The organism is Rhizobium sp. SVR5-2C (assembly GCF_056755115.1).
This window is the reverse complement of the sequence record NZ_JBNDHT010000021.1, coordinates 1-56,753: the sequence shown is the minus strand read 5'-3', so window position 1 is coordinate 56,753 and position 56,753 is coordinate 1. Positions and strand designations below refer to the sequence as shown.

Sequence of the window (56,753 nt, the reverse complement as noted above, 5' to 3'; positions counted from 1 at the left end):
GCCCGTCTCCTACGTGCCGCGCCTTCGACCCGCCTGGCCCGTGGTCGCGTTCGTTTGGTCTCGAGTCCTCTCCAGGAATGAAGGCGAGGATCAGAAGCGCCCCGTTAAGAGTTCCACGCTGTTCGCATTGATGAAAGGAACGAACTGCGAAGTCGCGCCTTTCCTTCGAGCCGAACAAAGGAGTTTGGATCATGGGAAGCACCTCAGACAAGATCAAAGGCAAGACTAACGAAGTCGCTGGCAAGGCACGTCAGGCGGTCGGCAAGGCCGCGGATCATCACGAAGAGCAGGCAAAGGGCAGCGTTCAGGAAGCCAAGGGCAAGGCCCAGGTTGCCAAGGGCGAGGCCAAGGATGCTGTCAAGAAGGTCGTCGACAAGGCGTAGCCGCAAGATCCAGCACAGTCCAAATTCAGCCCGCGCTCGTCGTGGGCTCTTTCCACGAAAAAGAGGGCCACATGAAAGTCATCACTTTGGCCGCTACGGTCGTCACGCTCGGCCTTCTCACAGGAAACGCATTCGCTCAGGCTGCCGAGGATCCGGCCGTGAATGCATGCAAGTCCACCGGCCTTCTCGCTCTTCAGGAAAGCTCGCCGGACATCACCGATCTGGTCATGGACATGGAGAGCCTGGCGATCAGCAAGGCCGACACGAAGGTCGAGGACGTGGCCGTCAAGACCGTCATTCTGGGCGAAGCATACATCGCCCGCAAGGAAAAGACCGGCAAGCCAGACAGGTTCGTCTGTCTGCTTGGCGACAAGGGCAAGGTCCTGCTGACCTTCTTCACCGCCCAGTAGACCATGAGAGAGCCGGACAAATTAGCAGGGCCGGGTCGCCAGCTTATCTGAGCGGGAAACGCCGGCGTTGGGCGGACATACCGCCAATCCGCTTATGCTGCCCGGTATCGGCTCGACCACGCTGGAGGAATTACCGCCGGAAAGGGTCAATAGGGCAGGCGCAGTCCTGATGTTCCGAACTTTGCAGGAACATTCGCGGGCGGTCCCAGTTCGCTTCTAACAACTTCGGAGGAGAAGTCATGGAAGATGACCGCGAAGAAGCAATTAAAAGACTCGCACGCGAAAAATGGGAGAGCGAGGGCCGCCCCCAAGGATAGCACGAGCGTCACTGGCGAGAAGCCGCGGCTGAACTGGAAGGCAAGGATCCGGAGCTTCCGCAGACCTCGATCCCCGGCGAAGACGGCCACGCCGCCGCGACGTCCGGTGGGGACGGCTTCACCGAAGACGGCGAGGCCTCGTCACCAACTGAAGAGCCAACCGCCGTCTCACCAGGGGTCGTTCGAAAGTCCAAACGGTAGCCCGGCCTCGGTCCGCTCTCGTACCGGTCCTCGTAAATGAAACCGAGCAGACCTGGACGTTGGAAGCCTCGACACAGGAGAACGTCGATGGACGGAACGCACTGGGCAATACTCTTTGGAACGCTGACGCTCATCTGCTGGATGGGGGCGGGGCTAATCGCTGTGCTTGGCATCGGCGAGGAGATTCGTCATGGCGAGTCCAGCATCAAGACTGAAGTCGCGACTGTGGGTCTCGCCGTCGCGGGAGTGCCGTCCGAGCTTGCAATGGCGGCGGCGATGGTGTTGGCATGACAGGCGCGGACACCGTCCACAGTTCCCCGTGCCGCCGGCTGCTTTTCACCAGCGCCCATCCCTACGAAGCCGCCCGACGCGGAGTGTGATGCCGAACCGTCAACGTCGATTTTTACCCCGTGTCGCAACAGCCTCCGCTGCATGATCCGGCCACCGCTTCGAGGAAGGCCGCTAGCCGAACAACCCTCCGCCAGCGAGGTTTTTTGCAATACAGGAGCATGAGATAACGGGACACGTGGGTCCTCCTTCGACCGCACGGCGCGACCGATCCAGCGCCCGGAGGCTCTGCAGGCAACGGCTTCGCTACGCAGCGCGGCCTAGCGTCAGATGGTAAATAGCCCCCAGGAACCACGGCCGGCGGCTGATGTTCGGAGAGAGGAGATCCACATCATGTCACAACGAAATCTCACCGGGAGGAGAGTACTTGTCGTCGCTTCATGCAGCGAAAACTATCGCCGAAGCTCTGGTGGAGCAGGGGGGCGAAGACGTCGGACAGTTTTCCAAGCCCGAGGAATGCCTGCCTTATTGCGGCGGCAACCTGATCGACGCCACGATTGTCGACGTCAAATCAGCTACGTGGACTCGTTCCCTATTGCTGACCGGCTGGTGCATGAAGGTATTCCTTTCATAGCGCCGAGGGAGGAACAAGGTTGCATTTCAATCCGATAGCACCATTTGCTCGTCCACTCGGCGGACAGCGGCTGGTGGACCTATGCTGCGGGTCACGTTTGTCAGAGCGGAAACTCTCGCCGGCGAGCCGACCGCGGAGCAGATGCCTCAGAGCCGCGGGTCGACGCGAGCTATGGCAGGGAGGTCTGCTCTCGCGCACCCCACGCCCGCACGTCATCATGAAGCTCGTTGTGCTGCCGTCTCTCCTCGAGGGCCACGTCAATGTCCTGACTTTAACCGTCCCCGAGCGAGGCTTGTCTCTTGACGTCGACTTGTGGGTCGCCGGCTTCTAGGACGTCACGCGGCACGCGCAGCAGTTGCCATCCAGTCATACGCCGGGGAGGTCCATGCCTTGCGTGCCGCGCCGTTCGAGTAATCAACGGGACTAGCGCCCTTAGGTTCCTCGTCTGCCGAAACTATTCGAACTGTCCACGCGGCTCACGGCAGTGGGCTACGAAAGACGCATTGTGCGCTCGGCCATTCTCCTGAATTGAGAAGCAGTCGCTCAAGGTCCGGCTCTTCTACACGTCGGGCCGCATCCGCCCCGTCAACCAGGCGGCCTCATCATAGACGAAATCGCCAAGGGGTTTCTTCTTCGCCCTGCCGAACACCAGCTTCCTCCCAAGCTTCACGCTCCGCCACCTTCCTGGCCTTGAGGCCCGAGAGCGGCCGCCGTTTCGGTATCATCCAGCGTCGTGCTGAGAAGTACCTCGGGGCCATCAAGTGTGGTGCGGAAGCAGAGCGCCATACTGCTGGATCGGTCGGATGGAGGCAGTTTCGTTCATGTCATTGCTCGAATTTCAACTTCCCTCGAACCGTGTTGCCGGCGCGAGGTTCCCCTGCCGTCAGCGCCAGAAGCGCTTCGTGTCCAACCACCTCGTCCACCTACGCCTGCGCCTTTGATGAGGGCGTCCTTGTCACGATGCGACACGTCCCGTATCTCGGGTGCCCCCAAAATTGGAGAGAAGGAAATGCGAACACTAAACCTCATCACGTTGCTGCTTGTTATCGTCGGCGGCATCAACTGGTTGTTTGTCGGCATTGCGAATGTCGATCTGGTCGCCGCGCTGTTCGGCGGCGATAGCGCGCTGTCGACAATTGTCTAGATCCTCGTCGGCCTTTCCGCCCTGTGGCAGCTCGTGCCGCTTATCATGGTCTTCTCGATCGGGGAAACGGCAGCCGAGGCAAATAAGGGCCGCTTTGATTAGCGCCCGAGAACGATAGCGCCTTCCTGCCTGACAACATCGGCAAAGGTAATACCCAAGACCAGGGCTTCGATACCCGTGAGGCGAGCGCGGCCACGTCCATCCGGTACCTTCTTCATTTCTGGTAAGTCTTCTTGAATGGCCAACACACTGCTCGACCTTTCCTAGCCGGGTTCCATGACGCACAGCATTTGTGCGCTATCCGGTAGCTGGTTCGTCGTAAGCGAAGTGGCCCGCGTGCCTCGCCATGTGTTCGCAAGCCGGTACACGACTAGCTCAGGAACAGGGCCAGCCAATCGTCGCCCAAATGGAGACGCCGCGGCTCGTCCTTCACATTTGCCGCTCACAATCGCTGTCGAAACGGTTCGGCTCTCTCATGGTGGGCCGTGAAGGCCTGGCCACCGTCGAGGCCAGCTCGTTGCGCCGTACTTCGTCGGCCGGAGCCTGCGCCTGAACACGGTGGGCGTCTTCATCGCGGTATCATTCTGGGCATGGCTCTGGTCGGCGGTCGGCATGCTGGTGGCCGTACCTCTTCTCGTCGCCATCAACACGTTCTGCGAACATATCGACGGTCTCAGCGGTCTTAAAAAGTTCCTCTTAGGAGCCGAAGGCGATGCCGCCTCGTAGCCGTCGCTTCCTCCTCAAAACTAAACGAAGGCTGTCAGGCCATAAGACCAGCCGAACGAAGAGCATCTTCGATGACTTTTTGCACGCCACTCACAGGCCGATGCTCGTCCGGAATTGGCGGCATCTGTCGAAAGTCGTCCGCGCGGGCTTCGCCGATCTCGTCCAGCCTTTCAAAGGAGGTGATCAGGTCCCAGGAGCGCGCGATCATCTGAGTGGAGGAGACTCCATGGTCCAGCATGAACAGCGCCGCCCGCCCGTAGCCGCTGGCCAGGTCGATCGGGGTTCCGTGCGCCATGCCGATTCAATCGCCGGTCTTCCCAGGCCATCCGTCCAGGTCTGCAGCGAATACCCTTTGCCATCTCCGAGCATTGAATCCCCGCTGTCCAGTTCGTGGACCCCCATCCACTGTTGCGCGATCGCTCGCGCATTCGCATCGACGACCGTCGCGTCGCTGGATCCATGCCAGAGGGAGATGGACGGCCATCTTCCTTGATGAGACGACGCTGCGCGCAGGAGCGACTGCAAATGCGCGGCATCGGGAATTCCATGCCCTCGCATGCGGTCGAATGCCTGCCGCATGGAGGCCGCCGTGCCGTACGGAGTCCTGCGATCATTGCGCCGGCGGCGAAGACTTCGGGATAGGTGGCCAGCATGACGTTCGCCATCGCGCCGCCCGCCGAAAGACCAGTGATGAATATCCTCTCCTCGTCGACCCTGTATCGCTCGACGACGGTATGGATCATCGAACGGATCGAAAGGGCCTCGCCATGGCCGCGGGTGATATCGCCCGTTTGGAACCAGTTGAAACAGAGATTGGCGTTGTTCTCATGACGCTGTTGCGGGAAAAGGACCACAAAGCCGTGATCATCAGCAAGGCGCGACCAGCCGGAGCCGGCATCAGCAGGTGGGAATAACCTTCGTCCCATTCCTTGCCCTCCCGCCCGGCGCGACTATAGCGGAAACGCGGCTAAGGAAAATGTCGCTTTTGAACAGCGGATTGGCGCACGGGTTCGGATGCGCGGGGGCGCCGCTTGGCGGAACCCCGCGAGAAAGCCCAAAGCTAAGCGCAACGCCGCAATGCGCGGACTGGCCATCGATTTGAATGCCCGAATTCCGAGGTCCAACGCCGCGAGCCGTCAGTCCGCAATCGGCCCCAAGTTGGACGTCCCTCGTGGGAGAACCCACGACGTCTGTTGCGCAACGCAGGCATCCGAGCCTGCCAATCGGGCATCCGGAACCCCTCGCAAATACTAACGTATCAGAGTCATCCTGCCTTTAGTCAGAGCGACTTTTGGAAAAGTAAGTATTCCACATTTTGGTTAGGGGCTGGCTGCCGAAGCAGGGCAGTTTTCATCAGCATTCAGGGATCGCGCAACCGGTCCCGACGCAGGAAACGAATAAGGAGGCCTCAGGTTCCAGCCCGACTATTCGATCGAAAAGAAGCCCCGCCGAAACGGGGCAGTTTGACGAAGAAGGACCGCGCGGCCTTCCAAGGGCAAGGAAGGGGCAAACAGTAACCCGTGCCACACGATCCCAATTAAATAAACGATCTATAAGCCGGTGAGTTCCGGGTTTTAGGCGCATCAAGCCCTGAACCGTTCACGTCCTTCATTTCGTGGAAGCTGCTGTTCGATCAGGTAGCGCGCAAGTGCAGTGATGCCGCCGTCGTCGGCTGGATCGGTCTCCAGCAACTCCAGAGCGCGCTCGAAGATTGGTCCTTGCTCCTCGGCGGTAATGAGGCCCTTTTTCTCAAGATGCTCCATCAGTGCCGCATGAAGTGCTGAGGTCGAAAGGGAAACGGCGGATGAGGAGATAAGGGCGTGGTCTGCCAGGACGGACGCCTGAATGCTCCGCGATGAGCGGCGGTTCCTAGCAGCTCGCAACACACGGCGGCATCTTTCAATCACTGGCATTATTCTCCCGGCAGCTAAAACGCACGGTGGCGTAACGTAACTCAGGAAGCGCGGGAAGACGGCCTTAAGTCCGAGTGATGATTGGGCTGGTGATCAGATCACCAGCCGCTTCAAGGAAGGCTCATCCTTAACGCCGTGCTGGTAGAAATGGATGATAATCGTCGCGAGCTCCTCGCGGGCTTCGTCACTTGTGACATGCTTGGCTTCACAAACCTGATCAAAGACGCGCTGACACATGGCCACCTCCTCGTCCTGCATCGGAATCTGGTCTGAAAGTATTCGCGCTTGGATCATCGAAGGCGCACCGACCTCGCTATTTTGAATTGTAGGGCGCAGAGGGGCAAATGGAAGGGGTTACGACCAGGGCTCGTCCAAACGTGTCAGAAATGGCGAGCCCTGTCGCATACCACGGCGCTGGTTGGAGAGCGGATGCCGCGGCTAGGTGCTGTGCTTGGCGGCTACAGCGCTTAAAAATAAAGCTCCAGCGGGCCTGCCCGTCAATCATCAATTCGGATTAGGACAGGCCGGCTAAAGCAAGGGCCCGCCCCTAGGAAGGCGAGCCCGAGCCGCGTTAGATGGTTCCGCCGAACCTCCGCTGAAATTGTCCAAGGGTCCAGCTCTGACAATTTCCCGTTCAGAGTGTCAGATAGAACCTATCGGTCATAGTAGCTAAATGGGATTAGGATGATAGCGGACGCAACCCCAGCCGATTGCGTTGGACAGCGCGGCCAAGCGACCAAACAAAGCTGGTTCCGTAATGTTCCAAAAAACACTGGAAAAGGTGGCCGCGCGGCACCCGGATGAGAGCTGCAATCCGACATCACTAACGACTGAGGTAAGGAAGACTACCGCGCGGCCGTCATCCAAACGCTCGAGATACGCAACCCTTCCCGTCCGGTAGCGTACGGACCAGCCCCGCCAGACCGGGGAAGGGAGGCTGGATGAACTCAATCCAGCACCACGGACCTGAACGGGAGAACCGCGACGAGATCTCCGTTTTCATCAACGATCTCGAATTGCATCGAGGGTATCCGCTCTCCCCTATGGACCAAACCCGCGACGAGCTCGCGGGCGGAGTTGACTGCCTCTTCATGAACTGCCGCAAGATTTAGCAGATCGAGACCTTCGTCGTCTTCGACGAATTCATCGCCTGCACGGATATGGAAGTAATATTTCGCCATCTACCAACAACCGAAAGGGGCGGTCTCCTAGTTCGCAGACAATCAAAACTTCACATTGTTCCTGTCCGGTTAGCGCGCCCGCCCAGGATGACCGCGCGGTGCCAGGACGAAGGGTCGGGTCATCGCTGGCCTTTAACAGGACGGCTGCCGCGCGGCCATATCGATAACTAACCGGCACCAGCGACGTTCCAGTCCGCTACCGTACGGTCAAAAAGAAGATCGGATGATTGGGGCTCCGGCTGCCTCCCTGCGTGAGAGTAGCGGGAGATCGATCTTCCGGGCAGGCTCCAATGGTTCAACGGGTCAGGAGATCTGCCATGGAACTGTTCGTCGGTCTTGATGTTTCCGTTCGCACCACCAGCGTCTGCGTGATGGACACGAGTGGTAAACTCATCAAAGAGGGCAAGGTTGAGACCGAGCCGGATGCGATCGGCGCCTTGCTTCATGCAATTGGCGGCCCCTATAAGCGTGTTGGCCTTGAGGCCGGTCCGCTGTCGCAATGGCTCTACAGCGGCCTGGCAGCCGCAGGCTATCCGGTGATCTGCGTCGAAACACGGCACATGAAGGCTGCGCTCTCGGCTCAGATCAACAAGACCGATCGCAACGACGCCCGCGGCATTGCGCAGATGATGCGTGTGGGGCTTTACAAGCCAGTCCATGTCAAGACCGTCGGAAGCCAAGAGATCCGGATGCTGCTGACCGCGCGCAAGTTCGTGCAGACGAAGATTCTCGATGTGGAGAATAACTTGCGCGGCCTACTACGCAACTTCGGACTCAAGGTGGGAGCCGTGACCAAACTGCAGTTCGAGCGGCGTATTATCGAGTTGCTCAAACAATCCCCGCATCTACGCTTGGTAATCGACCCTCTCCTGAAAGTCCGCCGCGTGCTGAGAGAGCAGTTTCGGCACCTGCAAAAGGCCATGGAACGGCTGGCCGAGAGCGACGACACCTGCAAGCTGCTGATGACGGCACCCGGCGTCGGGCCGATGGTCGCCCTGAGTTTCCGGGCAGGCGTCGACGAACCGATGCGGTTCCGCCGGTCGCGCTCCGTTCCAGCCCACTTCGGATTGACGCCCTCGCGCTATCAATCCGGTGAGATCGATCGGGATCGGGGCATTTCGAAATGCGGTGATGCCGCGATACGATGGGCGCTGGTCGAAGCCGCCGGGATCCTTCTGCGAAAATCGAAGCGGAGCTCGCCGTTGAAGGCGTGGGGCCTCACCATCGCTCGTCGGCGAGGCATGGCGAAGGCTACCGTGGCGGTGGCTCGACGCCTGGCAATCATCCTGCATCGGATGTGGGTCGACAACACACCCTATCGCTGGGAGGCCAGGGCCGCCTGAGAGCTCGAGTTAGGGGTTCCGCGTCGCGCGGATAGAGGTCCCGTTCAGGGACGAGTGGGTGGGCAATCTCGAGGCGGGGCTGGACGTCAGCTCAGAGCTAACAGTTTCGGAAAGAAGATTGAGATGCCTCTCCATCCGACCCGATCATGAAGCGGTCGCGCGCCGACTTCGAAGAGAAGCCAGACCCCTGGCGGGCACCCATCATCCGGCACGCCAAAGCCGTTACTCATCAACCATCACAACGGCCAACGCCCCGCCTCGTAGGCGGAGAGGATATCCTTTGCTTGACAGACCCAGCCCCAAAAGAGAAGCCCCGCCGAAGCGGGGCAGTTTGACGAAGAAAGGATCGCGCGACTTTCCAGTAAGGCAAAGGAAGGGTCTATCAGCGAACCACGCCACGCGATCCCAACAGCTAGAATATCGAAAGCATTCACAAGGTTCCTGTGCGGTAGCGTACCGATCGCAATTTTGTCAGATCAGGCCGAACAGCCTCGCCAAGCTGCCGATCACGCCGGCGATCGCTCCAAGCAAAGCGAGCCCCATCACCGGCCATAGCCACCAGTCAGGCCCGCTCGGCTCTCCTTGATCTTCAGGGTTCATTGACTGCACCGATCGTTTCGGCTTCCCGGGCCGTCACTCTCGCCGGCAGGACCCTAGTCCACATCTTGCGGTTCAAGGTACTTTTCCGCAAGCTCATCGCGAATAGTTTCCAGTTCACTCAGACGCGTGGACAGGAGCCCGAGATGGTCTCGCACCATCTGTGGGTCGAAAAGCCTTCCTTGTCCGGTCCGTCGCATTTGTTGCAGCTTCGGCGTAATTTTTTGCCCTTGAACGGACCATGTGACAAGCAAGGGAGAATGCACGATGTCATTACGTGTCCCTAATATTTCAGCAAACCTCCGCGTTGCGGCTACCAGCTTCTTCCGTTCAGTTTCATCGAACCGAGACGCGCCGATCGCTCTATCGAACTTATCGAGGCGCTGCTTCCCTGCGTTTGCGGAATCTAGGATTAATTCGACTGCCACTGCAGCATTTGCGAGAGCGATATTGAGAATGTCTACCAAGAGCAGATCCAGAGCGGCCCAGCGCACCGTGACCTTTCCCAACTCTTCGAGAAGTTTTGTCTGATTTTCAACGTGCCAAATATTTGCCGTCACCATTTCCACAACCCAATATCGTCATACTAAACATTCCCCTTATTCAGCCGAGCGCGAGCAAACCCCGGGTGCCTTACTTCTCAGAGGTTATAGGGTGATTTCCGCCCCGTTCGTCACCGCCTAGACCACTCGCAAATTTCCAGTCGTTGACTCTATTCCTTAGCCACTTGAAAATAACAGGCTAAATCAATTTCGGCTTACGAAAAGCTCATGCCGACTCAGGTGCGGCGATCACCATTCGCGCTTGGCTCCGGCAGCACCGCCAATTGCTCCGGATCTCGCACACCTTCCCGGTAGAGCTCGATTATCATAGCAGCCAGGCGCATCACCGCGTCCTTATCCTTCTCGATGCCGTGTTCCCGGCTGAGCGCCTTCAGCACGTCGTTGCAGATGCGGAGGTCTTCTGACGTGAGCGGCTCGTCGCGGCGATTTTTCTGAGGTGTGGGATAGATACGCACACCGCTGAGCGTTGCCAAGGAACTTGTGGTCGATGGGCCAGAAGCTAACGGCGGCGAACTTTCCGGACAAAATGGGTGAGGGGAGCGCATCGGGTTGTGCAATGGAATCAATGGTCGCTGCGAGGGGGTAGGGTAGGTAAGGGATTTTCTCAAGGGCCAAAAGTGTCAAAAGCCCCCGTTTGCAGGGCTTTGAGCAAGATTCTCTTGTGAAAACATGGTGGGCGATGAGAGCACGCAATCTCTGGGCACGCGCGCTTCAGACGCGGTTCATGGATTCGCAGGACGAAGGAGCACTACATCGACCTGATTGCCATGACGATGGCCGGCATGGCTGCGGAGGATTTATTCCTGGGCGGCCACGATGACGGGGTCGCAGGCGGCGAGGGATCTGATCTCTTCGAGGCTACGAAGACGGCAATTGCGCTGGAGAGATCCTACGGCATGGGCGAGAAGCTCGCATCTTATGGCGACCTCAGTCATCGAGAGCCCGAGAGCTTCGGTCACGTTGATCCGGCGCTGCTGGCGCGGGTCGACAGCATTCTGCAAGAGCAGTTCGACCGTGCGAAGAACATCCTCGTGCGATATCGGGAAGCTTGCACGGTGCTCGCCGACGAACTCGCTTCTCGACTAGAGCTGCCCGGACAGGAGGTGCGGGATGCGCTGGATTCCCAGGATAAAGGTAAGCTGTCGCGATGGTCCGTGTAGCCGGGGTCGGAGATCGAGGCTCCGACATTGCAAGTCGGTTGACCGAACAGATCGACATCTGGAAAACCCGCGACGCATCTCCCATCTCCCTTTGTGATCACGAACTTAGGGAGGTTGCGATGCCCGGACCTGCCGCGCACGCTGTAGAAAACTTACTGCTCGAAATATTGGCACCCACTCGTTCGTCCCACGGCACCATCATTTGCGACTGCTGTCGACGAGCGAGAAGCACGGACGACTTCGGTGAGGATTGCTTCGGTATCTGCTGCGACTGTCTGAATTCCGATGCGCTGCTCATCGAGTTGGAGGCGAGCATGAAGGAGAATCGGTCAGCGCACTTCTGGTGAGCCGTCCAGAACGGGCATCCGAAGGAGCCTCGAACTGGCTCCATCATGGACTCGCTGATCGGATGGCTGCCAAGGCCCTAGACCCGCTGAAACGGCGATTATCTGGTGGGTGAACCGTGATGCAGGTCATAGCTGGCGCGGGCAATCTCCATAGCTGGGCGATGTTCCAATGCCCAGTCGGCCAGCGCCATCAACGGCGTGATCAGCGAGCGACCGAGATCGGTCAGCTCGTATTCGACCTTTGGCGGGATGGTGGCATACGCCGTCCGCGTCACCAACCCTCGCGCTCCAGGCCACGCAGCGTCAGCGTTAGCATTCGATGCGAGACGTGCATCATCTCGTTGAAGCGCAGCGGCCGTTCCAAAGCTCATGGCCGATGGATTTTGATGAATGTCGGATGTAAGGTCGCCCGCAGTTTCCCAAGGGAGCTGTGATGTACCAGAAGAGAATGCGAAGTCCGGACAGGTTTCAGGGCGTCGAGCGGCCATCGTCGCTCGAGATGAGCCAACTTGCACTGGAGGGTGCCACGTTCGGTAGGCTCAGATGGCGGCATGACGACAACGGCATCCCTGTCCAATTGGAGCAGGCGGACGGCTACCTAATCTGCTATCAGAGGAACCACTTGCCTGCTCGTCCTCGGTGGATTGACGGCAAGCCAGCTACGTCTGTTCCACTCGATCCCGGAGAATTCCTGCTTCTCGACCTTAGGAGACGCTATAGCGCTGTAGAGGCCGGTGACGTGGACTGCATCTCTATGTTCGCCTCCCATAATGCAATCACTGAATTTCACCGTGAAAATGACCTCGCTCCGTTCTCAACGCTCCGCGACAGAGATGTCCTCGGCCATTCTGACAACATCGTCCGAAACCTGATGGAATGCTTCGTACCAGCGTTCGAGCAGCCAGATGTTACCTCGCGCCTCTTTCTCGATCAGCTAACCCTGACCTTGATGAGCCACCTGACTACCTCGTACGGGGAACAGGCAATCGAGTTTCGTCCAGTGAAGGGTGGATTGGCTCCGTGGCAGGAGCGGCGGGTAAAGGATCTGCTGCTGGCCAACATCAAGGGCGACATTGGCCTTGAAGCCCTTGCGAAGGAAGCAGGCCTCTCCCGTGCACATCTTGCGAGGTCGTTCAAGATCAGTACAGGGAGGTCGCCGATGACGTGGCTCCAGCATCAGCGGCTGGAGAAATCGATAAGATTGCTCGTCGCTACCGAACTCACGATCCAGTCGATCGCCGAAGATTGCGGATTCACCGACCACAGCCACTTCACCAGAGTGTTCCTCAAGCAATTCAAGGTCTCTCCCGGCGAATGGCGTCGCAAGCACAAGATGTGACAACTGCGTGCCTGTCTATTGGAGGTTAAAGGCTCCTCGAATTGAGGAATTTCTCACCGACTCCAAAGCAGCACTCACGTACACAAAACAGCACCCACATACATCGCCAGCGCGGGAATGCTGGATATCCTCCATTTCGTGAACGCGGGATGGCGTTCGAACCGTTGGGGGTGACATGCCGATTTCGTCTCACCAAGCTCGCTCGATCATCGCAGCCGGAGAGGCCCGTGCGAAGGCGATCGGCGTTGCGGTCAACATCGCGGTGCTCGATGCAGGAGTACAACTCAAGGCGTTCAGCCGGATGGATGGGGCGCTGCTCGGTTCGATTGACATCGCCCTCGGCAAAGCGAAAACGGCCGTCCTTTTCCAGATGGCGACGGAGGCGGTCGGAGAGTTTTGCAAGCCCGGCGGTGGGTCGCCAGGCCTAGAGCAGACGAACGGCGGTCTCGTGGTCTTCGGTGGTGGGCTTCCGATTTCCGCACCTGACGGGACCTTTCTCGGAGCCGTTGGCGTTTCCGGGGGCGCGGTATCGCAGGATATGGAAGTTGCCCGCGCCGCGCTCTCTGGCTTCGAGCCGACCTGATGCTGTTCATATCAACTAAACCAACAAGAGGAGATTAGCATGTCCAAGACCATTCTCATCACTGGCGCGGGCTCAGGTTTTGGCAAGGCCGCGGCCATTGGCATGGCCAAGAACGGCCACAACATCATCGCGACCTGCCAGGTCTCGCCCATGGTCACGGCCATGCGCGAGGAAGTGGCTGCGCTCGATCTGGGTAATCGCATCCGAGTCGAGCGGCTTGATCTGACGGATCCGTACGATATCAAGCAGGCCCAGTCCTGGGACTTCGATGTTCTCTGGAACAATGCCGGGCAGGGCGAGCCGGGTCCGGTCTGGGAAATTCCGGTCGATATCGTTCGCCGGAACTTCGAAACGAATGTGTTCCTTCCGCTGACGCTCACGCAGGGGGTGGTCCAGCGGTGGATCCGCGAGGGCAAGCATCACGGCAAGAAGGTGGTCTTTACGTCCTCCATGGGTGGTCTGTTCACTCCCGCAAACTGGGGCACATACGTCTCGACGAAACATGCGCTGGAATCCATTGCAGAGGCCTTGCAGCAGGAACTCGCCGCCTACGGCATCAAGATCCAGACCATCAATCCCGGCGCCTACTACACCGGCTACAACGAGACGATGGCCGACAACCCGTTCCGCTGGATGGATGACAGCAAGAACTTCACGAAGCGAGCCGAGCTCCGGAAGGGCTTTGACGACTTCTTCGCCACGCCGGAAGGCAAGATGGATCCTACCGAGATGATAAATCGCATGATCGAGATCGTCCCGGCCGACACAGGCAAGTTCCGCAATGTCTGCCCTAAGGTGATCGAAGACATGTTGAAGGATCATCAGCTCAAGGCCTGGGAAGCCCAAATCTGAAAATATGGCGGCGTTGCCCCCGCCGCTCAGCTCCGCCGTTGGGATGGCCCGGCGGCAGGCAACTCGTTTTCAAGGGAGTTCAGAGATGAGCAGAAGCAGATTATCGGTGGCAACATTGCGAGGGCTCGCTTTTGCGGCCACTGTTTCGATCCTCAGTGCCATTGGCAGTGTGGCGTGCGCAGACGAAGTGTCCAACAAGGCCACGGTGCAGAAGGCGTTTGAAGTCCGTATGATCTTCTGGCCGACAACGTGACATGGGCGATCACGGGCAACTCGGCCGCCTCCAGGCCCCATCTCAGCCGCGATGCTTTCATCACCGAGGTGATCAAACCGTTCAATGCGCGCATGAGCGTCGGTCTCAAGCCGACGATCCGGAATATGTATGCCGACGGCGATACGGTGATTGTCTTCTTCGATGCCGCCGGAACAGCGAAGGACGGCCAGCTATACAAGAACACGTACGCGTGGTTCCTTAATCTCGATGGCGGCAAAATCGTCAAAGCGTCGGCTTTCTTCGACAGCATCGCCTTCGACAAGCTCTGGGCGCTGCCCGCCGCCTCTGAATAGGAAAGAAGACCGAGATGAAGACATGGTTCATAACCGGAGCATCGCGCGGGTTCGGCGCCCGCATCGCGCAGCTTGCTCTCGAGCGCGGTGACAACGTGGTTGCGACTGCCCGCAGTGCAGGATCGGTAAGGGAGAAGCTCGGAGAGCGACGCAATCTGCTCGCGGCTGCGCTCGATGTAACGAACGAGGAGCAGGCGCGTGACGCTGCGCGACAGGCAGTCGAGCGCTTCGGCACAATCGACGTGCTCCTCAACAACGCGGGGTTCGGCCTTGTCGGCGCGGTCGAGGAAGCCTCTGCGGAAGAAGTCGAACGGCTCTATCGGACGAACGTCTTCGGCCTGCTGACGGTGACGCGTGCCGTCCTCCCGCAGATGCGGGCGCAGAGGTCGGGTCGCATCCTCAATATTTCCTCGATCGGCGGCTACCGTGCTGCCGCAGGATTCGGTGTCTACTGCTCCACGAAGTTCGCAGTCGAAGGACTATCCGAGGCGCTTCATGCGGAACTGGAACCGCTTGGAATCCATGTGACTGTGATCGAACCCGGCTACTTCCGGACGGACTTCCTCGATCCCAGCTCGTTGTCGTCGAGCGGCAACAGGATCCGCGACTATGATGCAACCGCCGGCGCGGTTCGCGAGCGCGCGTCCTCGCTGAACCGCAACCAGCCCGGAGACCCGGAAAAGTTTGCCCGGCAGGTCGTAGCCTTCGCCGATGTCGCCCAGCCTCCCGTCCGCATGCCATTCGGCAGCGACACTGTCGCCGCAATAGAGGCGAAGCATCTTGGTGATGCCGACATAATCAAGCAGTGGCGAGAGGTATCGGTCTCCACCGACTTCTGAAGAGGATGCATCTCGTCCCCTCTGTTGCGTTTTAGGCGGAGCCGTCCTTTGATGGACAACGTTGGCCGCGGAGAGACATATGGACGGCACCCACCTCTTTGAACTCGTGATCGCGATGTTTCTTACGATCATCGCGCTCCACTATCTCGCCCATCGGCTGGGACTGCCGCCGTCGGTCGCACTGCTTGCGGGCGGTGCCGCGTTGGCCTTCGTCCCCGGGCTGCCAGCGATAACGGTGGATCCGGAGCTTGTGCTCGTGATCTTCCTGCCGCCGCTTCTGTTCGACGGGGCTTGGTCCATCGCCGTCGACAGGCTGAAGCGCCACATGTTCGGCATTGCCTCGCTGGCAGTTGGCGCCGTGCTCTTCACCACCATCGTCGTTGCTGTTGTCGCTCATCTGGTGATGCCTCCGTTGCCTTGGGCTGCCTGTGCGGCTCTGGGAGCCATCGTATCGCCGCCGGATGCGGTGTCCGCCCGAGCGGTCCTCGAGCGGGTTCGCCTGCCGCGACGTCTTCAGATCCTTTTGGAAGGCGAGAGCCTGCTGAATGACGCGAGCGGGTTGGTCCTTTTCCGCTTCGCCGTCGCAGCGGTAGCGACTGGCGCGTTCAGTACTGTCAGTGCAGTTGGGACGTTCCTTGTGCTTGCCGCCGGCGGGGCTGCGCTTGGCTCGTGCTTGGTTTCGCATGGGTCAAGCTCGTCCGGAGATTGCGCGACGACTACCTCATGATTGCTGCGACCACGTTGCTCTGCTGGATCGCCTACCTTTTGGGAGAGCAACTTCATGTGTCCGGTGTGATTGCTACCGTCACGGCGGGTCTGATCGCCTCGTGGCACCAGCATACCGTCATGTCGGCGGGGACGCGAATGCGTGGCACCTCATTCTGGACAGTGCTCGTCTTCCTGATGGAGGCGATGGTGTTCATCCTGATTGACCTATCGCTGCGCGATGTCGTTGAGCGCGGCGGCGGCTTCGGGGTGCTGGTCGAAACCATGGCGTTTCCGGCGCTTGTGATCCTTGTCGCCCTTGTTGCGGCTCGCTTCGTCTGGGTGTTCGGCTCCGATCTGGCGATCAGGTTCGCAAACAGGGTAGGACTCGCTCGATCCGTTCCGATGGGAAGTGGAGCGGCGACGGTGTTGAGCTGGGCGGGCGTCCGCGGTGTGGTCACCCTCGCGCTTGCCTTGAGCCTGCCCGAAGGGTTTCCCGGACGGGATTTCATCCTCGTCATGTCCTTTGCCGTGATCATGGGGACGGTGCTCGTACAGGGCACGACGCTTGGTGCGGTGATTTCCTGGGCTGGCTTGGGCGAGGCGGAAGCCGAGCGCGCACCAATGACGATGAGCCAGGCCGAGGCGGCAATGGCACAAGTCCAATTCACGAAGGTGAGAGATCTCGCTTACGACATCAAGGGGAACCTGATCCATCCCCAACTCCTGAAGAGATACGAGCATCGGGCGACGGCCATTGTGGATTACGCGGAGCGGACGGAGGATTTCATACCGATGCTTCACGCCATTTCGACGTCGTCTTAGAGGCGGTTGCCGTCGGCCGGACGGAACTCATCCGGCTGCATCGTTCGGGACTAATCGATGACGAAACCCTCCGCGAACTGGAGCGTGATCTGGATCTTGAAGAATTGAGTGCGATCTCCGCGAAGGCATAATCCGAAGTTACGATGTCTGCAGGCACGGAAACGTTGTGCCGCACCGATCCCCATCTACATCCACAAGAAGGTCACATACGACTGCTGGCATGCGCCCAAGCCGGGCGAATGTAACGCTTGCCCCGTGCTTCTTCACAAGTTCGGCGCGCGCATAGCTTCGAGCCCTTCCGCAGGCCCGACACTCAACTTCGATGATCGAGCGCGAACCTGATGAAGGGTCGAGGAGAGATCGAGAGGCTTTCTTGGCTTCCCGGGCGACGGTGGCTCCATGACGAAACGGCCGCGTCAATATTCGGGCAACACGGCAAAGGCAATCGTTCAAGGCCAAAAAATTTTTTCAATAAAGCCGGTCGCTTACGAGATTTGGCTACCTCGCTGATCCACCAAAACAATCTTCAGCAAACTAAAATTGTGGGACCATATTCCTATTTTAGGCCGCCTTGACTCTGCTGCCGGGAAGGAACAGGAACATCCGCATTCAAGCGACATGATGTCGTCAGTCTCAACCCGATCTGAACAGGATTCGTGATCGATGTCCGCTGTCCGCGCACACGTCATAGCCGATCTCCGGGAACGCATCAGCTCCATAGAGGGCCAGGCGGCGAGGAAGGTCGGGTGTCTGGAGTTCGGCGTTCCGGAGATCGACGGGGTGCTTCCAGGAGGCGGGCTTCGTCTGGGCGCTCTACATGAGTTCGCCGGAGGTGGCTCCGGTACGGTCGACGGGGCGGCTGCAGCCTTGTTCGCAGCATGGATCGCCGCGAGGACCAAGGGGCCGATCGTCTGGTGTCTGACGCGGCCGGATCTCTTCTTCCCGGCGCTGGCGCAGGTTGGTCTTCATCCCGACAGGGTGATCTTCGTGGAATCGGACAAGGAAGAGGACGCGCTGGCAAACATGGAAGAAGGACTTTCCTTTGGCAGCCTCGGTGCCGTCGTCGGGGAGATCGTCCGGCTGCCGATGACCGCTTCCCGCCGTCTGCAGCTTGCGGCCGAGCGGACAGGCACGATGGCCCTCACGGTCAGGCGGTGGCGGCGGCAGACCGAGGCGAACGACTTCGGGCAGCCGACGGCCTCGACCACGAGATGGCGAGTGAGCGTCCTGCCGTCCGAGGAGCTTCCGGTGCCGGGAATTGGTCGCCCGAGGTGGCTTTTGGAGTTGATGAGATCGCGTGCGGGCGAGTGTGCTGAGTTTGAAATTGGAGCCTGCGATGACAAGGGTCGTATCCATCTATCTGCCGGATCTGGCGACGGATCGAATACGTCGCGCCGATCCGTCTATTCCGGCTGATCAAGCAATAGCCGTGATCGCGAAGTCTGGTTCGAAGCGCTGGGTGTCCGCGGCGGATCCTGCCGCACGAAAGGCCGGCGTGCGCGTCGGGATGCAGGCGGCCAAGGCCCAGGCGCTATTCCGCGGCCTGATGATGGTGGAAGCGGATCCTGCGGCTGATGCTGCCGCACTCGAGAGGATTACACTCTGGGCGCTGACGCAGTATTCGCCCATCGTTGCCATGGACGCGCCCGACGGCATCGTGCTCGACACCGAAGGCGCCGACCATCTTCAGGGTGGCGAACTGCCCATGCTCACGAAGATCTCGAACCAGTTCTTCGCGAAGAAGCTCACGGCGAGAGTGGCCGTGGCAGATACGTGGGGCGCAGCTCATGCCTGCGCGCGAGCGATCAGCCGCGAGACCGTCATCGTGCCCTCAGGCGAAATCGTCCGGGCGGTCGAGAAGCTTCCGATCTCGCTTCTAAGGGTGCCTGAAAAGATCATCGGCGACCTGCGGACGCTGGGCTTCAAATCCATCGGCGAACTGGCCAACACACCACGCGCGCCGCTGACCCTCCGCTTCGGGCCCGAAGTGGGCCGCCGCCTCGATCAGATGTTCGGCCGCACGCCGGAACCAATCGATCCAATCAGAACGCCCGAGTTGATCGAGGTCTCGCGGGCGTTCGCAGAGCCGATCGGCGCCGCCGAGACCATCAACAAGTACGTCGGCCGGCTGATCGTTCAGCTCATCGACAGGCTCCAGAAGGAGGGCCTCGGTGTCCGCAGAGCAGATCTCATTGTCGAGAAGGTCGATGGCACCCGCCAGGCTGTTCGCGCAGGCACCGCAAAACCTGCCCGCGATGTCGCATGGCTCACCAAGCTCTTCCGTGACCAGACCGAGAAAATCGAGCCTGGCTTTGGCATCGAAAAGCTGACGCTCGTTGCGGTCATGTCCGAGCCGCTTGAGGATGTCCAGAAGTCGTCGTCGCTGGTCGAGGACGAAGTAACTGATGTGACGCCGCTGATCGACATCTACCGAAACCGCGGCCACCGCGTCTATCGCGCCGCCCCGGACGCCTCCGATGTTCCCGAGCGTTCCGTAGGTCGTATTGATGCCGCCTCGGAACCTGTGGAGACATCCTGGATCCACCAGTGGCGGCGGCCCGTCCGTCTGCTGGCGCGGCCGGAGCAGATTGATGTGATGGCTCTGATGCCGGACCATCCGCCCGTCTGGATCATGTGGCGTGGCAAGCGCCGAAAGGTGAAGTGTGCTGACGGTCCGGAGCGGATATTCGGGGAGTGGTGGCAGCGCAGCTCGGAATACGAAGCCGTCCGGGACTATTTCGTCATCGAGGACGATGCGGGCGAGCGGCTTTGGATATTCCGCTCCGGCAACGGTGTGGATCCGGAAACGGGATCGCATAGGTGGTTCATGCACGGGATCTTCGCATGAGATACGCGGAACTCCAGGTCACCACCCACTTCAGCTTTCTCCGGGGCGCATCGTCTGCCGGCGATCTGTTCCAGACTGCCAAGGAGCTTGGCGTAGATGCCGTCGGTGTCGTTGACAGGAATTCGCTAGCCGGGATCGTTCGTGCTCTCGAAGCGTCTCGGGCGACAGGTATCAAGCTCGTCGTCGGCTGTCGACTGGACCTTCAGGATGGCATGTCGGTTCTCGTCTATCCAACCGACCGCGCAGCATATTCCCGGCTGACCCGCCTGATCACCTTGGGAAAGTCGAGGGGCGGCAAGAACAACTGCATCCTGCACTGGGACGATGTCGTCTCCTATTCCGAGGGAATGATTGGCATCCTCGTGCCTGACCTCCCTGATGATGTCTGCGCGACGCAGCTTCGGAAGATGGCAGGCCTCTTTGGCGACCGTGCCTATGTCTCGCTGTGCCTGCGACGGCGGCCGAATGATCAGCTCCGGCTGCACGAGCTCTCCAACATGGCCATCCGCTTCAAGGTCAGAACCGTCGTCACCAATGACGTGCTCTTCCACGAACCTGGCAGGCGGCAGCTCCAGGACATCGTCACGTGTATCCGCAACAATACGACGATCGATGAAGTCGGCTTTGAGCGCGAACGGCACGCTGATCGCTACCTCAAGCCGCCGCATGAGATGGAGCGCCTGTTCCCGCGATACCCGGAAGCGTTGGCTCGGACGATGGAAATCGTCCATCGCTGCAGGTTCTCCTTGGAAGAGTTGACCTACCAGTATCCGGAAGAGGCGATCATCCCCGGCAAATCGGCACAGGAGTCGTTGAAACACTACGTCTGGGAATGCGTGCCGCAACGGTATCCGGAAGGTCTGCCGCCCGATGTCCTGAAGACCATCCGTCACGAGCTCGACCTCATCCAGAAGATGAAATATGCGCCTTACTTCCTGACCGTGTTCAGCATCGTCAAGTTCGCCCGCAGCCAGGGCATCCTGTGCCAGGGCAGGGGATCCGCGGCCAACAGTGCCGTCTGCTATGTCCTTGGCATAACGAGCATCGACCCGTCCACCAATGACCTCCTGTTCGAACGCTTCGTCTCGCAGGAGCGGGACGAGCCGCCCGATATCGACGTGGACTTCGAGCACGAGCGCCGGGAGGAGGTGATCCAGTGGATCTACAAAACCTACACCCGGGAGAAGGCAGCCCTGTGTGCGACGGTCACGCGGTACCGTGCACGCGGCGCGATCCGTGATGTCGGCAAGGCGCTCGGCCTTCCCGAGGACGTGATCAAGGCGCTGTCGTCGGGCATGTGGTCGTGGTCGGAGGAGGTCACGGATCGGAACGTCCGCGAACTGAACCTCAACCCTGAAGATCGCCGCCTTGTGCTGACGTTGAAGCTGGCGCAGCAGCTCATGGGCGCGCCGCGTCACCTCGGCCAGCATCCTGGCGGCTTCGTCCTGACCCACGACAGATTGGACGATCTCGTACCCATCGAACCTGCCAGCATGAAGGATCGGCAGATCATCGAATGGGACAAGGACGACGTCGAAGCGCTGAAGTTTATGAAGGTCGATGTGCTGGCCTTGGGGATGCTCACCTGCATGTCGAAGGCTTTCGATCTGATCCGACAGCACAAGGATGACGATCTCGACCTCGCCAAGATAAGGCAGGAGGACAGCGCTACGTATGCAATGATCAGGAAAGCCGACACCCTCGGCACTTTTCAGATCGAGAGCCGCGCCCAGATGGCCATGCTGCCACGCCTGAAGCCGCGGACGTTCTATGACCTGGTCGTTCAGGTGGCCATCGTTCGTCCAGGCCCGATTCAGGGCGACATGGTCCACCCATACCTCAGGAGACGGGAAGGAAAGGAGCCTGTCGAATACCCGACACCGGAGTTGGAGGCCGTACTCGGCAAGACCCTCGGCGTGCCGCTTTTCCAGGAGTCCGCGATGAAGGTCGCAATGGTCTGCGCCGGCTTCACGGGTGGCGAGGCCGACCAGCTCCGCAAGTCGATGGCCACGTTCAAGTTCACAGGCGGGGTCAGCCGCTTCAAGGACAAACTCGTTTCCGGGATGATCAAGAACGGCTACTCGGCCGAGTTCGCGGAGAAGACATTCAGCCAGCTTGAAGGATTCGGATCGTACGGCTTCCCGGAAAGCCATGCAGCGTCGTTCGCCCTGATCGCCTACGCCTCGAACTACGTGAAGTGCCACTTCCCCGATGTCTTCTGCGCCGCGTTGCTGAACTCGCAGCCGATGGGCTTCTATGCGCCCGCGCAGATCGTCGGCGACGCTCGCAACCACGACGTCGAAATCCGTCCGATCTGCATCAACCGCTCTCGCTGGGACTGTACGCTGGAAAGGATCGGCACCACCGATCGTCATGCGGTAAGGCTCGGCATGCGAATGGTGAAGGGTCTGGCAGTCGCTGATGCTGCTCGAATAGTCGCCGCCCGGATGGACCGCGAGTTCGAAAGCGTGGACGACGTATGGCGGCGTTCAAGCGTACCGACGGAAGCCCTCGTGCAGCTCGCCGAGGCCGATGCCTTCCGGCCGTCATTGAAGCTCCACCGCCGAGACGCGCTATGGGCAATCAAGGCTCTCCGTGATGAGCCACTTCCACTGTTCGCGGCCGCCGCCGAACGGGAGTCAAAGGTCAACGCCGAACAACAGGAGCCCGAGGTCGAACTGCGACAGATGACCGAAGGGCATAACGTTGTCGAAGACTACAGCCATGTCGGCCTTACCCTGCGCGAACACCCCATCGCTTTTCTGAGGCGCGATCTGCAGAAGCGGAATATCGTGACCTGCTCCGATGCGATGAGTGCCAGAGATGGCCGATGGCTGATGACCGCAGGTCTGGTTCTTGTCCGTCAAAAGCCAGGATCGGCAAAGGGTGTCATGTTCCTGACGATCGAGGACGAGACCGGACCCGCAAACGTGGTCGTCTGGCCGAGCCTGTTCGAGAAGCGGCGACGTGTCGTGCTGGGGTCGTCCATGATGGCGATCAATGGAAAGATCCAACGTGAAGGCGATGTCGTGCATCTAGTGGCCCAGCAGCTATTCGATCTGAGCGGAGATCTTTCTGGGCTGGCCGACCGCGATATCGACTTCAAGTTACCGACGGGGAGGGGCGACGAGTTCGCGCATGGCTCTCCTTCAAACCCGGATTCGCGGGATCGACCGAAGCCCGTGCCAGAGCCGAGGGATATCTTCGTCAGGGATCTGCACATCGATACTCTGAAGGTGAAAGCACGAAACTTCCACTGAAGCGAAAGCGCCTCGGCAATCCTACCGAAGGAGGCCGTCGCTCCCGAACTCGTCCCATCCGCTCAACCCGGTTGCGGCTTCATCGGCTCGTTCGGTTTGTTTGGCTTTTTTCTTTTTCTGCAGCGAACGCGTCAACTTCGCCTGATACGCGGCCCGCCTACGATTTTCCGCTTTCGCCGCAGCGTCTTCCTCACGCCATTCGTCCACGGCGCCACGGTCGAGCAGATCCTCGACAACTCGGGGGGCGAATACGTGAAAGGTGATCTTCCTTGCGCGACCTTGCAGCCTGACCGTTCGCGTTCCAGCGCTGGGCAGGCGACCGTCTTCGAGCCAGCGCTTCCGCTCAGATGCCGTAATCGTAAGGATATCCTCGATCTCACGAGGAATGACCGGAAGGTTTGCGATGCCGTCCAGCGCGCTGGAAATGGCCGATGCCGTCGCTCTGAATGCTGTCTTCGAACTCTCTGGCATGACGAGGATGAGCCCGCGTGCCTGCATATCCAGCGACTTGCGGACCGGGGATGGTAGCCGGGAGCGGATTTCCTGCAGGATTCCTTTCACTCTGACACCCGATCCGAGGGTCGCAGCCAGGGGAAGCGGCCACTCCCTGATCAACTCGGGATCGTCGCTTTCCTTCTTTTTCGTCCTTGTCTTGGGCATGTCGCAGCAGATGGTGTCGAAGGGGCAGAGCGTCAACGGAACTCCGGGTGATTTTCCACGTTCTCGGAGCGAGGAGGACCCCCATGTCTGTGCCAAACGAGCCAATCGTGCCGCCGCCATCGCCGCCACCTGTCGAAACGCCGCCGCGTGATCCCGACCGGATACCCGATGAGGAGCCGCTTCCCGACCCCGAACCGGACGAGGGCGCCGCTCCGAGCTTGCGCGCTTCCGTCCATTGCCCGACGTGGGGCCTTTTGTGCCTGGGTGTTCGCGTTCAGCCGGAGGAGAGGCATTGACTAAGAATTGGCGCGGCGACCTGCGGCTTAAACTCGAAGATTTCATCGACACGTTCGTAGTCAATGGCGCGAAACAGGTCGACCTACAACGCTATTCAGAAGGAACTCGACTCCCTAAGAGCCGCGTACGACCGCGACCCGGATCCCACTGACGATCCCAGCGACGTGGTCGACGAACCTTCGAACGCCTGACCCGCTTCCCAAGATTGACCACGCATTGGAGTCACGCTGATTCCCTGTTCAGGATCCTCCGGTAATGATTTCTAGTTGAGAATTGTTGCGGACACATTTCTCAGGTAGAATCTCTCATAGGCATTGCTGATGAGCGCTGATATTCGCTGCTCGCAACGCCGCATCGCTGAAATGCTTTTGACCACGGATGTACTGGCACTGGTAAGAAGGCGATGGTGAGGAAGGTCGATGCGGTTTTGCCCCGACCTTTTTTGTTGCCTGAAAGGCTGGGGTTCCAGACAGCGGATCAGCAACGGCTCGTCGTCGTCGAAGTTTCCATTGCTGGCGGCATCGTAAGGATTGATGCTCCGGCCGCCGCCACGCGTGCCATATGCCGTCAACTGGACCATGACTTCCTTCGCACGCTCAATGGCCTCTTCCTCGTTCGCAGCGTGACTGTCCGCAACATTGATCGACACGGCTTCCCCTTCGTCACCGACAAAATCAATGCGCCAGACAGTTCTCTCGTGAGCAACCTTGGTTTCCAACAAGTGCATGTGACTACCCGGCCTTCCTGCCTTTGAGATCGGCTTCGACGCTCTTCCGGAGTGCATCCATAATGTTGACCACATTGGATTTCGGAGCCGCTTCCGCAGCTTTCCCCTTCGCCGCCTTTTTCGGTTTCAACGCCTTTTTCTTCTCGGCGATGAGCTTCAACAGGCTGGTTTGAATAGGATCGCTGACCATGTCCGGCGACCAGTGTGCGGACTTCTGATTGATGAGTTTCTGAACTAGGGGGACGAGATCGGGATCGGCCTCATCCTCGATATCCTCGAAATAGCTCTCTTCCGGCCGAATCTCATCGCCAAACCGGAGCGACCAGAGGATGATGCCTTCGTCACGCGGCTCGAGGATGACCGCGCGCTCGCGGCGCCCCATGACGAGTTTGGAAACACCGACAACCTTATCGGACTTCATCGCGTCCCTGATGACGGCGAAGGCCTCATTGCCAACGGCGTCGTCAGGCATCAGGTAATGCGGCTTCTCGAGGTAGACCCACTCGATGCTATCGGCGGGGACGAACTTCTCGATGTCGATAGTCTTCACCGTATCGAGTGCCACCCGATCAAGGTCGTCATCGGTGAGAATGACGTAGTCGTTCTCACCGCGGGCGTAGCCCTTGGCCTCTGCTCCTTCCTTGAGAGGCTTCCCGGTAACGGAGTCGACATACTGCGAGACTACGCGGTTGCCGGTGTCCTTGTTCAGCGTGTGGAAGCGGACCTTTTCGGATTCCGATGTCGCCGGGGTCATTGCGACGGGGCAGGTGACCAGGGACAGCTTCAGATAGCCTTTCCAGTAATATCGAGGTGCCATTGGTCAATCTCCCTAGCTTGCCTTGCGACGCGGAGCAGCCCCGGAGGAGGCGCCCTTCGAAGCCACTCCGCGCGCGGCGCGGTGTCGACCACCGCCCTTATTCGCGTTTGCGGCGGTGCGTTTCGTGTTGGTATTCTCGGCGGCGTCAGCCTTCAGCAAACCAGCACTCTCACGAAGGGCGGCAAGCAGATCGTTTGGCTTGGAGACCTCGACCTTCTTTGGCTTCGGCAACGACTTGCCTTCGATCTTGGCTTTCACCAGCTCGGCAAGGGCGGCCTCGTAGCGGTCGTCGAACGTGGCGGGATCGAACTCGCCTTTCTTCGTGGAGATGATGTGCTTCGCGAGATCGAGCATTTCACCTTCGATCTTCAGCTTCGGCATCTCCTCGAATGCCTTCTTCGACGAGCGAACCTCGTAGTCGTAGTTCATGGTCGTGGCGATCAAGCCCTTCCCGTGGGGCCGTATCAGGACAGAGCGAACCCGACGGAAGAGGACGGCCCGTGCGATTGCCGCGACATTCGACTTCTTCATACCGTCGCGAAGAGCGACGAACGCATCCCCTCCCATCTTGTCCGGGGTCAAGTAGTAGGGCTTGTCGAAATAGACGTCGTCGACTTCGGAGCAAGGGATGAAGGCCTCGATATCGAGCGTTTTGTTGTTCTCCGGGATCGTCGCCGCCACTTCCTCGGGATCAATGATGATGTACTGGCCACTGTCGATCTCGAAGCCCTTGGTCTGCTTCTCCTTCGGAACAGGATCCTCGGTCTCACTGTCGATGAAGATGCGGCTGACCCGGTTGCCGGATGCCTTGTTGATCGTGTTGAAGGTTATGCGCTCGCTGGTGGACGCTGCCGTATAAAGAGCGACGCCGCAGCTTACCTCGCCAAACTTCAGAAAGCCCTTCCATTGGGCGCGATGTCCCGATGCCATACGCTTGACTCCGAATCACTAGGTGCGATTCAAAGACGTGCGAAGGTGATTCGTTCCGACTCCAAACGAATCATTTTTCAATGGCTTACAGAATCGCCCTCAGAGATTGATTCAGGCTGCATCGAAGGTTCATCCTCCTTGCTCATGCGATTCGTTTCACCCGGATGCGCCAGCCGAGTGGCGACGAATGGATGGCGACACCCTCATCGTCCTCGTCCATTTGAAGCGTCGCGACGATCCAATCCGGCGACATCACTCCGGGCAGCTCATCGGCGTGGATGAGCTCGATTAGGTTCGCGTCCGTCGCTTTCCAGTGTCCATAGATATCGCATTAACTCATTCCTCGGCGAACTGAATATCGCTTTCGGTTGGCGCTTCAAGCAACGCCTCATCGACTTTCACAACCTCCCACGGGAACCACCGGAATCCCCGGGAGTTTTTCCCGCGAGCGTTCATTCTACGGAGATGCACGATGGCAAAGACACAGACATCCCGAGGCCGCGCACAGGATCGGGCCTGCGTTGCCGGAGGCCAGGGATCATGATGTCAAGTAGGAAGCAAAGAAGAAAGGTGTCTCCAGGGATACCGATAAGAAGGCGGTCAAGAGCGCCGGAAACTCGCGGAAGAAGGTGGAAGCGGATCGGCCGCCACTGACCAGCGCGAAGAGGGTGCGTATCAAGGCAGTGCCACCATCTCGGCAATGTCGGACAACGTCCCGAGGTCAATGTTGAATGCTGCCAGTCATCCGGCAGGTAGATGTCTCGGCAGGCGCACCAAAGGACATAATCCGGGCAACGTGTACCAGATCATCTGGCGGCCGGACGCTGAAGAGAAGCATCCTCCGGATCAATCGATCTTCGCAGCCGAAGGTCGGGAGTTCCCGACACGAGCGATCACACGAACGACTTCGACTGGATCTTCAAGGCGCTGAAGAGCCAGTCTGCATTGACCTCCATCAATCCGAAGCTCATCCGCGATCTCGCAGCTCGCACCATGAAACTCATCCGGCACGACATACCTTCGGGATCCGTGCAGGTCGATTACGATGTTCTGGAGGGTGTCGCCGGCGAGCCCATGAAGGAGTGCGCTCCTCAAGAAAGTGCAGGAAGGAAACGAATACGAAGTGGCTCTGCAGTGCTAGGGTAACAAAGACCTGGGTCTTCGCTCATCTTGTCGCCTGACTTTCCAGCCATTGCTAGCCCCTTGTTTCATAGGTTGTGTAGCAGGCTGGTCCTTCTGTCCCGGAAATGGATTTATCGAATTCTAACTATCCTGTTGGAAGTTCGCCGGTCATGCCGATGGCGAGATGTCATTGCTTTCTCGATGGCCGGCGAGGGTAATGCGGAACCATTTGTTGATGGAACGAAGGCTACTCAGCGTCGCCGACGACTCCCTTCGTAAGTCCGAAATCGTTGGTTTCAGTCCCATCATTTCAGCTATAAGGTGGGAGACATCGCCCAAAGGGATTCAAGGCCGATGCCCCCAGAGAAGAATGACCGTTCGCCTGTTGCGCTGGAACAGCGCGACATAAGCGCCGACCAGCGCATGTTCTCACCTTCCGCGGTGCGAAATTCGGCATCGATCCTCGCAGTCCTAAAACGTGTCCTTCCAACATGTGGCGCCGTGCTGGAGATTGGATGCGGGACCGGCGAGCACGCCGTGTGTTTTGCGGGAGCAATGCCCAACCTCACCTGGCAGCCGAGCGATCCGGATGCCGACGCCCGCAGCAGCACGTCTAGCTGGATCAAATTCGCAGGGCTGAAGAATGTGCTGGCACCGCGGGATATTGATGTGTGCTCAGGACAATGGGGCGTCGAACAAACGGGGCATTTTGACGCCATCGTGTCGATCAATATGATCCATATCGCGCCATGGGCAGCAAGCTTAGGATTGTTCGCAGGAGCTGGCCGTTTGCTTCACGCTGGTGGGCTTCTTCTTCTCTACGGCCCATTCATGCGCGACGGGGCACACAATGCCCCCTCGAACGCTGCTTTCGACGCGGCTCTAAAGGCGCGCAACCCATCCTGGGGTGTACGTGATATCGCTGATCTTGAACAAGTGGGTGAGGCCGCTGGACTTAATCTCCGCGAGACGATCGAGATGTCTACCAACAATATGTTGCTGGTCTTCTCCAGCGGTAGTGCCTGAACGACGAGCGGGCGCGAAAAAGACGTGGGCCTATAGCACCATTCGGGCCCTTTGTAGCCGTTCGAGGTCGATCCGAGGAACGTGCGGTATGTGCTAGAATGCGGCCGAAGGCGGAACGCGACAGACGCACTGCGAGGGGTGGTGTGATCGAACCGGAATTCGCGCGACCGAGAGCCGATGTTGTGCTCTTGGAAGGGGAGACGAGGACGATGCCGACACCAGAGCAACCCAGTCTAATAGTTCGACAGAAATCCCCACCGAACATCGAGTTTCCGTTTGCGTCGCTCTCCGATTGGCCGATCCCAACCGAGCTGTTCTTCGTGCGAAACCATTTCCCGTCGCCGGACCTCGATGCACGAGACTGGAGATTGCGCGTTGGCGGGGCGGTGGAGCGGCCGATCGAACTTGACCTCGACAGCATCAAGGCGATGCGGAGCACGACTTTCACCGCCGTCGTCGAGTGCGCAGGAAACGGGCGCGTCTACTATGTCCCGCCCAAGGAGGGGTTGCAGTGGCAGAACGGAGCCGTCGGCAATGCCGCGTGGACAGGTGTTCTTCTGCGCGAGATTTTGGAAATGGCGGGCGTTAAGCGAACCGCACGTGAGGTTCTGCTCGCAGGCGCCGACAGCGGCGTCGTCGACACGAACAAGAAAACGGCTTCTCCCGGCCCCATCGCTTTTGCGCGCAGTTTACCGCTTGAGAAGGCCATCGCTCACAGCACGATCCTTGCCTATTCGATGAACGAGGAGCCGTTGACGCGCGATCACGGCTACCCGCTACGCGCGGTCGTGGGTGGCTGGTTTGGCATGGCTTGGGTCAAGTGGATCACGCATATCACGGTTGTGGAGCAACCGTTCCTTGGCTACTGGCAGGCGCGCGACTATTTCCGTTGGGAGCGCAGCCTCGGGGAACCCAGGCTGGTCCCCCTTGCGGAGATGGAGGTCAAAGCGCAGATCGCGCGTCCCGTGCAGGGGGCGCACCTCATCGCCGGCCAACCTTATCGGATTTTCGGAGCCGCGTGGAGCGGAGAGGCTGTCATCCGGCAGGTGCAGGTCTGCACCGGAGATGGCAGGGGCTGGCGCGAGGGAAGGCTCCTCGAAACAGAATGTCCCTTTGCATGGCGCTTATGGGAGTACATGTGGACCCCTGAAGAAGTGGGGCGATATATACTGCGATGTCGCGCGATCGATGGGGCGGGGTGCGTGCAGCCCGACCTCCCGCGTTCCGACTGCGAGAGCTACGCGGCCAATTGGATCGTTCCGGTGGAGGTTACGGTCGTTCCCGAGCCACAGACGTACGAGGAGGAATTCGTGATCTAATCACCCGCAGGGGGCGGAATGGCGGCTTTCTGGCGCAACTGCGACCCGCGTTGTGACTGCGTCATGTCCGCTTTGCAGCAACAGCGACCTGTGGCTTGATGACCATTATAAAGGCGCGCATTGCCGCCCGGCAGCATCGGCAATCGGTCAGTGGTGTCTTTGATCCCATTTCTGCTAGAGCTGGGAAGCAAATCGCCCGCGATGTCACCAACTGCCGAAGTTCGAAAGGCGCAACGGGCTGATGGGCCTCTCGCTCATCGAGCCTCTTGTCTTGAAGGGGGAGCGCGATTAGCGTCCGGCGCACCGACATTGCGAAGAGTTTCGTCAAACTGCTTCGCGAGAGTGGCTTCGAGGCCGACCTGTTGGACGCTGACCGAAGACCTGGCCGACCCGCAGCGTCCTGGCACGCCGTACGACGGGATCTGGGCCTGTGCCTGCCTGATTCACGTCGCGCGATGATTTCGGTACGGTGCTTGGACGGCTTGCCGAGGCGACCCGGACTGGTGGCCGACTGCACGCCTCGGTTAGAGAGGGCGACGGCGAGGATGTGTCCACACACGGCAGTGCTGCAGCGCCGCGCCACTACGTCGAGACGTACTGGCGTGAGCCTGCCCTGCGGTCCGAACTCACAGACGCCGGCTGGATCGTCAGCGAGGTACGTCGGTGCGTCGGAAAGCCCCATGATTGGTGGTTGAGCGTTTGGGACACAGGGTGACACTGGGAGCCTTCGGTCGCGCGAGTCCGGTAAGCCGAGAATACAGTTGCGTCAGAGCTGGACCGATTGGAGATTTAGCTTTCGCGAATGGCTATGCGAGGATCGTGGTCTGCAACGACTGCTAGATCGCGTTTCGTGTTGAATACGGTCTCGAAACCAGTGGACAACGGCTGTATCTGGGTACCCGCGGAAAATGAGCGCGTTAGAGTGGAGCATTAAGCACCCACCGAAGAAGAGTCGTGACCTCGTTCAGATTCATTCACGCCGCTGATCTCCACCTAGGGAGCCCTTTCCGAGGCCTATCGGTAAAGGATGAGCAGCTCGCCGCGCTATTTTCGCGAGCGACCAGGCAGGCAGTAACGCTGCTGGTCAGCCGTGCGGTCGAACTCGCCGTCGACTTCGTCGTCATTGCGGGAGACATCTATGACGGGGACTGGAAGGACAACAAGGTCGGTCTTTTCTTCAATTGTGAAATGGGCCGGCTACAGCGGGCGGGGATCCCAGTCTACCTGATACGAGGAAACCACGATGCTGCGAGCGTGATCACCAAGACGATCACGCTGCCGGACAATGTGCACGAATTCGCAACGAGCAAGCCCTCCACTTTCCTCTTCGAGGAAAAGAAGGTCGCGCTTCATGGACAGGGTTTTACGGACCGGGCGGCATACGAGAATCTAGCCCTCGGCTATCCTTCGGCAATTGCAGGCTGGTTCAACATAGGGGTTCTGCACACCTCGATGACCGGGCGAGAGGGGCATGAGGCCTATGCTCCGTGCTCGGTCGACGATTTGCGATCCCGCGCTTACGAGTATTGGGCGCTTGGCCATGTCCACGAATTTGAGATAGTCGCATCCGATCCGTTGGTTGTCTTCCCAGGTAATCTCCAGGGTCGAAGCATCCGTGAGCAAGGCGCAAAAGGTGCAGTAGTTGTGACTGTCGATCATGGTGTCGCAACCGTCGACCGTCTTGTCGTGGACAGCGCCCGATTCATCTCAATCGGCATCGACGTTAGCGAAAGCGATCTCGATGTCGATGTATTGAAGCGGATTGAGGAAGAAACCGCCCGCTTGTCTGCGCAGTTCGACGGCAAGCCAGTCGCGGCACGCATCCGGATTTCCGGAGCCTGTGCGTTCTATGACGATTTGGCGCGTGATCGAGCGCAGTGGCAGGATGAGGTGCTCGCGGCCTGCCAGCGGGCGTACAGTGACATCTGGATCGAGAAACTTGAGCTGCGGCTCTCCTCCTCGGTGGCCGTCGCGGAAAACGCCTTCGCAGGGATTGAGCTTCTCAGAGCTTTAGGGGCTCATGAGGATGACGCCATCCATGTCGATGAGATCTTGATGGAAATCTTGCCGAAGATGCCAGGAGGCCTCGCCACCAACGATAGCCCCCTTGGCGCTTCAAATTTGGAACTGCTGAAAGAGGCGCGTGAACTGCTTCTGGCACGAATGACCGCTGCGGGCTGAACCATGCGCTTCGATCGGCTTGATCTTCTCCGATACGGCTCACTTTCGAACCGATCCATTCCTTTTCGGCCGGATGCCAAGTTGCATATCGTTTACGGGCCGAATGAGGCGGGCAAGTCCACTATGCTCCGTGCCCTATCTGACCTCCTGTTCGGCTTTCAGAACGAACTTGCCGGATTGCACAAGTTCGAGCCATCCATCCTCAGGGTCGGCGCGAGCCTGACGCGTCGAGACGGAGCATCGATCGATTTCCGGCGCCGGAAAGGCCGCAAGACAACATTGGTCTCCAATTCGGAACAAGAGGCGCCTCTTGCCGACGATATTCTCTCACCCTTCATCGGCGCGATGAGCCGGACCGTCTTTGAAAAGGCCTTTGGAATGGATTCGGCCAGGCTCCGCCAAGGGGGAGAGGAGATGGCGACGGGCGATGGCGAGATCGGCCGCCTCCTGTTCTCGGCCGCGTCCGGACTGACTGGGCTCACTCAGTTGCGCAAGAGCTTGGACAGTGAGGCTGACGCGATTTTCTCTCAGCGGAAATCGAAGGATCGGGCCTTCTATCAGGCGCTCGACCGTCACGAGGCTGCGCGGCAGTCCGAGAAAGTTCATGAGCTCCGTTCTCCCGACTGGAAGCGCCTTTCTAATGAAATCCACGAGGTTGAGCGCCAGTTGGAAGAGCTTGGTCACGCGCGTTTACGAACGAAAACTCGTCTTGATCTTCTACAGAACCTACGCACGCTCGAACCGCTCCTGACTGATGTCGATGTAGAGTTGGCCGGACTGGCGGAATTTGACGAGATCGCCGCAGTTCCGAAGGAAACCGAGCAGCAGCTTGAAAAACAATTGGCACGTCTCCACGAACTCGCCACACGAGAAGCTGCCTCCCTCGAGACGAGCGAGCGCATTCGGGACGAGTTTGAGGCACTGCAGCTCGACCCTGCTGTTTTGAAGCAGCGAGACTTGATTCACGAACTTCTCACGGAAAAAGTGGCGTATTCTCAAGCGAAAGCCGATTTCTCCAGGGTCAGGGCAGAGGTGGCGGATTTCGATCTCGAGCTTGCTGGTCTCGGTCGCAGGGCAGGTCAGAGGGGTTCTGTTGAAACACTCATCCAGACGCAGCCAGCCGATGCTCAAATCAATCGTCTCAATAGTCTTATCCGTGATGGAAACGAGCTGAAACGCGCCGAGACGACCCTACGGCAGCGCTTAGAAGACCAGACTTCGGAATTCAGCCGTATGCAACGAACCGAGAGCGGTGGTACGCTTCAAGATGTCGGGCATCTGCCGGAGCGCCTTGGTGCCCTCCAGCCAGATATCCGATCGATCGACCGGATTGAGGAGATCGACACTGCGCTAGCAAGGGCACGGCAGGATATTGGCGAAGCGATGGCTCGCCTGGCTCCTCCGGTTGAGGATATCGAAGCTCTTCTAAAGCTTCCGCTTCCGGACGAAGTTGAATTGGAGAAACACCGCCCCAATCTTGTAGCAGCTTCCGACCGTGTGAAACGTGCCCAGGAAAAGCAGGCAGAGCGCCGCTTGGAGCGTGAGGACGTAACACAGCTTATTTCGGACCTCGAAGATGATCGGCACCTTATTACCCGCTCGATGATCGAAGAGGCGAGGGCGGCTCGCGATGCGGCCATTGTCGGATTTCAATCCGGCAAGCTATGGGACGATGTGTTGCCAACGCTTGTTAGCGAGGCGGACAAGCTATCGGACGGTGCACTGTCGCAAGCTGAGCGAACCGCCCGCCACTCGGAACTGACGCTGAGGTTGGCTCGACTTGATAGTGCCATCGGGGCCGGGGAGCTTGAACTCGAGGCCGCGCGGGATCACGAGGACAGTGTACAGGCCGCGTTTTCGCGTCTTTTCGACCATGCGGGAGTTCCTGTTCTCGATATTGATCAGATGGGCAAATGGCTACGCAGCATCGATGCCATTGTTAAGCGGCGCGAGAGCGTCCGAGACCTGGAGGATCAGCTTCGCATTCTGCAAAGCCGGAAGGTCCAGGTCACATCTGAACTAGCGAACATTGCAACCGCCCTCGGGCTTGAAGCGACACTTGCCGGTCCGCTCTCGTCTAATGTCAGGCTTGTGGAGGCAAAGCTGGCCGAACAGGCGAAGGCATGGGATGAGAGGCGCATGGAGCGCGCCCGTCAAGAGGCGCTGGAAAGCGACATAGCCGACGGTGAGCGCAAGATCGCTGCCTTGGCTATAAGAGTTGATGAGTGGCAATCCCACTTCGCCGAGACCTGCGTTGCTTTCGGGCTCGATAATGCTCCGACCCTCGAGATGGCAGAGGCAGCAATTCAAGTCTGGAAAGAGATCCCACGCTGCTATGCCGAAAGGCAGAACAGACAGCGTCGCGTGGACGGCATGACACGCAACATCGATCAGTTCGAGGACAAGCTGTCGACAATATGCAAATCGATCGGCGACGATCTTTCCAGACTGGCTCCGATGCTCGCTGTCGATATCGTGCACAAACGAATGACCGACGCACAATCTGCCGAGGATCATAACCGCCATCTCGCCACGAGCCGAGACCGAGTTTCCGCCGAACTTCAACAGATAGCCGAGGAACGCCAGTCGATCAGTCAGGCTGTCGCTGTTCAGTTGGATCGCCTGAATGTTCAGATGGACGGCAGGACACTTCTCGAGCGTCTCGGAAGGCGTCGTGCCGTGGTCGAGAAGCTCGACGACAGTCGGCGGAGGCTGTCGCTGCATTCCAGGGGCATCAGCGAAGAAGACATCCGGGTGAAACTGGACGACTTCGATCGCGTCGCTGCCGATTTGGAGATCGAGGCGCTGGCAGCCGAGGATTCTCAACAGTTCGACATGTTCGGCAAGCTCAAGGGAAGACTCGCTGAATTGGCATCGACAAAAGAAGCGCTCGAGACCGGAATGAGCGCGGAGCAGGCTGCTTTCGACAAGGCCTCTGCGGAACAAGAGACACAGGATCTGGCCCGTCAGTGGGCGGTTCTGAGGCTCGCCTCAAAACTGCTATCGACCTCTATGGAACGTTATAGAGAGTCACAGGCAGATCCGCTGCTCGCGCGGGCAAGTGAGTACTTCGCCACCTTGACGAACGGCTCCTTCATTCGCTTGGTGCAGGAATTCGACGATCAGGATGCGATAAGGCTCAAGGCAGAACGAGCCGACGGTGAGCAGCTCCCGACGAAGGCGCTCAGCGAAGGTTCCGCAGATCAGCTTTACCTCGCCTTCCGTCTGGCGTTCATCGAGGACTTCTGCAGCCGCAACGAGCCACTGCCTTTCATAACGGACGATGTATTTCAGTCGTTCGACGACGAGCGAAAGGCTTCCGGATTGAAAACTCTGGCGTCCGGAGGGCGGGCGTTCCAACCGATCTTGTTTACACACGAGGGCAAGATCATTGAAATCGCATCCGAGCTCCTGGGAGATGACGTCGATATTATCAGGTTCGAACGCCTCGCTGGCGCCTGAAGCCATTGACTGGTGCTAGCGCGATCTTGCTGTGCGCCCTTAATACCGCAAGTCCGACATCGAGCAGGTCCCGACGTCGGCGAAGATTATCCGACCTCCCACTTCTTCAAATACTCCCTCGCGTGGTCCTCCAGCCTTTTTAGATGGAGTTGCGCGCGCGTTACCGCTGAATCGATGCGTTGCAAATCTCGCCCAGTCACCGACAGCCCGGCAGTAGTCTTGGCCGCATTTTTCGTTATCTCCTCAACACGTGCCAACGCCTTTCTGGCGCTACGCAGATAGGTGGCGCCAACAAATCTGACCGCTTCAAATTCGTCGAGATCTGCTTCCGCAAAATTCTCAATCAGCTTGATCACCATTTTCGCTGTTTCAGGAGAGAGGATCGTCGGGTTCCCCGCTGCACCAGCGGTAGCGTTCATTTTTGACAAGTTTGCCTTGATCCTGTCGATACGACGCCTTTCGTTCCCGCATCGGCGTGTCATTCGCTTCGCAAGCGTCAGGTTCTTTTCAAGCGTCATCGCGACGGTTTGGCGATGGAAGCGATCAGCGTCTTTCACCTGCTTGGCAAGGAAACGAATTGTCGGGATTGCAATTGCGACAGCAGCCCAGCCGCTCAGTGCTGAGATCCACTCCCTCACACAGTGTTCTTCCGGCTGCGCCCAAGGAAGCAAGGAAGCCAAGACGGGACAGATGGAGCACACCAAGAAGGCTGCCCTCCGGTATTCCATATCACGAAAACGACGGCGGCCGTCACTAGCCCGAAAGCAAACCCTCGCCGAAAGCGATGCTGCGAAACTGCGCCATTCATTTCAGGTGATCCCGATCGATCTTCTTGGTCCGGACAATTCTGCTGAAATCTTGAAGCCTACTCCAAGAGCGCCTTGACGGGACTTTCGAGCTTTTCCCTTGTTGCGGCCAGCAGCTTCTTTTTCGCCTTATAAGAGGCGCAGAATTCTTCGAGCAGCTTGAGATCGTCGGTCATGTCGTTCGGCCTTGGTGCCGGTAGGTCCCGTCCATACGACATGTCATGACCTGAGCGCTCCGAGACCTGCTTCATTGCATGGTAGATCGTCTTATAATCGTTGTCGTCGACCCCTACTTCCTTAAGCCGCTGCGTCATCACATCGGGAACAAAGCGGACAACCGTCTTGTTGAGGACAAGCTCCTCGACGGCACGTTCCCAAGTTTCTCGCAGATCCGAGTAGGAGTCTTTGACCAGCCTGCGATAGCTGTCGGTATCGTGCTCAGTCAAAGCTGCATTCGCCTTGGCGCGTTGTCTGAGGTCGGCGATGCGAACGTTGAGGTCGGCGATCCAAGGCTCCCTGTCTTCCTCGATGACGCCAAACCCGGCAGTGTCTGTCTTTCGAATGACCGTTTTCACAAGTGGTGCTCGTTCGCCGACCCTGGCCGCCTCGGAGACGATCTCGTTGAAGAACACGATGTTGTGCGTGAAGATGACTACCTGCCGACCCTTCGCGGCTTCGGCGACCAATCGCCTGGCAACCCGACGCATGCGTATGTGATCGAGAGACGACACAGGATCGTCAATGATCATTCCGTAGTTCTCGCGGTCGTCCCCGATTTCGGCGAGGAAGCATGCTAGCGCAAGCGCTCGCTGTTCGCCTTCCGATAGGATTTGATTATTCTTGACGTGCTTGACGCCCTTGAGGCCGATCGAGAACAGGTTCTGACCGCACGATATTTAATCTGTCCATCATCGCGAACTGCGAGCAATTGCCATGCAAATTGGAGTGCGATCGCGCGCATTGAAGCCGCCTGAGGCAATGCCATCCTCCATGATTCTGGCCGGGACACATTAATTTAACAGTGCCCTCGAACCACCTCGATGCCCGCAAAGCAGATGGTCCGCAGGTTGCCGTCTTCGAGGATCGCGGTCGTTTCCGGCGTCCAGCGATCGGCTCGTCCGTCCGATCGCGGTCACTGACGTCGTCGCTCATATTCGTTCCTTATGTTTTCCTGCACAGTGTAAGCAAAGACGGTCTTTCTGGTCACCAGGTCGCGAGAGCGCTTGTCGAATTGGCGGAAGTGGTCCGAAGCAAGATGCAGGTCAAAGGCGGCCCGATCCTTGTAGATCTCATACAGAAAGACATGCGTTGGATCGGTTGCATCCGCCGGCGTCAACACATCGAAGCGCAGGCAATCCGGCTCGAGTTCGACGGAAATCGCCGCATTCTCACTAACCAGCTGATGGAATTCGGGAAAGGCGCCCTCGATGAGTTCGAACGTTACGGTGATCGCGAAGGGGGCGGCACCACCCCTTTGCCTCCATCGTCCTTGCGCCTTTTGCCGACCCGTTGTCGTCATTGCACCCTCCCGTCTGTCGGGAGGGCGCTGGCGCTTCCCTTCCACTGGGCGGGAACGATTGCCCGATATTCGGCGGCCGCACGATAGGCCGCGTCCACAAGGGCGTAGGTCTTGAGATTGTCCTCGCCCGATGTTTCGGCGGGGACCTGGCGCTGCAGACAATCGAGAAAATGGCGACAGGCCATGAAACAGCCTTCCTGCGAAACATGCCAGGGGTGGCTTGTCCACGGTCGCAAAACTGAGCCGATATCCTGCTCGGTGACTTTGCCGTGGCTTGTAATCCGCATCGACAATCCGCTGCGAACGACAATCGACCCGGCCTCTCCCTCGATTTCCAGCAATGTTTCCGGGAATGGGTCGGGATCGCGCCGCGCTTCATAGGTGCATTCGACCACGCTGACCGCGCCGCCGCGATGGTGCAGGAGCATCGTCGCCGTATCCTCGGCCCGCGCCTTGGGACTGCGGCGCTGGGTTTCGCAGGACATGCGCTCGACCTCGCCCATAAAGAAGCGTGCGACGTCAAGTACGTGGATGCCGACATCGGCGATCGCCAGCCGTTCGTCGTCATAGAGGTAGGGCTGCGTGCGATAGACGTCGAAGCCCGTTCGAAATGTTATGCGTGCCCAGCTCGGCGTGCCGATGGCGCCTCCGTCGATCACCCGCTTGACATGACGCATCGGTGTCTGGAAGCGAAAATTTTCATGAACCGCGAGCCACACACCGGCTTTCTGTGCTGCCTCGACGATGGCCACGCAGTCGTCCCAGCTCGGAGCGAAAGGCTTCTGCACGATGGTGGCGACGCCTTTCTCTATTGCCAGTTCGCAGAGCGCACGATGCGTGTCGTGGCGGGTAACGATGTCGACCGCGTCAAGCCGTTCGGTCGCAAGCAATGCCGCGGCATCGGTGTAGGAGGGAGCGCCGAATTCGCGGCCGGCCGCTTCGGCTTTGCCGACGTCGACATCACAGACCGCGGCAAGCACGGCTCCATCAGCCGAGAGGTCCTTCCACGCATTCAGATGGTTTTGCGCGTAAAAACCGCAGCCGATCACACCGATCCGGATCGCCCTCTTCGTCATCTCTATCTCGCAACGATCGGTGTTCTGAGGATGCCGATCCCATCGGCTTCGATCTCGACGACATCGCCGGCCTTCATGAAGATCGGGGGTTTCTGAAAGATGCCGACGCCAGCAGGCGTTCCCGTCGATACGATGTCGCCGGGTTCGAGCGGGATATATTGCGACAGGAAGGAAATCAGCCTCGGCAGTGAAAACAGCCAGTCTGAAGTGCTGCCGTCCTGCAGCGTCTTGCCGTTCAGCCGTGTCTTCAGCGCGACATTGTCGGGATGCGGCATCGCGTCTGAGGTTACGATGCACGGACCGATCGGCGAGAAGCCGGGAAAGTTCTTGCCGATGGTGATCTGATTGTCCTTGAATTGCACGTCGCGTGCCGAAATGTCGTTGAGCAGCGTGTAGCCGAAGATCGCCGGCACCACGTCGGCTTCCGTGGCCCTATGCAGTCTGCTGCCGATGACGGCGGAGAACTCCACCTCGTAATCCATCTGCTCGGTTCTATCGGGCTTTTCCACCGGCACGTCGGGTCCGACCACCGAAGTCGGCAGCTTGGCGAAGAAAAACGGTTCGGTCGGCATTTTCGCGTTGGGGTTTTCCTCGGCGTGGCCTTTGTAGTTGATGCCGGAACATAACACCTTGCCCGGACGGATCGGCGCTTCCAGCGTTACGTCGACCAGCGCGTAGCGCGGCGCCTTGGCAACACCGCTGCGGACATGATCCAGCATCTGCTTGCCGCCGAGCACGATCTCCATCACATTGCCGGCGATACCTGCTTCCGTCAGGCAAGCGACGTGATCGCCGTCGAGCACGCCGGCGTGATGAACATGGCCTCCCTCGCGATGGGAGAAGGTAACGAGCTTCATCTAGTCCTCCGGAATGAATACGGCCTTGTGGAAGGCCATTGGATTTGTTGCGAGTTTCTGGAAGACCTCGGGTGCCTCGCCAAGTGCGAAGGAACTTGCGATCTTCGGGTAGTGGATCTTGCCGGAAGCCAGCAGAGCCAGTGCCTCGGGAAAACAGTCAACCGATGCACGCGAGCCATGGATCGTCACTTCCTTGCGGGTGAAATCGAGGCCGGGGAAGGTGATCCCCTGACCCTTCTTGACCAGGCCGAGGATCACGATGCGTCCGCCGGCGGCGACCAGATCGATGGTTTCTTCCATCGCCGGCGCGGCGCCGGTCGCTTCCAGGACCACCGGCATGCCTTCGCCATTGGTGATTTCGCGCACGCGTTCAAGAAGACCAGCTCCACCGGCGATGGGTATCGCGCCGAGGTCTGCGGCAGTCGACAGGCGCTCTGCGGAGAGATCCGTCGCGTAGACCTTCGCGCCTAAGGCGCGGGCCACTTCGACGATCGCCAGGCCGATCGGCCCGACGCCGAGCACCAGCACGGTATCTTCTGAAGTAACCATGCCGCGGCGGCAGCCCTGCACGCCGATGGCGACCGGCTCGGCGAAGGCTGCCTCGAGATCGGTGAGGCTGTTCGGCACAAGATTCAGATTCTGAACCGGCGCCGTCACGAAATCAGCAAAGCCCCCTTCGCGATGGACGCCGACAATAGTCAGGTTGGCGCAGCAGTTGCGTTTGCCAATCCGACACGGATAGCAATGTCCGCAGCCGATGAACGGATCGACAACCACGCGTGTGCCGATCGCCGGGCCGGCGGTGCCTGCTCCATAGGCTTCGACGATGCCGGCAATCTCATGACAGCCGATCCTCGGATAGGTCACGTAGGGGTTCTTGCCGGTGTAGATGTAAAGGTCGCCGGCGCAAAGGCCGGCGGCCTTTACCCGGACTCGCATCTCCCCCGCTTGCGGCTCCGGCTTCGGTGCCTCAGCCACGCGGATCGAAAAAGGGGCGTCAAAGATTGCCGCTCGCATATCGTCAGGCCGCCTTGGCAGGTCGCACGACCTTGCCTTCGCAATCGAACTCGATCCAGTCGCCGGCGCGCAACAAATAGGGATCGGCAATCGCTTCGCCGCGTGCCCTGGCCTCGCGATGATGCTTCATGTATTCGGCAACGTACTTGTCGCCGTCGAGCGTAATGTAGTGGCAGGGCAGCACGGTCTCCAAGCCGAGCCATTGTGTGGCAAGCACGCCTTCGTAGGGGCTCATCTCGCCGGTCAGCATTTCACCCGGCATCGGAGTGAGATACAGGATTTCCTGCGGGTTGGCGATGCCAATACAGCCGACATTCGGCTTGTAGAGCTCGGCCTGCAGCTTGAGGTCCGAGAATATGGCCGTATCGCCGTAGTGGTAGAAGCGCAGATTGTCATCGGCATAGACGATGAACGCCATCGGCACGCCGGAAATAAACGAATTGTCCTTCAACCTGATCTGCGACCAATGATGGCATTCGACTGGCTGAATCTCGATGCCGGCCACCTTGACCCGGATGCCCCAGGTCGTGGCACGGATCTGGTTGGCGGGGATCCCGCGGTCCATCAGCCAAGCCTTCACCTCACCGCCGCAGACGACCGGACAGCCATATTTGGCGGCGATCTTATCAGTGTCGCCAAGATGGTCGAAGGCCGCGTGGCTGACGACGACGAGGTCGACATGATCGAACTCCGTCGACTTGGTCGCGGCACCCGGGTTCTGATCGAGAAACGGATCGCACAGGATACGCAAACCGTCGCGCGTCAGTATCTCGTATGCGGCGACGCCGTGGAAACGCATGCGGGTGGTGGGATGAAGTGCCATGTCAAATCCTCGGGTAGTGTTTGGCGTCCGGCGACGGGAGATCGTGCGCCGCCGTCCGCTGCGCGAGTCATGAACAAAGCTGGCTTTAGTCCAGGTTCAGACTATTTCACGTTCAGGGCCGTCAAGACTTTGTCGACATTGTCCTTGGTGACCAGCAGGACGCCAGTGTCGAGCGTGTCCGGGATCGGTCGGCCACCTTCTTTCGAAGAGAGCCCTGCCGACTTGAGCATGTTGTTGTTGTAGTCGTGCAGAAGCTTAACCGCATAGTAGATGAAGAGCTCACGGTTCTGCACGACGATGGCGTCGACCCAGCCTTCCTTGGCGGATTTGAAGAAGTCCGGGGTCTGCTCCATGGCCGTCACTTTGATGTCGCCGGGATTCTTGCCGGCTTCACGCAGTGCTGTGACGATGCCGGCACCGGATTCGGAATCGAATCCTGCCAGCCCGGCAATATCGGGATGGGCGGCAAGGATAGCCGCGGTGACCTGCGCCGCCTTCTGCGCATCGCCGCCGTCGTCCTCATTTGCGACGATCGTGTATTTTCCGCCGCCGTTAGCTTCGACATAGGCCTTAAAACCTGCAACGGCCTCACGCATGTTGCCAGCGTTGATGATCGACATCGATGCAACTTTGCCACCATTGGGCAGCATTTGCATCAGTTTCTTGGCCTGCGCGACGCCGACCTGGGTCCAGTTCGTGCCGATATAAGCCAGGCGGCCCGAATCCGGCAGGTCGCCGTCATCGACGACTGTTGGCACGCCCTGTTCCATGCATTTCTTGACCGACTCGGTCAGTGACGGGTCCCAGCCGCCGACGACGGAGACACCGCTCGGCTTTTGCGCGCAAACCTGATCGACCGCGGAGATGAAGCCGGGCACGTCGAAGTCGGTCGGTCCGGCAACGATTACCTTGACGCCGAGCTCATCGGCAATCCGCTTCATGCCAACATAGTCATACTGTACAAACAAAGGCAGGTTCGCCTTATTGGAGATCCAATAGTAGGTCTCCTTCGCATCGGCCGGTCCGAAAGACGATTCCTGCGCGCTTGCCGGAAACGTATTGAGCAGTGCGACGGCGGCAAATGCCGCGCCGGAGAGTATCGTTTTCATTATCGATTTCATGCCCATTTCCTCCTCAGTTTTCGTTGCCCCGGTTTCTGCCCGCATCCGGTAGTCGGAATGCCTCCTCAGGCGCGACCGCTGGTCTTGAAACGATCAAGCGAGACGGCAAACAGCAGGACCAGCCCCACCACCAACCCCTGCCAGAACACGCCGATCGCGTTAATGATCATGGCGTTCTCGATCAACGCGATGAAAAGCACGCCGAGAATGCCGCCGAGAATCGTACCTTCGCCGCCCTTCAGGCTCGCGCCGCCGAGCACGGTTGCGGTGATGACCTTGAGCTCGATGCCAACGCCGGCATTGACCACCGCGCTGTTGAGGCGGGCCGCACCCAGGACTCCGGCTAGGCCTGCCATCGCTCCCATGACGACGAAGCCAATCAAGATGAGCCGGTCGACCCGAATGCCCGAAAGTTGGGCAGCGCGTGGATTGCCGCCAATAAAATAGAACTGTCGGAAGAAGCGCGTGCGCGCCACCAGCCAACCCCCGACAATCACCAGCACCAGCATTGCCCAGAAGGGCGACTGGATCCTGAGCAGCGGGTCGGCGGCGCGACCGTATCGCGCGAACGCATCGGTGATCGGTGTGACGCCAGTGCCGGCGGTGACATAGGTCAGGCTGCGGTAAATGGTCAGAGTTCCAAGCGTCGCGATCAGCGCATTGATGCCAATGCGCGTGACGATCAACCCATTGATAAGGCCGCATAGAGCGCCCACCAGAATACCGATCAGGATCGCGACCTCAGCCGGCCAGCCCCACCAGCCGGCGACGACGCCGGCCCAGACGCCGGAAAAGGCAAGGGTCGAACCGACCGACAGGTCGAAGGTGCCGCCGATCATCAGCAGCATCATGCCGCAGACCAGAATACCGACGGGCGCGAGGTTGAGCAGCACCGCCCGCATGTTGGAGGCCGTCGGAAAATTATTCGGATAGACGATGCTCATCGCCAGCGCGAGTGCCACGACGAGCACAAAAAGCGTCAGTTCCCTGGAATCGGCGAGACGTCGCACCACACGCACGAAAAGAATCTCGTGTCGATGTTCGGCAGCCTCGGTTACCGGTTGTGTGACCTGCATTGTCATCATGCCCCTACCATTCCTGGTTCTTTGCGCACCTCTGCTACCGATTCCGTGTATTTGGTCGCGAGGCGCAGCACCTGTTCCTCGCTTGCCCCCTCGCCGGGTAATTCGCCGACGGTTCGGCCTTCCGCCATCACGACGATGCGGTCGGCGAGCGCCAGCACCTCTGTCAGATCCGACGAGACGACAAGCAGGGCGACGCCCCTATCCGCGAGCGCCCGCAGTAGCCGGTAGATTTCGGAGCGAGCTCCGACATCGACGCCGCGTGTCGGCTCGTCGACGATCAGCAGGCGCGGCTCCATCGCCAGCCATTTGGCCAGCAGGACTTTCTGCTGGTTGCCGCCGGAGAGGTTGCCGACGATCTGGCGAACGCTCGGCGTTGCGATGCGCAGCTCGTCGACGAAAAATTTGGCCAGGACCTCGGCCTTGCGGTTCGAGAAATTTGCACCTGTGGAAACCTTGGAAAGGACTGTCGCGGCGACATTGTTAATGATGTCCATGCCGAGAAACAGCCCAGCCGCCTTGCGGTCTTCCGGGACCATGCCGATGCCTGCATGTTTGCCGTCCCACGGACCTCGCGGATCAATCGCCTTGCCGCCGATGCGGATGGAGCCGCTGCGCTTGCGGCGTGCGCCGAAGATCGCCTCGCAGAATTCGCTGCGTCCAGACCCGATAAGCCCGGCGAGGCAGACAATCTCGCCAGCCCGCATCTTGATCGAGGCCGATCTCACGAGAGGCGGTGCGTCGATGCCTTCGGCTTCGAGCACGATGTCGCCGATCTCGCGGGTGGCCGCCGAGCGCGAGAAGTGCACGTCGCGTCCCACCATCAGGCGGATCAGTTCGTCCGTAGTGGTGTCGGTGACGCGGCGGGTGCCGGCAAGCTTGCCGTCCTTGAGAACGGTCACCGAATGACAGAGTGCAAAAATCTCGGCGAGACGGTGCGATACGTAGATGACGGAAACCCCGTTTCCTGCCAACCGGCGGACCACATCAAAAAGTTTTCCCGTTTCAGTAAGCGTCAATGCGGCTGTCGGCTCATCGAGGATCAGTATCCTCAAATCGCGCGATAATGCCTTGGCGATCTCAACGATCTGGGCTTGTGCCGGCGATAGAGCCGAAACTTTCAGTGCCGGATCAATGGCAACGCCGAGCTGGCCGATCAGCACTCTTGCCTGATCCCCCATGGCGCGGACATCGACCTGACCCAGCCATTGCGTTGGCTGCCTGCCAGCGAAGATGTTCTCTGCAACAGATAGCTGTGGAACGAGCGAGCCCTCCTGGTGGACGATGCCAATGCCGAGAACGCCGGCCGATTTCTCGTCGAACTCCCCTATTTCGTCGCCATCAATGGAGATGGAACCCTGGCTGCGCGAATAGACACCGGCGACAATCTTCCCGAGCGTGGATTTTCCGGCACCATTTTCGCCGAGCAGAGCGCGGATCTCGCCAACATCCACGCTCATTGAGACGTCATCGAGTGCCCGCACGCCGGGGAAAAACTTGGAAAGATCTTTGATTTCCAACCGCGGTGCCATGACACTATTGAGCCTTGGCTTGGAGGTAGTGGCGCTCGGCAGCCTGAATCATCCAGACCATCGTATCATTGTGCGGGGTCGGGACGCCAAAGCGCTGGCCGGCTGCCACGATCGCGCCATTAATGACCTCGATCTCGGTCTGCCGTTTGGCCTCCACGTCCTGTAGCATTGACGCCTTGCCACCCACAGCCTTCTCGAGCAGGCCGGTGATTGCAGCCCAGCGTTCATCGTAATCGAGCGCGATGCCTTGCGCGGTCGCCACCGCCACAACCTCCTCGAGAATGGCGGCCATTAGGCTCTTCGTGCCGTCGAAAGCGACGAGTTCGTGCGACATGAAATGCAACAGGCCGGCAACGGGCAGCGTGCAGGCATTCAGCGCCAGTTTCTTCCAGACCTCGTCGAGAATCCTGTCAGATTGGGTGGTGTCGATCTGGGCCGCGCAGAACGTTTCGATGATCTCACTGAGCCGTTCTGTCGGCTTGCCGGTAAGCTCACCAATATAGGTCATACCCGAACCGGGATGCTTGACGCGGCCGGGGGCCAGCAGCGTGCCGCCATGATAGGTCAAGCCAACCAGCACCCGGTCTTCGCCGACGATCGAGGCGATGCGCGGCGCGTTGCCCCACCCGTTTTGCAGGCTAAGCACCGCAGTGTCCCTTGCGATCATCGGTGCAGCGGCCCGAACGGCTGCTTCGGTGTGATAGCATTTGACGAAATTGATGATGAGATCGACCGGTCCGACACTGGCAGGATCGTCGCTCGCAGGCACAGTGATCACTGGCTGCGAGCCATCTTTCTCCTCTATGGTTAGGCCGCGGTCGTTGATCGCCGTCACCGCCTCCTTGGAGACATCGATCAGCGTCACGCGATTGCCAGCGCGAGCGAGATATCCTCCGAATATCCCACCCATAGCTCCGCCCCCGCCCAGAATCGCGATTTTCATTCAGAACTCCTCCCTAAGCGAAGATCAAGGTCACGAGACGCGAGACAAACTGCCGATGGGACTGCAGTTCGTCACTGCAGAGCGATGCTCGCGGCAATGCGTCTTCGTCTTCGATCTTCCGATTTAGAATTGCAAGCTATTGCATGGTTGTCAAGCATGATGGTATGAAAGGTCTATGGTCGACCCACTCATCATAGAACGAAAGAAACTCTTCGAGCATGTGGCTGCACATCTGGAGGGACAGATCCTATCCGGAAAACTGAAGCCTGGAGATCAGCTACCTCCCGAGCGCGATTTGCAATCGCGCTTCGGCGTCGGTCGCCCGGCTATTCGCGAAGCGCTGATCTCGCTGCAGAAGGCTGGTCTCGTTGAACTGACCAATGGCGCCCGCGCCAAGGTCTTGATGCCAACCGCCAGCCATATCTTCACGGGCATGGCGCCGGCCGTCCGACAGATGCTATCGACCGAGGAGGGCCAGCGTTCATTCCAGGGTGCCCGTATGTTCTTCGAGGTCGGCCTTGCGCGCGAAGCGGCACGCACTGCGACGCCTGAAGATCTAGACTCGTTGGGTGAGGCGCTGGAAGCCAACCGGCTGGCGATCGGCGATCGCGACGGGTTCACCAGCACAGACATAGCCTTTCACTTCGAACTCGCCCGTATCGCCCGCAACCTCGTCTTTGTCGCCTTGCATGACCAGATTTCGGAATGGCTGAAGGAGCAGCGTATTGTAACGCTGGCTGCCGATGGTCAGGAGCAGAGGGCCTACGAAGCCCATCGCGCTATCTATGATGGCATTGCAGCGCGTGACCCCGATCGCGCCGAACAGGCGATGCGCGAGCATCTGGATCAGCTGACAACGATGTTCTGGTGCCAGCGCTTAGGCGAGCACGACGCGGACGGATTGGAACAGGCGATCGCGACCAATGAACATCGGGATCATCGACGACGATAAAGCCGCGATCTCCCATGCAAATCGTTCCGGCTCGTCTCTACTGCGGATCAACGAACGCGCCCTGCAAGTTGGCGAGCGCCGTTTAGCCACGATGTTGAGGCCGACACGACCCCGGCTGATCTGATTAACCGTAGTATTGGTGCACAGATCCTTCATTGATCTTGGTTTAGGCGATCGGCAACCTCAATAACCATTTTAGCGCCGCCATGCCCTTCAAACACAACACCTCCCGTCGCCATCGACATCGAGAAGATGAAATTCAGGGTGACGAACTGGAAGGAGTATGAGGCTGGACTTCGTCGGCGAGGCAGCCTGACCTTGTGGCTGACACCGGAAGCCCTGTCGACCTGGTAAGCGCCAAAACGCAGGACCCGCGGCGGCCAGCCCCGAGGGGACCTGCATATCGCCGCAATCCGCAGAGACGGCCGGATGAAATGGCAGGCTTCCAACGGTTATGGCAGACGATCTCTCGTCGAGACCGCAATAGGACGGTACAGAGCCATCGTCGGTCGGCGCCTGCGGGCCCGCTCGTTTCACGCCCAACAGACAGAAGTTGTCATCGCCTGCGCCGTGCTCAACCGCATGCTCGCCTGCGCACGCCCGAAATCCGTCCGCTGCAAAGAAACTACCGCGTAGACAGCTCCATCAAAGACCGGCATCCATTCAAGTCCCGATCCCTGCACCAAAGCCGCCGGTGGAATGACATTCGGCATGATGGCGTCGAACGGGTCGGCCCTCGACTGATAACGCGTTGGCATGATCGTCGCCTCGTAACAGCGTGCCGGTTGGACATTCTTGGCGCCACAAGGCAAAACCAGATCGCAGATCGGCACCTATCGATCCACGACAGATCAACAATAAAAGTGGGCTGGTCGCTAACGCAACGGTTAGTTCGTGCCCGCAATAGGCAAAAAGCGGAAGCCCTCAAGTGTGCTCTTCGAACCTGCCAGAGGCGTTCGCCTTCGACATTTCGTCCTGTCCCCATTGCGGGCCATTCATCTCCAAATGGAGCTTCGAGATTTTCGGACAAAACAGCTAGCCGTCTCTCCGTGAAACTCGTCAGGAACGCGGGATATCCATGGAACAGGGCAGGGGCGGAATCGGGCTTGCAGTATTGGAGCAGATGCTCTATTTCAAATTAGAGCGGATGATCTAAAATAATTTTCTGCGGTTGCAAGGATCAAGGAATATGGCGCGGCCTCGAGAGTTCGACGAGACCCACGTGCTGGAACGGGCGGCAGATGTCTTCTGGGCCAAAGGCTACGAGGCGACGACGACCCGTGATCTGACGCAGGTGATGGGCCTCACGCATGCAAGTCTCTACAATGCGTTCGGCGACAAGCGGGCGCTGTTTCTGCAGACACTCGATCACTATCTCGATCAGACCTTGCGGGAGCGCATTGACCGCCTCGAAGAGGCGTATTCGCCAGCGGTGGCGGTGCGGCAATTCTTCGTCGAGGTGTTGGAGCGTTCCCTGGCCGACCCGGAACATCGTGGCTGCATGTTGGTGAACAGCGCCATCGAGGCTACCCCGTCGGACCCGGAACTGCGGCACCTTGTTGCGAATGAGACGCGGATGATCGAAGATTTCTTCGTCCGTTCGGTGGCCGCCGGGCAATGCACCGGCGAGATACCGGCTGGGCAGCCGCCGGCCATCCTCGGCCGCCACCTGCTTGGCATGCTCATGGGGCTGCGCGTGCTGGCCCGAATACGCCCGGAGCGGGAGCTTCTCTACGGGCTTGTCGCACCGGCGTTGACCCTGCTTGGCCAGCCGTGGCCCATGCCGGAAGGAGTGCGGTCATGACCGGCCCTCCATGATCGGCGACACGGTCGGCTAGGCGACACCTTATCCTCTACGATTTCTGCCACCACGCACCGGCGCAAGCACGCCGGGCGACGGAGCCATGCCGATTTTCCGATGCACATAGCAACAACATAAATTCCGGAGCTTCCATGTCCAAGAGAACCTTCCTCGTCACCGGCGCCAGCAAGGGCATCGGCCGTGCCATTTCCCATCGTCTGGCAGATGCCGGCCACCATGTGGTCGGCCTTGCCCGCCGCGCCGATGACCCCGCCTTTCCGGGCACGCTCGTATCCGTCGACCTCACCGACCGCCAGGCGACCGCATCCATGCTGGCCAGCCTTGCCGATCGCCACTCCTTCGACGGCATCGTCAACAATGTCGGCTTCATCAAGCTTGCTCCGCTCAGCGCGCTTGCACTGGACGATCTCGACAACGCGTTCCGCCTCAATCTCACGCCCACGGTGCAAACGGTGCAGGCGCTCCTGCCGACGATGCGGGAAAAAGGCTGGGGGCGCATCGTCAATCTCTCCAGTCTGGTTGTCCTCGGCGTGACTGACCGCACCGCCTATGCGGCCGCCAAGAGCGCGATCATCAGCTTCACGCGCACGTGGGCGCTGGAATTGGCGCAACACAACATCACCGTCAATGCCGTCGCACCGGGACCAACCGAAACCGAAATGTTTCGAGAAAACACGCCTGCCGGCAGCGAGGCAGAAAAGCGCTTCCTGTCGATGGTACCGCTGAGGCGGCTTGGAAAGCCGAACGAGCTGGCGGCAGCCGTGACCTTCCTTCTCTCAGAGGATGCGGGTTTCATCACCGGTCAGACGTTGTTCGTCGACGGCGGTGCATCGGTCGGCAAAGCGCTTGTCTAACGTCGGGCCACGTCGCGCTCGGTGCGCCAGCATTGGATTAGCTGAACAGAAAAGGCCCGGCGGATATGTCCGCCGGGTCGATCACTTGTGCGATGGAAGCCGCCTGCCTATGCCTTGGCACGCCGGTTATACGAACTCGCCGGAGCTATACCCGCAAAACCCAACGGAGGCCAAGTGATGCAAAGCGGCAGGGGCGAAAGCGCGTCGCGCCAGTGCCATAGGCGTAACCAGGTCGATGTCGATGCAGCCATTGTCATTTGACACTCCTACCGACACAGGCAAACTGGAAGCTGCTGTTGGCGCTCATGCGACGAATCCCGATACGCCGTCCCACAACAATTTCATCGCGGTGACCACCAAGAGCCCGTAGCAGGCGCGATAAATCTGACGCTGGTCGAGCATTCCATGGAGTTTCCAGCCCAGCGACACGCCGCTTGGAACGGCGAACAGACAGATCACCATCAACATCCATAGCTCGGCAGTCGGCTTCACCAGCAGCAGCCACGGCACCGCCTTGGTCGCGTTACCGACGGTGAAAAACAGACTCGTCGTTCCCGCGTAGACCTCCTTGCTGAGGCCGAGCGGCAGGAGATACATCGCAAGCGGCGGACCGCCCGAATGCGCCACCATCGTGGTAATCCCCGAGGCAAGGCCGGCGGCGATCGCTTTCGGCGTCGAGCGCGGCCGCGTTACGACCTCTGCGCCCTTCACGAACCAGAGGCCGACAAAGATCAGGGTGGTCGCAGCCATCACCATCGCGATGGCGCGATGGTCGAGGACGCGAAACAGGAGGTAGCCGAACCCGATACCGAAGAGGAGCCCCGGCAGTAGCAGCAGCAGATCGGGCTTCGACCACGTCGATCGCTTCCAGTAGCGCAGAGCGTAAAGATCCATGACCACGAATAGGGGCGCGAGCAGTCCGCCGGCAGTGACCGGATCCATCACGATCGACAGCAAGGGAATGCCGATAATGGAAAAGCCGCCGCCGAACGCACCCTTCATGAGGCAGATCAGGAAGACGCCTGCGAAGGCGACGAGGATCGTGGCAATCGTCAGATCCGGAGCAACTGATGAGGAGGTTATCATCATAAGCTCGGCCGCTTGCGTGCGGCGATGCCGCAGACTGCCGCTTCAATCTCGGACGGCGCAAGACCAATGTCCCTCAATGCGTCGTCAAGTTCGCGAAGTCTTGCAATGGCGGCGCGACGAACAAAATAGCGCGCAATCCTCACCCAAGGGCCAGACCCATATGTCCCCTTGAGGCGAACGTTGGTTGAATTGCTTGCAGACATTTTCCTGTCTCCGATGGTTGCTCCAGGCAATGGGACGCCGTCGGCAAGAGCGCTTGTCGAGTGCTCCGCGCCTTCGGCTTGCCGTCGTGCAGCATGTGAAACTTGCTCAACGCAGCGAGTGGAAGGTCGCTCGCAGCTCTTCGCTAAAGGCCTGGGGCTGCTCCCAGGCGGCGAAATGCCCACCCTTGGGGAGCCGGTTGTAGTGGACGAGATTTGGATAGGCCTTGCGGGCCCAGCTTTCCGGTGCCGTGTATATCTCGTCCGGGAACGCGCTGACGCCCATCGGCAGTTCGACGCCCTTCGGTTGGAAGAAGGCGAGCTTGCTTTCCCAGTAAAGACGCGCCGATGAGACGGCAGTGTTCGTCAGCCAGTAGAGCGTGATGTTGTCGAGGATGTCGTCCCGCGTTAGCCCTTCATGCGCGCCGTCGAAGACGCGCGTGATCAAGTCACGGCTTCGATCGTCATGGTCAAGCATCCAAGCCGCCAGGCCGACCGGAGAATCCGTCAGCGCATAGAGGGTCTGCGGCCGGTTTGCCATTTCCTGGGCATAGCCGAGACCGTGTTTGTAGAAGAACGAAAGCTGCTTCCAGGCGTAAAGTTCGTCGGTGGAGAGGCCGGCCGGGGCAGGGCCGTCGGGGAGCGTTTTGGCGATCTCGTCCGGAATCGTCGCCGGCATGTTGGTGTGAACGCCGATCAACCCGGCCGGCCTGAGGAGCGCCATCTGCTCGGTGACTGCATTGCCCCAGTCCCCGCCCTGGGCGACGTAGCGCGTATAGCCGAGACGTTCCATCAGTTCGACCCATGCTCGAGCGATATGCTGGGGGTCCCATCCGGTGACGGTCGGCTTGCCCGAGAAGCCGTAGCCGGGAAGCGAAGGGATGACAACATCGAACGCATCCACTTCGGTGCCGCCGTGCGCAGTCGGATTGGTGAGGGGACCGATGATCTTGAGTTGCTCGATGATCGACCCCGGCCAGCCATGGGTGATGATCACCGGTAGCGCGTTCGCGTGCTTCGACCGCACGTGGATGAAGTGGATGTCGAGCCCGTCAATCTCGGTGATATAGTTTGGCCAGAGATTGATGCCGGCCTCTGCCTTGCTCCAGTCGTGATGATGTGCCCAGTAGTCGGCAAGCTTCTTCATCGTCGCAAGGTTCACGCCCTGCGTTGCGTCTGGCACTGTCTCGCGCTCAGGCCACTTCGCCGCCAGAATGCGGGAGCGCAGGTCGGCAAGCTGCTCTTTCGACGCGTGGAAGGTGAATGGGCGGATCTTCGGATCAGTAGCCGCGACGCCCGGCTTGGCGTTTGCGGTCATTGGGACGCTCAATGCGACTGCACCAGCGACCGTCGACGCCAGGAAATCGCGTCGACCTAACTTCATAGCATATGCTTTGCTGTTCATGTTCTCCCTCCTATCGTGCGGGAACCGCGACGGCTCGGACCCTGCCCGCGCAATGAAACTTGCTGTTGGGAAAGGCCTCGCTCGTCGATGTTCGTGAGCGCAATCGCATCGAGGCCGCGCTACATCACCTGTATAATCGTCTAAGTGAGGACCTACTTTCAGATGCGGAAGCAGTCATCAGTTCCGGCGCAGCCATGATCATATCCTCGCCCGGCATGAGGCCGTGCGCCGCCGCTTCGATCTCGGAACGCGCGAGGCCAATGTCCTTTAGTGCGTCGTCGTCGAGCTCGCGAAGCCTTGCAATGGCGGCGCGGCGGACGAAAAAGCGCGCAATCCTCTCCCAATGGGTGCTGAGTATCCAAAGACTTGCGTGGGGGCTCTTGGCTCCCGCAGGCCGGACGGTCGTTGAAACGGTTGCAGACATTTCTGGTCTCCAGTAGTTACGCCGCGGCAATGCGACGCCGTCGGTGCCAGCGCTTGTCAAGCGCGGCCGCGTGCACATTGCTCGCAGGTCTTAGTAATGCCCGGAGCAATCCGGTTGACGCAGACAGTATGCTTCAATAATGTCTCGGTTCAATCAAAACATTGATCTCGGTGCAATTATGTCGAAGTCTGAATATCTGAAGCTCGCTGACGTTATCGCCGCGGAGATAGCCGACGGCACGCTTAGGCCGGGCGACCGCCTGCCTCCGCAGCGAAGCTTTGCCTACGAGCGAAAGATCGCCGTTTCGACGGCGAGCCGCGTCTATGCCGAGCTATTGCGGCGCGGCATCGTGGTCGGCGAAGTAGGCCGGGGCACGTTCATCTCCGGCGACGCCAAACGCGGTGTGACAGCGCCTGGTGAACCCCGCGGCATCCGGATCGACTTCGAGTTCAATTATCCGATGCTTCCCGAGCAGACCGCGCTCATCGCAAAGAGCCTGGATGGCCTGGAGAAACCTGCCGCATTGGATCTGGCATTGAGACAGGCGACCAGCGTCGGATCACCGGCGATGCGAAGCATCGGAGCCACATACCTATCCCAAAAGGCATGGTCACCGGACGCCGATCAACTCGTCTTCACCGGCAACGGACGCCAGAGCATCGCCGCAGCGCTCGCCGCAGTGGTTCCCACGGGCGGCCGCTGCGGCGTGGAGGCTTTGACCTATCCCTTCATCAAGGGCATCGCCGCCAGGCTGGGCATTACACTGGTGCCGCTGGCGATGGACGAAGGAGGGGTGCGGCCTGACTCGGTGGAAAAGGTCCACAATGAGGCGCATCTCTCAGCGATCTACATCCAGCCGGCGATACACAATCCGCTGGGCGTAACGATGTCCAATGCGCGCCGCACCGATCTCCTGCGGGTTGTCGAAAAACTGAACCTTCCGGTTATCGAGGACAATGTCTACGGCTTCCTCGATGATGAGCCGCCGCTTGCCGCACTGGCGCCTGACTCCTGCATTGTCATCGACAGCCTCTCCAAGAAGGCCGCGCCCGGTCTGACGCTCGGCTTTGTCGTGCCGCCACTGCGGTTGCGTGAAACCGTGATGACCTCGGTGCGTTCCGGGGGATGGACCGCGTCAGGATTTGCCTTTGCAGCCGCACAGCGAATGATTGAGGACGGCACCGTTGCCGAGCTTGCAAGACTGAAGCGGCTCGATGCGCAGGCGCGTCAGAGGTTGGCTGTTGATCGGCTTTCAGGATTCGAAATCCAGGCCAACCAAAAATGCTATCATCTATGGCTGACGCTGCCAGCGCACTGGCGCTCGCAGACTTTCGTCGCAGCCGCAGCAAGGCGCGACATTGCCTTGACGCCTTCGACGACCTTCGCCGTCACGTCCGGCCATGCACCGAACGCGGTAAGGTTGGCATTGGCCGCTCCAACAATGGATCAGCTCGACACTGGCTTGCGTACACTGGCCGCGATGCTGAACGCACGGGAGGAGGATTTCTATTCTACGGAATAAGCGGAGTGGAAAAGCAGTCGATTGCAGATGAAAAGTATGAATCTGGCTAGCTATTATCTGCCCGCCCTGAACACCTCTTGGGATAGGCGGGATTGAACTCATCATAGCGGGGCCGCTTTGGATCGACACCGGCGCGCGTCGGTTCCACCTCCGATTAAGACAGCTGGAAGATTTGTCGGATCCGAGCGGCAAATGTCGTCGCTTCCGTGTCGCGTGCAAGGGGCTCGGTCGTTTTGGGGCCTTCGGCCTCAAGGCGCCGCGAGAGGATGAGCCCCAGTTCGTCGGCGAGGGCAGGGCGATCATGCATGAGTGCGGCGAGCCGATCCTGCTTGATTTCGTAGGCGACGACGAATGTCAGCGCTTTGACGCTCCCCGGTGCCGACGCACCCGTCAACATTCCCTCTTCTCCCAGGCAGTCGCCTGGCGAAAGGCGCATAAGCTCGATCTCCCGGTCGTCGTCTTTTCGCGTCATCGCGACGACACCGCTTCGTATCAGCATCAGGGAGGTGAGCTTGGAACCCTGTTCGACGATGATCGCGTCCTTGCGATAGGTCTGGCGCGTCATGCTCGCGGCAAGCGTCTCTTTCTCGTCCTCCGTCAAGGTCCAAAAGAGTGGTATTGCATTCCGTAGACGCCAGGCCGTGCTGGGATGCTGCGGGTAGCCGGGATCCTGCTCGTGGGCGACGCCGACTGGTACAGGCATCGCCAACGGCAGTCCTGCCGCCTTGCAATGCCGAAATGTGAGATCGTAGACCTCGTTAGTGGCAACCGGAATATGCGCCATGTCTCTCACCCGGCAACTTAGCTCCACCTCAACGGCTTGACCGTCGATGCCCTTGATGGTCACCGATGGCGCGTGCGATTTGAGAATGTTGTTCGAGCTGAACAAAACCGTCCGCATGACCTCCTCGATAGTGGCCGGCGGTGCTGGCGCTAGTCTTATCTTGATCGAGATGTCATGGCTCTCGTCCGGACTGCTGAGGTTGGTAAGATTCGCTTTCGCCAGCCGGCTATTCGGAATGGCGACGAGGTCGTTCGTACCGTTAAGGAGATGCGTCGCTCGCCAATTCGTTTCGATGACACGTCCCTCGACGCCGTCGTCAAGCACGATCCAATCCGCAACGGAGTACGGACGCCCCAGATTCATTGCGATGCCCGAGAACACATCGCTCAGCGTGCTCTGCAATGCGAGGCCGAGGATGTGCCCGAGGTAGCGATCAATGTGCCGACTGGGACGCTGAAGACATATGCAATGATGGAAAGGGCTGTTCCCAGGTAAATGAGCCCGACGACCAAATCCTGAAGGAGGCGGGCTTCGCGTGGTCTTCGCTCAAAAATCAGGAAGAGGCGAACCGAGCTGATCAGTACCATTGCGCCCCCGATCCACCAGACGGCTTTGGCGACGCCAATGAAGACGCGCCGTGACACATCTCCGGCATGGGTATCAGGCGCATATGGTTCGATACCGTGGTAAAGCAGCAGGGCCGTCAATGCGATCAGGAAAACGATGTGGGCGGTCAGCCTCCAGACAGGATGCCGACGAAGCATGAGTCGGCTGATCAGCAAGCCTATAACAGCCAGAGCGAATAGCTGAACGATCGGATCGGTCCAAAGGGTAATATTCATGGCGCGCCCATCCGAATTTCGACCGGCTTCGGCGTTGTTGCCCTTGCGGCGGCGCCGCCGGTCATGACGTGGTGTCCTTCCGTCCGGTCCTGCGCTCGAGGAGAACGGCGATTGCGCTGTAGCACAGGGCCAGTATCCACAAAGTCAGGAAGGGTTCGCGTACGTCCCGGATGGACGCGCCCAATTGGGCCACGGCGACGATTCCATTGATGGCGGAAGTGCTCGGCAGCAATACCGCAACGGCGTGAAGGAAGGGCGGGATCGCTTCCGTCGGCCAGGAAAAGCCAGCCAGAAACAGGAACGGTATGCCGAGGGCGGCTGAGACGAGTTGCACCGTTAGCGGATCGCGAAGCAGCCCGGCGAGGACCAGTCCTAAAGCACCGACGGCGAGGACGAAGGGCAGGGCGATCGTGAATATCGTCAGCGCCGTTCCCAGGCGCGGTATATGGTAGAGATAGGGGAGCGCGATCAGATAGAACGACACAATGACAGTTTCGAGGACGAGATAGGCCAACAG

50 protein-coding genes and 11 pseudogenes are annotated in these 56,753 nt (G+C 59.4%); 31 read left to right on the top strand and 30 right to left on the bottom strand.

What is annotated here, in order from left to right; all coding sequences use genetic code 11:
- The first annotated feature begins 191 nt into the window (after positions 1-191).
- The 7 genes and pseudogenes from ACPYOI_RS08760 to ACPYOI_RS08730 form a co-directional block, all read left to right on the top strand.
- Entirely contained in the window at positions 192-383 is a 192-nt protein-coding gene (locus ACPYOI_RS08760) for a CsbD family protein (RefSeq protein WP_481417917.1), read from the top strand.
- Positions 384-454: 71 nt separating this feature from the next.
- Positions 455-793: a hypothetical protein gene (locus tag ACPYOI_RS08755; protein ID WP_481417918.1), complete on the top strand. Its 339-nt coding sequence runs from the start codon at positions 455-457 to the stop codon at positions 791-793.
- 239 nt (positions 794-1,032) lie between these two features.
- Positions 1,033-1,110 carry a DUF2934 domain-containing protein gene (locus ACPYOI_RS08750; protein ID WP_481417927.1) on the top strand — a complete coding sequence of 26 codons (78 nt, stop codon included), beginning with the start codon at positions 1,033-1,035 and terminating at the stop codon, positions 1,108-1,110.
- Positions 1,111-1,398: 288 nt separating this feature from the next.
- Positions 1,399-1,602 (top strand): hypothetical protein, encoded by a 204-nt coding sequence (locus ACPYOI_RS08745; protein WP_481417919.1) that lies wholly within the window; start codon positions 1,399-1,401, stop codon positions 1,600-1,602.
- 424 nt (positions 1,603-2,026) lie between these two features.
- Positions 2,027-2,233, top strand: a complete 207-nt coding sequence (locus ACPYOI_RS08740) for a hypothetical protein (RefSeq protein ID WP_481417920.1) — start codon at positions 2,027-2,029, stop codon at positions 2,231-2,233.
- Positions 2,234-3,242: 1,009 nt separating this feature from the next.
- Entirely contained in the window at positions 3,243-3,377 is a 135-nt protein-coding gene (locus tag ACPYOI_RS08735) for a DUF378 domain-containing protein (protein WP_481417921.1), read from the top strand.
- A 519-nt stretch (positions 3,378-3,896) separates the two neighbouring features.
- Positions 3,897-4,103: pseudogene (locus tag ACPYOI_RS08730) on the top strand (AI-2E family transporter); the annotation flags it as partial.
- Between the two features lie 34 nt (positions 4,104-4,137).
- Here ACPYOI_RS08730 and ACPYOI_RS08725 read toward each other — a convergent pair.
- The 5 genes and pseudogenes from ACPYOI_RS08725 to ACPYOI_RS08705 all read right to left on the bottom strand — a co-directional run bounded on the left by ACPYOI_RS08725 (position 4,138) and on the right by ACPYOI_RS08705 (position 7,197).
- Positions 4,138-4,398 carry a hypothetical protein gene (locus tag ACPYOI_RS08725; RefSeq protein ID WP_481417929.1) on the bottom strand — a complete coding sequence of 87 codons (261 nt, stop codon included), beginning with the start codon at positions 4,396-4,398 and terminating at the stop codon, positions 4,138-4,140.
- A gap of 307 nt (positions 4,399-4,705) precedes the next feature.
- Positions 4,706-5,029 (bottom strand): annotated as a pseudogene (locus ACPYOI_RS08720) (extracellular catalytic domain type 1 short-chain-length polyhydroxyalkanoate depolymerase); the annotation flags it as partial.
- 657 nt (positions 5,030-5,686) lie between these two features.
- Entirely contained in the window at positions 5,687-5,866 is a 180-nt protein-coding gene (locus ACPYOI_RS08715) for a hypothetical protein (protein ID WP_481417922.1), read from the bottom strand.
- 243 nt (positions 5,867-6,109) lie between these two features.
- On the bottom strand, positions 6,110-6,253 hold the full coding sequence (locus ACPYOI_RS08710; RefSeq protein WP_481417923.1) for a hypothetical protein: 144 nt from the start codon (positions 6,251-6,253) through the stop codon (positions 6,110-6,112).
- A 710-nt stretch (positions 6,254-6,963) separates the two neighbouring features.
- Positions 6,964-7,197, bottom strand: coding sequence for a DUF6894 family protein (locus ACPYOI_RS08705; protein WP_481417924.1), 234 nt, complete (start codon positions 7,195-7,197; stop codon positions 6,964-6,966).
- A 317-nt stretch (positions 7,198-7,514) separates the two neighbouring features.
- Between ACPYOI_RS08705 and ACPYOI_RS08700 the strand changes: the two genes are divergently transcribed.
- Entirely contained in the window at positions 7,515-8,540 is a 1,026-nt protein-coding gene (locus tag ACPYOI_RS08700) for an IS110 family RNA-guided transposase (protein WP_481422793.1), read from the top strand.
- Between the two features lie 471 nt (positions 8,541-9,011).
- Here the strand turns inward: ACPYOI_RS08700 and ACPYOI_RS08695 are convergent, their stop codons facing one another.
- The 3 genes from ACPYOI_RS08695 to ACPYOI_RS08685 form a co-directional block, all read right to left on the bottom strand.
- Entirely contained in the window at positions 9,012-9,140 is a 129-nt protein-coding gene (locus ACPYOI_RS08695; RefSeq protein WP_481418784.1) for a hypothetical protein, read from the bottom strand.
- Between the two features lie 53 nt (positions 9,141-9,193).
- A complete protein-coding gene (locus tag ACPYOI_RS08690) occupies positions 9,194-9,700 on the bottom strand; it encodes a hypothetical protein (protein WP_481418785.1) in 507 nt (168 codons plus the stop codon).
- A gap of 215 nt (positions 9,701-9,915) precedes the next feature.
- Positions 9,916-10,173 (bottom strand): hypothetical protein, encoded by a 258-nt coding sequence (locus ACPYOI_RS08685; protein WP_481418786.1) that lies wholly within the window; start codon positions 10,171-10,173, stop codon positions 9,916-9,918.
- A 219-nt stretch (positions 10,174-10,392) separates the two neighbouring features.
- Between ACPYOI_RS08685 and ACPYOI_RS08680 the strand changes: the two genes are divergently transcribed.
- A complete protein-coding gene (locus tag ACPYOI_RS08680; RefSeq protein ID WP_481422797.1) occupies positions 10,393-10,860 on the top strand; it encodes a hypothetical protein in 468 nt (155 codons plus the stop codon).
- A gap of 445 nt (positions 10,861-11,305) precedes the next feature.
- Here the strand turns inward: ACPYOI_RS08680 and ACPYOI_RS08675 are convergent.
- Positions 11,306-11,562 (bottom strand): annotated as a pseudogene (locus ACPYOI_RS08675) (winged helix-turn-helix transcriptional regulator); the annotation flags it as partial.
- Positions 11,563-11,640: 78 nt separating this feature from the next.
- Here ACPYOI_RS08675 and ACPYOI_RS08670 point away from each other — a divergent pair.
- The 9 genes and pseudogenes from ACPYOI_RS08670 (at position 11,641) to ACPYOI_RS08630 (ending at position 23,025) form a co-directional block, all read left to right on the top strand.
- Complete coding sequence (locus tag ACPYOI_RS08670; protein WP_481418787.1) at positions 11,641-12,546, top strand: helix-turn-helix domain-containing protein; 906 nt, start codon at positions 11,641-11,643, stop codon at positions 12,544-12,546.
- Between the two features lie 175 nt (positions 12,547-12,721).
- Entirely contained in the window at positions 12,722-13,129 is a 408-nt protein-coding gene (locus ACPYOI_RS08665) for a GlcG/HbpS family heme-binding protein (protein WP_481418788.1), read from the top strand.
- A 39-nt stretch (positions 13,130-13,168) separates the two neighbouring features.
- Entirely contained in the window at positions 13,169-13,981 is an 813-nt protein-coding gene (locus tag ACPYOI_RS08660; RefSeq protein WP_481418789.1) for an SDR family oxidoreductase, read from the top strand.
- A gap of 85 nt (positions 13,982-14,066) precedes the next feature.
- Positions 14,067-14,548, top strand: a pseudogene (locus ACPYOI_RS08655) (nuclear transport factor 2 family protein).
- A 14-nt stretch (positions 14,549-14,562) separates the two neighbouring features.
- Complete coding sequence (locus ACPYOI_RS08650; RefSeq protein WP_481418790.1) at positions 14,563-15,387, top strand: oxidoreductase; 825 nt, start codon at positions 14,563-14,565, stop codon at positions 15,385-15,387.
- A gap of 79 nt (positions 15,388-15,466) precedes the next feature.
- Positions 15,467-17,048 (top strand): annotated as a pseudogene (locus ACPYOI_RS08645) (Na+/H+ antiporter).
- Positions 17,049-17,580: 532 nt separating this feature from the next.
- A complete protein-coding gene (locus ACPYOI_RS08640; RefSeq protein ID WP_481418791.1) occupies positions 17,581-18,333 on the top strand; it encodes an ImuA family protein in 753 nt (250 codons plus the stop codon).
- Positions 18,254-19,765 (top strand): Y-family DNA polymerase, encoded by a 1,512-nt coding sequence (locus ACPYOI_RS08635; RefSeq protein ID WP_481418792.1) that lies wholly within the window; start codon positions 18,254-18,256, stop codon positions 19,763-19,765. The genes ACPYOI_RS08640 and ACPYOI_RS08635 overlap by 80 nt, the downstream gene beginning before the upstream one ends.
- Positions 19,762-23,025 carry an error-prone DNA polymerase gene (locus ACPYOI_RS08630; RefSeq protein WP_481422792.1) on the top strand — a complete coding sequence of 1,088 codons (3,264 nt, stop codon included), beginning with the start codon at positions 19,762-19,764 and terminating at the stop codon, positions 23,023-23,025. The genes ACPYOI_RS08635 and ACPYOI_RS08630 overlap by 4 nt, the downstream gene beginning before the upstream one ends.
- 21 nt (positions 23,026-23,046) lie before the next feature.
- On the opposite strand, the gene ACPYOI_RS08625 is transcribed toward ACPYOI_RS08630, so the two are convergent.
- Positions 23,047-23,685, bottom strand: a complete 639-nt coding sequence (locus tag ACPYOI_RS08625) for a hypothetical protein (RefSeq protein WP_481418803.1) — start codon at positions 23,683-23,685, stop codon at positions 23,047-23,049.
- 83 nt (positions 23,686-23,768) lie between these two features.
- On the opposite strand from ACPYOI_RS08625, the gene ACPYOI_RS08620 reads away from it, so the two are divergent.
- On the top strand, positions 23,769-23,981 hold the full coding sequence (locus ACPYOI_RS08620; RefSeq protein WP_481418794.1) for a hypothetical protein: 213 nt from the start codon (positions 23,769-23,771) through the stop codon (positions 23,979-23,981).
- A 479-nt stretch (positions 23,982-24,460) separates the two neighbouring features.
- On the opposite strand, the pseudogene ACPYOI_RS08615 reads toward ACPYOI_RS08620, so the two are convergent.
- The 3 genes and pseudogenes from ACPYOI_RS08615 to ku (ACPYOI_RS08605) all read right to left on the bottom strand — a co-directional run.
- Positions 24,461-24,709 (bottom strand): annotated as a pseudogene (locus tag ACPYOI_RS08615) (hypothetical protein); the annotation flags it as partial.
- A gap of 4 nt (positions 24,710-24,713) precedes the next feature.
- Complete coding sequence (gene ku / locus ACPYOI_RS08610) at positions 24,714-25,526, bottom strand: non-homologous end joining protein Ku (protein WP_481418795.1); 813 nt, start codon at positions 25,524-25,526, stop codon at positions 24,714-24,716.
- A gap of 12 nt (positions 25,527-25,538) precedes the next feature.
- Complete coding sequence (gene ku, locus ACPYOI_RS08605; protein ID WP_481418796.1) at positions 25,539-26,456, bottom strand: non-homologous end joining protein Ku; 918 nt, start codon at positions 26,454-26,456, stop codon at positions 25,539-25,541.
- A 472-nt stretch (positions 26,457-26,928) separates the two neighbouring features.
- Between ku (ACPYOI_RS08605) and ACPYOI_RS08600 the strand changes: the two are divergent.
- The 6 genes and pseudogenes from ACPYOI_RS08600 to ACPYOI_RS08575 all read left to right on the top strand — a co-directional run.
- Positions 26,929-27,097 (top strand): annotated as a pseudogene (locus ACPYOI_RS08600) (DUF3606 domain-containing protein); the annotation flags it as partial.
- Between the two features lie 835 nt (positions 27,098-27,932).
- A complete protein-coding gene (locus ACPYOI_RS08595; RefSeq protein WP_481418797.1) occupies positions 27,933-28,604 on the top strand; it encodes a DUF938 domain-containing protein in 672 nt (223 codons plus the stop codon).
- Positions 28,605-28,813: 209 nt separating this feature from the next.
- Positions 28,814-29,923, top strand: coding sequence for a sulfite oxidase (locus tag ACPYOI_RS08590; protein ID WP_481418798.1), 1,110 nt, complete (start codon positions 28,814-28,816; stop codon positions 29,921-29,923).
- A gap of 287 nt (positions 29,924-30,210) precedes the next feature.
- Positions 30,211-30,638: pseudogene (locus tag ACPYOI_RS08585) on the top strand (class I SAM-dependent methyltransferase); the annotation flags it as partial.
- A gap of 239 nt (positions 30,639-30,877) precedes the next feature.
- Positions 30,878-32,104: a metallophosphoesterase family protein gene (locus ACPYOI_RS08580; protein WP_481418799.1), complete on the top strand. Its 1,227-nt coding sequence runs from the start codon at positions 30,878-30,880 to the stop codon at positions 32,102-32,104.
- A 3-nt stretch (positions 32,105-32,107) separates the two neighbouring features.
- Positions 32,108-35,566 carry an ATP-binding protein gene (locus tag ACPYOI_RS08575; RefSeq protein WP_481418800.1) on the top strand — a complete coding sequence of 1,153 codons (3,459 nt, stop codon included), beginning with the start codon at positions 32,108-32,110 and terminating at the stop codon, positions 35,564-35,566.
- An 86-nt stretch (positions 35,567-35,652) separates the two neighbouring features.
- Here ACPYOI_RS08575 and ACPYOI_RS08570 read toward each other — a convergent pair whose 3' ends face one another.
- The 11 genes from ACPYOI_RS08570 to ACPYOI_RS08520 form a co-directional block, all read right to left on the bottom strand.
- Positions 35,653-36,204 carry a hypothetical protein gene (locus ACPYOI_RS08570; protein WP_481418801.1) on the bottom strand — a complete coding sequence of 184 codons (552 nt, stop codon included), beginning with the start codon at positions 36,202-36,204 and terminating at the stop codon, positions 35,653-35,655.
- A gap of 227 nt (positions 36,205-36,431) precedes the next feature.
- Positions 36,432-37,202 (bottom strand): AAA family ATPase, encoded by a 771-nt coding sequence (locus ACPYOI_RS08565; protein WP_481422796.1) that lies wholly within the window; start codon positions 37,200-37,202, stop codon positions 36,432-36,434.
- A 302-nt stretch (positions 37,203-37,504) separates the two neighbouring features.
- Positions 37,505-37,891 carry a putative quinol monooxygenase gene (locus ACPYOI_RS08560; RefSeq protein WP_481422791.1) on the bottom strand — a complete coding sequence of 129 codons (387 nt, stop codon included), beginning with the start codon at positions 37,889-37,891 and terminating at the stop codon, positions 37,505-37,507.
- Complete coding sequence (locus ACPYOI_RS08555; protein ID WP_481419230.1) at positions 37,888-38,967, bottom strand: Gfo/Idh/MocA family protein; 1,080 nt, start codon at positions 38,965-38,967, stop codon at positions 37,888-37,890. Before ACPYOI_RS08555 ends, ACPYOI_RS08560 begins: the two co-directional genes overlap by 4 nt.
- Positions 38,968-38,969: 2 nt before the next feature.
- Entirely contained in the window at positions 38,970-39,824 is an 855-nt protein-coding gene (locus ACPYOI_RS08550; RefSeq protein ID WP_481419231.1) for a fumarylacetoacetate hydrolase family protein, read from the bottom strand.
- Positions 39,825-40,763, bottom strand: a complete 939-nt coding sequence (locus tag ACPYOI_RS08545) for a zinc-binding dehydrogenase (protein WP_481419232.1) — start codon at positions 40,761-40,763, stop codon at positions 39,825-39,827.
- Between the two features lie 82 nt (positions 40,764-40,845).
- Positions 40,846-41,664, bottom strand: a complete 819-nt coding sequence (locus ACPYOI_RS08540) for an MBL fold metallo-hydrolase (RefSeq protein ID WP_481419233.1) — start codon at positions 41,662-41,664, stop codon at positions 40,846-40,848.
- 101 nt (positions 41,665-41,765) lie between these two features.
- On the bottom strand, positions 41,766-42,785 hold the full coding sequence (locus tag ACPYOI_RS08535) for a substrate-binding domain-containing protein (RefSeq protein ID WP_481419234.1): 1,020 nt from the start codon (positions 42,783-42,785) through the stop codon (positions 41,766-41,768).
- A gap of 65 nt (positions 42,786-42,850) precedes the next feature.
- A complete protein-coding gene (locus ACPYOI_RS08530; RefSeq protein ID WP_481419235.1) occupies positions 42,851-43,870 on the bottom strand; it encodes an ABC transporter permease in 1,020 nt (339 codons plus the stop codon).
- Positions 43,867-45,399, bottom strand: a complete 1,533-nt coding sequence (locus tag ACPYOI_RS08525; protein WP_481419236.1) for a sugar ABC transporter ATP-binding protein — start codon at positions 45,397-45,399, stop codon at positions 43,867-43,869. The genes ACPYOI_RS08530 and ACPYOI_RS08525 overlap by 4 nt, the downstream gene beginning before the upstream one ends.
- A gap of 4 nt (positions 45,400-45,403) precedes the next feature.
- Entirely contained in the window at positions 45,404-46,342 is a 939-nt protein-coding gene (locus ACPYOI_RS08520) for a ketopantoate reductase family protein (protein ID WP_481419237.1), read from the bottom strand.
- A 175-nt stretch (positions 46,343-46,517) separates the two neighbouring features.
- Between ACPYOI_RS08520 and ACPYOI_RS08515 the strand changes: the two genes are divergently transcribed.
- The 3 genes and pseudogenes from ACPYOI_RS08515 to ACPYOI_RS08505 all read left to right on the top strand — a co-directional run.
- The gene (locus ACPYOI_RS08515; protein ID WP_481419238.1) at positions 46,518-47,294 is read left to right on the top strand and encodes an FCD domain-containing protein; all 777 of its coding nucleotides are present in this window, start codon (positions 46,518-46,520) and stop codon (positions 47,292-47,294) included.
- Positions 47,295-47,546: 252 nt separating this feature from the next.
- Positions 47,547-47,645 (top strand): annotated as a pseudogene (locus tag ACPYOI_RS08510) (IS5/IS1182 family transposase); the annotation flags it as partial.
- Positions 47,646-47,687: 42 nt separating this feature from the next.
- A pseudogene (locus tag ACPYOI_RS08505) lies at positions 47,688-47,930 on the top strand (IS5/IS1182 family transposase); the annotation flags it as partial.
- Here ACPYOI_RS08505 and ACPYOI_RS08500 read toward each other — a convergent pair.
- Positions 47,828-48,127, bottom strand: coding sequence for a hypothetical protein (locus ACPYOI_RS08500; RefSeq protein ID WP_481419247.1), 300 nt, complete (start codon positions 48,125-48,127; stop codon positions 47,828-47,830). The pseudogene ACPYOI_RS08505 and the gene ACPYOI_RS08500 overlap by 103 nt on opposite strands.
- A gap of 356 nt (positions 48,128-48,483) precedes the next feature.
- Between ACPYOI_RS08500 and ACPYOI_RS08495 the strand changes: the two genes are divergently transcribed.
- Both ACPYOI_RS08495 and ACPYOI_RS08490 read left to right on the top strand, forming a co-directional pair.
- A complete protein-coding gene (locus ACPYOI_RS08495) occupies positions 48,484-49,098 on the top strand; it encodes a TetR/AcrR family transcriptional regulator (RefSeq protein ID WP_481419239.1) in 615 nt (204 codons plus the stop codon).
- A gap of 149 nt (positions 49,099-49,247) precedes the next feature.
- Entirely contained in the window at positions 49,248-49,970 is a 723-nt protein-coding gene (locus ACPYOI_RS08490) for an SDR family oxidoreductase (protein ID WP_481419240.1), read from the top strand.
- A gap of 303 nt (positions 49,971-50,273) precedes the next feature.
- On the opposite strand, the gene ACPYOI_RS08485 is transcribed toward ACPYOI_RS08490, so the two are convergent.
- The 3 genes from ACPYOI_RS08485 to ACPYOI_RS08475 form a co-directional block, all read right to left on the bottom strand.
- The gene (locus ACPYOI_RS08485; protein ID WP_481419241.1) at positions 50,274-51,056 is read right to left on the bottom strand and encodes a sulfite exporter TauE/SafE family protein; all 783 of its coding nucleotides are present in this window, start codon (positions 51,054-51,056) and stop codon (positions 50,274-50,276) included.
- Between the two features lie 312 nt (positions 51,057-51,368).
- Positions 51,369-52,664 carry an epoxide hydrolase family protein gene (locus tag ACPYOI_RS08480; protein WP_481419242.1) on the bottom strand — a complete coding sequence of 432 codons (1,296 nt, stop codon included), beginning with the start codon at positions 52,662-52,664 and terminating at the stop codon, positions 51,369-51,371.
- A 124-nt stretch (positions 52,665-52,788) separates the two neighbouring features.
- Positions 52,789-53,088, bottom strand: coding sequence for a DUF1127 domain-containing protein (locus ACPYOI_RS08475; protein WP_481422790.1), 300 nt, complete (start codon positions 53,086-53,088; stop codon positions 52,789-52,791).
- A 178-nt stretch (positions 53,089-53,266) separates the two neighbouring features.
- Here ACPYOI_RS08475 and ACPYOI_RS08470 point away from each other — a divergent pair, with 178 nt between their 5' ends.
- Positions 53,267-54,610, top strand: a complete 1,344-nt coding sequence (locus tag ACPYOI_RS08470) for an aminotransferase-like domain-containing protein (RefSeq protein ID WP_481419244.1) — start codon at positions 53,267-53,269, stop codon at positions 54,608-54,610.
- Between the two features lie 154 nt (positions 54,611-54,764).
- Here ACPYOI_RS08470 and ACPYOI_RS08465 read toward each other — a convergent pair.
- Positions 54,765-56,236 (bottom strand): annotated as a pseudogene (locus ACPYOI_RS08465) (cyclic nucleotide-binding domain-containing protein).
- Between the two features lie 61 nt (positions 56,237-56,297).
- Positions 56,298-56,753 (bottom strand): ABC transporter permease (locus ACPYOI_RS08460; RefSeq protein ID WP_481422789.1); only part of this gene is annotated, 456 nt, incomplete at its 5' end.

Coding starts and splice junctions, on each gene's coding strand:
- ACPYOI_RS08640 (WP_481418791.1), top strand. CDS start 17,581: ATGTCCGCTGTCCGCGCACACGTCATAGCCGATCTCCGGGAACGCATC.
- ACPYOI_RS08590 (WP_481418798.1), top strand. CDS start 28,814: ATGCCGACACCAGAGCAACCCAGTCTAATAGTTCGACAGAAATCCCCA.
- ku (WP_481418795.1), bottom strand. CDS start 25,526: ATGGCACCTCGATATTACTGGAAAGGCTATCTGAAGCTGTCCCTGGTC.
- ACPYOI_RS08555 (WP_481419230.1), bottom strand. CDS start 38,967: ATGACGAAGAGGGCGATCCGGATCGGTGTGATCGGCTGCGGTTTTTAC.
- ACPYOI_RS08475 (WP_481422790.1), bottom strand. CDS start 53,088: ATGTCTGCAACCGTTTCAACGACCGTCCGGCCTGCGGGAGCCAAGAGC.
- ACPYOI_RS08485 (WP_481419241.1), bottom strand. CDS start 51,056: ATGATAACCTCCTCATCAGTTGCTCCGGATCTGACGATTGCCACGATC.
- ACPYOI_RS08520 (WP_481419237.1), bottom strand. CDS start 46,342: ATGAAAATCGCGATTCTGGGCGGGGGCGGAGCTATGGGTGGGATATTC.
- ACPYOI_RS08545 (WP_481419232.1), bottom strand. CDS start 40,763: ATGCGAGTCCGGGTAAAGGCCGCCGGCCTTTGCGCCGGCGACCTTTAC.
- ACPYOI_RS08525 (WP_481419236.1), bottom strand. CDS start 45,399: ATGGCACCGCGGTTGGAAATCAAAGATCTTTCCAAGTTTTTCCCCGGC.
- ACPYOI_RS08690 (WP_481418785.1), bottom strand. CDS start 9,700: ATGGTGACGGCAAATATTTGGCACGTTGAAAATCAGACAAAACTTCTC.
- ACPYOI_RS08705 (WP_481417924.1), bottom strand. CDS start 7,197: ATGGCGAAATATTACTTCCATATCCGTGCAGGCGATGAATTCGTCGAA.
- ACPYOI_RS08660 (WP_481418789.1), top strand. CDS start 13,169: ATGTCCAAGACCATTCTCATCACTGGCGCGGGCTCAGGTTTTGGCAAG.
- ACPYOI_RS08665 (WP_481418788.1), top strand. CDS start 12,722: ATGCCGATTTCGTCTCACCAAGCTCGCTCGATCATCGCAGCCGGAGAG.
- ACPYOI_RS08630 (WP_481422792.1), top strand. CDS start 19,762: ATGAGATACGCGGAACTCCAGGTCACCACCCACTTCAGCTTTCTCCGG.
- ACPYOI_RS08490 (WP_481419240.1), top strand. CDS start 49,248: ATGTCCAAGAGAACCTTCCTCGTCACCGGCGCCAGCAAGGGCATCGGC.
- ACPYOI_RS08515 (WP_481419238.1), top strand. CDS start 46,518: ATGGTCGACCCACTCATCATAGAACGAAAGAAACTCTTCGAGCATGTG.
- ACPYOI_RS08550 (WP_481419231.1), bottom strand. CDS start 39,824: ATGAAGCTCGTTACCTTCTCCCATCGCGAGGGAGGCCATGTTCATCAC.
- ACPYOI_RS08575 (WP_481418800.1), top strand. CDS start 32,108: ATGCGCTTCGATCGGCTTGATCTTCTCCGATACGGCTCACTTTCGAAC.
- ACPYOI_RS08670 (WP_481418787.1), top strand. CDS start 11,641: ATGTACCAGAAGAGAATGCGAAGTCCGGACAGGTTTCAGGGCGTCGAG.
- ACPYOI_RS08715 (WP_481417922.1), bottom strand. CDS start 5,866: ATGGAGCATCTTGAGAAAAAGGGCCTCATTACCGCCGAGGAGCAAGGA.
- ACPYOI_RS08745 (WP_481417919.1), top strand. CDS start 1,399: ATGGACGGAACGCACTGGGCAATACTCTTTGGAACGCTGACGCTCATC.
- ACPYOI_RS08755 (WP_481417918.1), top strand. CDS start 455: ATGAAAGTCATCACTTTGGCCGCTACGGTCGTCACGCTCGGCCTTCTC.
- ACPYOI_RS08480 (WP_481419242.1), bottom strand. CDS start 52,664: ATGAACAGCAAAGCATATGCTATGAAGTTAGGTCGACGCGATTTCCTG.
- ACPYOI_RS08595 (WP_481418797.1), top strand. CDS start 27,933: ATGCCCCCAGAGAAGAATGACCGTTCGCCTGTTGCGCTGGAACAGCGC.
- ku (WP_481418796.1), bottom strand. CDS start 26,456: ATGGCATCGGGACATCGCGCCCAATGGAAGGGCTTTCTGAAGTTTGGC.
- ACPYOI_RS08710 (WP_481417923.1), bottom strand. CDS start 6,253: ATGTGTCAGCGCGTCTTTGATCAGGTTTGTGAAGCCAAGCATGTCACA.
- ACPYOI_RS08735 (WP_481417921.1), top strand. CDS start 3,243: ATGCGAACACTAAACCTCATCACGTTGCTGCTTGTTATCGTCGGCGGC.
- ACPYOI_RS08700 (WP_481422793.1), top strand. CDS start 7,515: ATGGAACTGTTCGTCGGTCTTGATGTTTCCGTTCGCACCACCAGCGTC.
- ACPYOI_RS08495 (WP_481419239.1), top strand. CDS start 48,484: ATGGCGCGGCCTCGAGAGTTCGACGAGACCCACGTGCTGGAACGGGCG.
- ACPYOI_RS08650 (WP_481418790.1), top strand. CDS start 14,563: ATGAAGACATGGTTCATAACCGGAGCATCGCGCGGGTTCGGCGCCCGC.
- ACPYOI_RS08535 (WP_481419234.1), bottom strand. CDS start 42,785: ATGAAATCGATAATGAAAACGATACTCTCCGGCGCGGCATTTGCCGCC.
- ACPYOI_RS08540 (WP_481419233.1), bottom strand. CDS start 41,664: ATGGCACTTCATCCCACCACCCGCATGCGTTTCCACGGCGTCGCCGCA.
- ACPYOI_RS08625 (WP_481418803.1), bottom strand. CDS start 23,685: ATGCCCAAGACAAGGACGAAAAAGAAGGAAAGCGACGATCCCGAGTTG.
- ACPYOI_RS08695 (WP_481418784.1), bottom strand. CDS start 9,140: ATGAACCCTGAAGATCAAGGAGAGCCGAGCGGGCCTGACTGGTGGCTA.
- ACPYOI_RS08635 (WP_481418792.1), top strand. CDS start 18,254: ATGACAAGGGTCGTATCCATCTATCTGCCGGATCTGGCGACGGATCGA.
- ACPYOI_RS08620 (WP_481418794.1), top strand. CDS start 23,769: ATGTCTGTGCCAAACGAGCCAATCGTGCCGCCGCCATCGCCGCCACCT.
- ACPYOI_RS08760 (WP_481417917.1), top strand. CDS start 192: ATGGGAAGCACCTCAGACAAGATCAAAGGCAAGACTAACGAAGTCGCT.
- ACPYOI_RS08470 (WP_481419244.1), top strand. CDS start 53,267: ATGTCGAAGTCTGAATATCTGAAGCTCGCTGACGTTATCGCCGCGGAG.
- ACPYOI_RS08750 (WP_481417927.1), top strand. CDS start 1,033: ATGGAAGATGACCGCGAAGAAGCAATTAAAAGACTCGCACGCGAAAAA.
- ACPYOI_RS08560 (WP_481422791.1), bottom strand. CDS start 37,891: ATGACGACAACGGGTCGGCAAAAGGCGCAAGGACGATGGAGGCAAAGG.
- ACPYOI_RS08725 (WP_481417929.1), bottom strand. CDS start 4,398: ATGGCGCACGGAACCCCGATCGACCTGGCCAGCGGCTACGGGCGGGCG.
- ACPYOI_RS08530 (WP_481419235.1), bottom strand. CDS start 43,870: ATGATGACAATGCAGGTCACACAACCGGTAACCGAGGCTGCCGAACAT.